Origin of the sequence: Lysinibacillus sp. BPa_S21 (assembly GCF_023337795.1) — a bacterium.
Classification (GTDB): Bacteria; Bacillota; Bacilli; order Bacillales_A; family Planococcaceae; genus Lysinibacillus.
In genome coordinates this window covers 115,344-173,014 of record NZ_JALIRS010000004.1, presented here as the reverse complement: position 1 = coordinate 173,014, position 57,671 = coordinate 115,344, and the positions used below count along the sequence as shown (strand labels likewise).

Sequence of the window (57,671 nt, the reverse complement as noted above, 5' to 3'; positions counted from 1 at the left end):
TGTAGACGCCCTGCTAGAGCGACTCCCACTGCGTGTGGAACTTGTGTAGTAACTGGCGAAGAGCCTGTTAAAATACGATTTTTCTTCTGTCCAAAATGGCCTGGCATTTGTCGCCCACCCGAGTTTGGATCCTCTGCTTTAGCAAATGCGGATAACATCAATTCTCTTGGTGTCATACCAAAATGTAAGACAACACCCATATCACGATAGTAAGGCGCAATATAATCTCTATTATTATCTAGAGCAAAGGCGGCCCCTACTTGTGCTGCCTCCTGCCCCTGACAAGAAATAACAAACGGAATTTTACCAGAACGGTTTAATAACCACATACGTTCATCAAGTCTTCTCGCCATTAACATCGTTTCGAACATGGCAAGTACATCTTCATTTGATAAACCTAAATCTTCATGCTTGATTTGAACAACTTGCATACGAACACCCCTTTCGTATTATGGAGAAATAACTAAAGTATTTGATCAAGCGTTTGATTAACCATCCTATCTATTTAAATGAGAAAATACCAATTTTCAGTTGCTGGTTACTCACTTTAAACAAGATTTCCTTAATCAACTCGCCTAGTATTTTAAATTTCCAAACTTTAGTTATAAAATTATGAATCTTAAAAATGAATAGCGCGCTTATCTACTGCTAACGCTGATTCTGCTAGTACCTCATTCAGTGACGGATGTGGATGAATGGCCTGACTAATTTCCCAAGGCGTTGCATCCAATAATTTAGCAAGTGATGCTTCTCCAATTAAATCTGTCACATGCGGTCCTACCATATGAATACCTAAAATATCATTTGTTCCTTCATCGGCGATTATTTTCACAAAGCCATCAGTTTCCCCATTAACGAGTGCTTTCCCAATCGCCTTGAATGGAAACTTACCAACCTTCAATGAATAACCTTGCTGTCGTGCATCCCTTTCTGTGAAGCCAATACTTGCGACCTCAGGGTAAGAATAAACGCATTTTGGTACATTGAGATCATTAAGCGCCTCAGTGTTACCCGTTGCAATATGTTCAATAGCTGATATTCCCTCGTGTGAAGCAACATGAGCTAATTGTAAGCCACCGATAACATCCCCTATGGCATACATATGTGATTCCTTCGTTTGATACGAATCATTGACCTTAATAAACCCATTCACAACTTCTATTTCTGTATTTTCTAATCCAATCCCTTGTGTATTTGCTTCACGTCCAACAGAAAGTAATATTTTATCAGCCTCAAATAATTCATCCTGATCATTAACCTTCGCAGAAATGTAAACGTTATCATTTTCGATTTTAAAGGTTCCCGTATCTAAACGAGCGTTAGTCACAATTCGAACGCCTCTTTTTTCAAGCTGCTTCGTTACCTCTTTTACAATATCTGTATCTTCTGACGGTAAAATGGATGCCCCATATTCAATGACTGTTACGTAAACCCCAAAATCACAAAGCATCGAGGCCCACTCAATGCCAATGACCCCTCCGCCAACAATTAACAATGACTTTGGCAGTTCTTCCATTTCAAGTGCATGATCAGAGTTCATCACATATTTACCATCAACCGTTAGTCCCGCCATTCCCCTTGGTTTTGACCCTGTCGCAATGACCACATTAGTTGGAACTAGCATTTCATTTTCATCACCATTACTCATTTCTACTGAAATAGTGCCAGGCATTGGTGAGAAAATGGACGGTCCTAAAATTCGCCCTGTTCCCTGATAAACGTCTATTTTGCCCTTTTTCATCAGTGTATTCACACCTTGGCTCAATTGCTCAACAATAGCTTGCTTCCGTTCCTGTACTTTGTCGAATTTCAATGTTACGCCTTCGATATTAACACCATATTCATTAGCTGTTTTATTTGCCATACGATACACTTCTGCACTTCGAAGTAAAGCCTTACTTGGGATACAGCCTTTATGCAAACATGTTCCACCTAGACGCTCACGTTCGACAATTGCTGTTTTTAAACCCAGCTGTGCAGCTCGAATAGCAGCAACGTAGCCACCTGTACCTCCGCCTAAAATGACAACATCATAATTCTGTGCCATACGGATTCCCCCTTTTGAGAAAAAAATGCTAAAGCACCCTGTTCACCACAATCACTTTGTTACTTAAAAAAAGTTAAACTATTAATTTACGATAAAGTTAGAAGAAGTCGACAATGCGACTTCTTTCAACGAATAAGCGGTTCTTAACGACCGTGTAAAATATTTTTTTCATTTTTTAAGAATTGACTACGAGACTTTGAAACCCGAGCGATACGTTCTTCCGCTAAGCGATTAGCTGCTAAATATGTCGGTATACCCTCACGCTTGGAAATCTCGAAGATTTTTTCGATACTATCAAAAATACCTTCAACACGCTTCATCGCACGCTCACGGTTATATCCATATAATTCATCCGCTACATTTATTACTCCACCAGCATTAATCACATAATCAGGTGCATAAGCTATCCCTAATTCATGTAAATAATCGCCATGTCGAGAATCTTGTAGTTGGTTATTAGCAGAACCCGCGATAACCTTTGCTTTTAGTTGAGGAATCGTTTCATCATTTAAAATCGCTCCCAATGCACAAGGAGAGAAAATATCAACTTCCTGTGAATAAATTTCCTCTGGTGCCACAGCAGTCGCACCAAAATCATTGACAACTCGATCTATTGCCGCTTGATTGATATCTGTAACAACAAGTTTTGCCCCTTCATTATGTAAATACTCGCAAAGCTTGTAGGCTACGTTTCCTAGACCTTGTACGGAAATAGTACGCCCCTCTAGTGATTCAGATCCAAATGCTTCTTTTGCCGCTGCTTTCATACCTCGATATACACCATAAGCAGTTACTGGAGATGGGTTTCCTGACGAACCAAAAGCCGGAGAAATTCCCGTTACATAATTTGTTTCTTCGTGAATTAAATCCATATCTGATACTGTTGTACCAACGTCTTCTGCCGAAATATAGCGACCATTAAGCCCTTGGATGAAACGTCCTAATGCACGGAACATTTCTTCATTTTTATCTTTAAATGGGTCACCGATAATAACTGTTTTTCCACCGCCAAGGTTTAAACCAGCTGCAGCATTTTTATAGGTCATCCCTCGTGCTAAACGCAATGCATCCTCAATTGCATTTTCTTCTGATGCATATGTCCACATACGCGCCCCACCTAGTGCTGGTCCAAGTGTTGTGTCATGGATAGCGATAATCGCTTTTAACCCTGATGCTTCATCTTGGCAAAATACCAATTGTTCATAATCATACTTTTCCATATACTTGAAGATTTCCATGAAAACTCGCCCCTTTGCTTTGGAAAGTGCACCCCAAATGCCCATCCCAATTCAGTATAATTAATATTCGAAATTATTTAACAATGGATAATATTGCTCCATTTATTTTTACAATACTCACAATTTCACAATTTATCAACTATTATTACATATTCTTGTTTAAGTAGGAATTTTCTAAAGATTCAGTTATAAATACAACACTCTTTCTTACTTGCAACTGGGTTCATCCGTTCCTTAGTTTTATAACCTTTCTTGACATTCCCATATCCACAGGTAAAATTAAACTTAGGAGTAAGGGAGGGACATGCATGGCTCGTTTAGCTGCATTTATTGTAATGCTAATCCCAGGTCTTATGGCTGCAGGTGGCATTAAATTTATGCGTGATACATTATTTGGTAAGCTCATCTCACCTTTCCCATTTTTATGGCTACAATTTGTCGTTGGCATTATTCTCTTTGTTATAGGCTTTGGCTTTTTCGCAGGTTTCTTACTTCACCGCGATCGAAAAAATGGAAAAGTGGCACCACGCTTTCAAAAAAAATAAAAATAGCTATCCTTTTAAGTCTCACAGACTTATTGGATAGCTATTTTTTACTTCATTCAACAGAATGATTAACGTTGCTGTTTCGCAATTACTTTATCAGGAAAATCAGTAATCCAACCAATTACAGAAGGATGTGGATTCATTAAAAATGTTTCATCCCCATCAATTGCATAAAAACGACATGCTTTATCACTTGCCACACACGCTTCTAAATATTTTGGTTTATAATACCTTTTATGCATATGAACACTATCAATTGCTTTATAATCACTAAGTAAATCCCATTTTAATTTTTTGGTTGCTATAAGTGCTGTTTCATAGTCTGGCTTATATTGTTTCACGATCTCTAAAAGCTCGTAGTGAAACGATGAAAAATGACTGCCAACAGGCAAAGTAAGCCCATGAAGCATTTGTATAAGTGCGTTTTTATTATCAAGGATTGTTGATTTTAATTCGATATTAAGAGGTAGTTGTTGTGAATTTGCCCATGCTAAAACTACATCAAACGTTGGAATTTTATACGTTGAAAATAATCGCCTCCACGGCTTTCCAAGTTTAAAGCTTACTAGCTCCTCTATCGTACATTCGTTCACAAGCTTATTGATGCCAACCAATCTAGACAGCTGTGGATCATGATATACAACGGGAATGCCCTCTTTTGAAAGTTGGATATCTAGTTCAATTCCATCTGCCCCTTGCTCTAAAGCCTTTTCAAAAGCCTTCAACGTATTTTCAAGTGCATACGCAGAAGCCCCACGATGAGCAAATACAGGAATGAAAGATTCGTTAGACATTTAACTCACCAAATTCAATTAGAAATTTACCATTTGTCATCTTACTTAATAAGGATGACTTTTTACCAATTTGAATAAAGGTGCCAGGATAAGCTTCCTTCGTCACTATAATTTCTTCTTTTCCAGCATGACGCATTTCATCCATTATTAGCTTAACTTCACGATCAATTGTCACTGCATCCGCTTTCAATTTTGTTAAACTTTGTTTTGTTTCTTCAAATGTAGCGATCTGTTCCTTAGACATTTGGTTAAGGAACGGCAGTAAGTTTTTAATTTTCCCCTCGTGCACAGAGATTTCTGATTGCAACTGCTTAAGCTGTGAAGCTTTCTCTTGCACAATGGAGTATCTTTCTTGCTTATTCACGCTTTCGATGATTAAATCGGTTCGACGTTCTAAACGATTTCCTGAGATGCTAGTAACAATGGTATTCTTAGCTACTGCACGGCCCCCAATAATTTTCCCTTTTCGTTCGTCCACAAAGATAGAATGCGCAGAAAGCTGCGATCCCAATGCATAGGACCCTATATGGATACTGTCAGCTGCAACTAGATTTGCCTCATTTACATGTTTAACAAAAATATTGCCACCTGCCTCAACAATAGTAGAGCCTAAACCAAAAATCCCACCACGAATATAAACGTCTCCCTCAATGGATTTAATAAGTTTGGCACCGCTTACACCTTCAGCACCCTCGATGGAAATATCTCCAGTAGCAATGACTGTATAACCTGATGTAACAGTTCCTTTAATGCTTAAAGAGCCATCAAAATCAAGATTCCCTGTTTCAACGCCAACGTCCCCATTAATCGGTAAATGTCTATTAACACCGATCATGCCCTTGACATCATCTAATACACCAGCTATTTTCGAACGGATGACAGTTTTCCCATCCTCTTCTACTTCATAAGCTGATTTTTTATCATATTTTATTGGAAAATCACGACCTGGTACAGCAGCCATTATTTCGCCTAGTATATTTTCCCCTGGTTTACCTAATGTCGCAGGGATTTTTTCGCCTAGCCATGAACCTTCGGAAATTTCAGAAATAAAGTTCATATCATAATAATCAGCTTTCCCATCTTCGCGAATTACTGGCTTTCTCTCTGGTTTAGGTAAGTATGTAATTTGTGCATCTGTTCCTGCTACTGGTGGCGTTCCTTCTGCAATTAAAAATGCTTTTCCCGGATCAATATTAGAAATATCGAAATCTAATATTCCATGAACAATCCCTTCGTTCTCGATTGTTTCCAGAATTTGTTGAGTTAATTTCTCTTTATTCTTTAGTATATACTCGTGTGTTTCATATACAAATATTGAGGCAGACATTTTATCTCGCGCAATTTCTACTTCAACATTTGGAAGCCAGCGTCCAATTTCAACAGGGCTTGTGCTTTCTGTTGCTAAGACATTTTTTAATATTGAAAAATTTGACAATTTAAGTCGGGGATGACTCCGTAAAATACTATCAAATTCTTTTAATGGATATCCTGCTTCGTAAGTAAGCATATAGACCTTGCCATTATCTTCGGTTATTTCGAACTTATCATTTCGAACTAGTATCAAGTGATCTCCTCCTTCCCTCTACCTGTAAGTATATACAATCTACTTATATTTGTTTAGAGACAATTGTCACTGCCAAGAAAGAATTTATCCATACTTTGTAAGTAATACTTTCATACATCTCTTACATTTCCACTCCAACATTAGTCGATTTATACTACAAAAAGGAAGTTTTTTTCTAATATTTTAAAATCTCGCTTCATTCATTGAAAACATTCCATAGGTACTAATCAGGAAATTCACAAAATCTTCAACAAACTGAAAAATAAATAATATATCTGTCATAATTTTTATAAATATTCATTAGGCCTTCAATACTAACTAAAAACATTTATTAACTACTCGAAGAAAGCTGGATTATGGTTACTTGTCATTCTCTAGAATAGACTCAATGCATATATGTGCGCCTAATTGATCAAAATCTAGGAGCTGTTCACGCGTCATATAGTAAACACTAATGCTTCCATTCATGCCAAGGCGCACCTCAAATAAATGCTCTCCTACCTGTGTTATTTCTAACGAGTTTTTTTCGTCAAGTTGTAAGTTTACGCTTTTCATAAGTTATCACCCGTATTAATTATATACGTTCAAGTAAAGATAAACGATCAACGTATTGTTGACCGTTTACATTTCACTTTCCTAAAACATACTCCGCTAGCACACTTTGAATTTTATATATGTTAGTTGATTTATTAAAGCTTTTTTGTATCGGTAATTCATTGCCTGAAACCCAAATTTTCAACTCTGCATCTAAATCAAACGTTCCCGCAGTTTCAACTGAAAAATGAAGAATACTCTTATACGGAATTGAATGATATTGTGTTTTCTTTCCAGTTACACCTTGTTTATCGATTAAGATAAGTCTTTTATCCGTAAATATAAAAGTGTCTCTTATGATTTTATACGCGTTCATAATTTTTTCATTAGGTGTTAATAAATCTTTAACTTCTTCCTGCAATTTCCCTAGATTTACTTCACTTGCATTACCGATTATTCCATCAAATAACCCCACCTTCATTCCCCCTCCATTTAAACTATGAGATTAATTTTCCATACATTCAATGCACCAACTGCAACATAGGAAGTGAACAATGTATTATTTTGTACTCAAAAAAGGATCTCTATTCGTTCTTATTGTAAATGAGAACTTTTGTACAATAGTCCAACATATTACGTTCTATTTCGATTTAGAATGTTCTTAAACACATAAAAAATACACCTTTTTAGAAAGCCGGTGCATACTATCTAAAAAGGCGTATTGATTTGGCTATAACAGCGTGAACTAAATGACAATTACCGGTCGCTAGCCCCAAAACGCTACATCATTGTTATTCTTTATTTCATTTAACTCTATAAAGTGTTCTGTATCTTAATCTCCGGTAAATTGAAATCGTCTGAACCCTGTTTTTTTTGCGTAACAAATTAGGAAAGTCCCTTATTTCATAAGTTAATTCTATTGCTAGCAGATACTTGTAATTTAACTGATGTTTAGAACACTTTTTACCTGTAACCAACGCTTGATGAAAATAACCATCTATTTCAATAATCAACATTCAACACTTCTGTTTGCTAAACAGAAAATATAGCTTTAATTGACATGATTATCCTTCATTTATTAAATTCATTTAATGTATAAACATTATCACATTTAATCCTTAATGAATCAGGTATCTTCATCATGGAAATAGTATCCTTTAATATTAGCAATATTATTGCAATATAAATGCCATAGACGAAATCAAATTAACATCTCCTTGTTCTTTTTCTCAGAAAAATCTATGTTACGATGATTTTACAATAACAACTAAGAACGCACATGGAGGATTAATAAATGATTAAAAAAATAATTTCAATTGTACCCGTTGCAATGCTTTCGGCAACTTTAGGCGCTAATGCTCAAGCTGCAACAATTACCGTACAAAAAGGAGATACTCTTTGGGATTTATCTCGTGCACATAATACTTCTGTAGAAAATATCAAAACATTGAATCATATTACTACCAACCTTATTCACCCTGGCGATGTCCTTACCATTGCACAACAATATACCGTTAAGCAAGGTGATACACTATGGGACATAGCCCTAGATCATCAAGTCACTGTTTCGCAAATTAAAGAATGGAACCAATTACATACGGACCTTATTCATCCAGGTTTAAATCTATCCATTATTAATGGTACGAAAACGAGTACGGCTGTAACTGACAAACCAATAAAGCCTGCAGCTCATGCAGCAAAGGAAACTACAACTTCAGTAACAAATAATACAACTGCAATGGAGGGTAAACCTGAAGAGACTGTTTCATCAACAAGTATTACAACTTCAAAGGATAGTGCATCTGAAGTGGCCGCTCCATCAACAAGTAATACTGCTTCAAAGGAGAATGCACCTGAAGCAACTGCTCCATCAAAAAATAATACTGCTTCAAAGGAACTTATAGTGGAAGCTTCAGCCTATACGGCTTCATGTGAGGGATGTTCCGGTATTACTGCTACTGGAATTAACCTTAAAACAAACCCAAATGCGAAGGTCATCTCAGTTGACCCAACTGTAATTCCACTGGGTAGTAAAGTTTATGTGGAAGGCTATGGTGAAGCAATCGCAGGGGATACAGGCGGTGCCATTAAAGGAAATCGAATCGATGTCTTTTTCCCTTCTCAACAAGATGCAATTAATTTTGGAGTAAAACAATTAAAGGTCACAATATTAGACTAACTTAACCGGTCTAATAAGCAAAAAAAGAACCAGATTAGGTTCTTTTTTGCTTATTTATTCAATCCTACACCATCTTTTTGCTCGCTTTATATTGAGATCACGAAATGACCGAATTATTTGTGTCGTTTGTGGAGGGATTGCGCAATCCTTTGGAGTGTCACCTTGGATTATTAGATTAATTTTCCTTTTTGTGATACAAAAGATAATTTTATTTCATTATAATCAACCATCCGACATTTAAATCAATTGAATCACACTCCAATCTAAGGACTTGCATTTATGATTTTTCCTGCAAGTCCTTTTGTTTTGCTCTCACAATAGCTCCTACAGCACAAGGTTTTGTAGCACCAACTAAGTTAGCTATGTAAATGACTCTTCTGCTCCCTTTTAACCCTCATAGACTGTGAAATGGTGATTGAATTATAATTATCAATTGACTAAATACCAAAATAGTGTAAAATTACACACAATAGTTGCTTTAGTGGATGAATTGAGCAAATTGTTTGTAGCTTTATTTTTACTCGGAATAATAAGGGGTATCCTCATTTTTCAATACGCGAAACAACGCTTATCACACATCAATCTAGGGCTTGTGCGTAAAAAATGATAATTCTGTTATTAAAGAGATGGAAGAAACAATATTAAGGGGTGATGGAAGATGATTAAAAAAAAGATATTAATTATAACTAGTACCTTAATCGCTGTTATTGTCTTTGCTCTGCCAACTGGTTTTATTTATGTTCTAAACAACGGTAATCCATATACAAAATATATCGCTAATAAGTATGTTCCGAAATATTTAGAAGCGAAGGGATATACAGACGAAAAAATTGAAGAATCACATTTTGTTGAGCCAAAGCACTTAATAAATAAAGATTTTTATCACGGACATTATATGGTCATCTTTAAAGACGAACCTACTACAACTTATTATTATGGAATTACTAAAAAAGGGAAACAAGTTCAGCAATTTTGTGAAAAAAATAGACTTTCAGATGGCATTACTGAAATATTTGAGGGTGAGACAAAACATAGTGAACATGACTGTAAAAATTCACTTGATAATAGAGATTAGTTTGCTTTGGATTAGCATTATATGTCCAATTATTCAACGGTGGTAAAGTCCTACTTCTATTACCTAACAAGCCCAATATCAAAGATTCGTTTACTGAGACAATAACGAACTTTGGTATACCAATCTTGATAGGACTTGTGCGTATGATAAAAACTCATTATACACAAGTCCTTTTGTTAGCTTCCTCTACTCGACTGTAACACCACTTCCTCTTTTGAAGATGGCTCTTTAAACTGATCTACGATATCCCGCTGAGCGATTGTTCAATCTCATTAGAAGCAAGCAATTCTACAAACTTCTTCAGGAATATGCTTATACAAACAATTGTCTTCAGCAACGAAAATATCATACGAATGGAAATCGTGTTCAAGCGAACCGCCAAAGTCTGCTATTTCAACTATTCCAACCAGTTCAATGCCATTGAATGTGAATAGAACTTTTTCCCCAAAACCAAATTTCATCGGAGGCAAATTCCAGTTTTTTGAATGTGAATCATTCCTCCTTAAAAACTCCAACACGATTCATATGTTGTACCCGTAGTTTTATATTCCTTGTATGATTGGCTGTATTGGCTTTTTATAATCCTCTTGTCTATTTGAATAGTTAATATCTAAACTCTTATCAGAAACCGTTATAGTGTATTTCCCACGTTCAAGCAGATATTTAATATAACACCTTACATGAGACGTTACTTGCATCTTCAATTTCCAACTCTTGTACTAAGTAATTTAAATAACGTCAAAGTTTGCTCAAATGATTTTTTGGTTTGAATCCAACTGGATGTCTATTTCTGTAATTACCTTACCTTTCTGAAAAAAAATAGCACTCTCCTATCCATTAAGTTACTTGAACTCAATAAATAAAAGTGTGCTTATATAAACACGCTTATTTTTGTTTATAGGCAAATAATTCTACACCGAATAGCTTCTCAATCCCAGTCACATCAAAAATTTAACTCGCCATCATATCAATGCGAATCTTGTCAGCGATCATGGCGATGAATTCGCTATTTGTCGGCTTTGATTTTAAATGATGTACTGTATACCCAAACATCGACGAAATCGATTCATAATTGCCGCGATTCCATGCGACTTCAATGGCATGACGAATCGCACGTTCAACTCGTGATGGCGTTGTGTTGAATTTTTTAGCGATTTCCGGATATAAAATTTTCGTCACAGAGCCCAATAACTCGATATCTTCAAACACCATCTGAATAGCTTCTCGCAAATAAGAGTAACCTTTAATATGTGCAGGAACGCCGATTTCTTTAATGATGGCTGTAATCGTGCTATCTAATTGATGTTGATTTAATTTTTGAGGTGCCGCTGGTTGTAAAACACTTGTCTTTTTAGGAAGTGTAGCCTTCTGTCCAGCACAATGTAAAATCTTTTGAACCAATTGGTCAAATTCAAATGGCTTTAGCATGAAATAAGAAGCCCCTAAGTCTACAGCTTGTTTCATGACATCTTCTTGACCGAATGCAGTTAACATGATCACTTGAACTGAAGACATACGTTCATTCTGATACATCGACTCTAAAACAGCTAACCCATCAAGATGTGGCATGATTATATCTAGAAGTAAAATATCTGGAGTGAACTCCTCTAGCATTTGCAAGCAAACTTTCCCATTTGAAGCTGTTGCAATTATTTCAATTTCAGGATGTCCTTGAAAATACTGCTCCATTGTTTTTAATAACTCACGATTATCATCTGCAATCGCAACTTTAACCTTTGTCATTTAAATTCCTCCTTCTGCTCCTCAAAGCGTCACTTATCCCCTAATGCATTTTTTGCACACTTTGGAATTTTCGACATTTTTGTTTTAAAAACCTTTTCTATTTCCAAAAATGAGTATGTAGTCCGATACTTTCTTTTTATATCGACAAGTTATGATAAATACCTGCAAAGCTTCTTAAGCTTATACCATTTATTTTAGTGAAAAAATGGAGATAAAACTACAGTTTTTTTTAAGTATCGCTAATCGCTTCATAAATAAATGAAATACATGGTGAACGACATATTTTCATGAAAGAATGGAGCTACCATTTGGCAGCTCCTTCTGTTTATGAAGATTTTTTTAACATTTCCGCTACCGTAAGGGCTGCTCCTTTTGTTGGCTCCTCCACGAACATATGTGTAACTGCACCTACAAAACGACCGTCTTGAATGATAGGACTGCCACTCATTCCCTGCAAAATACCACCTGTTTTTTCAATGAGCTTTTTGTCAGTTACTATGAATTCAAGTCGTTCATTTTCGACCTTTATAATTTCAATTGAAAAGGTTTCCACCTTGCTGCCCTCTATCGCAGTATAGATTTCAGCCTTCCCTGTTTTTATATCTTTTTCATGCATAATTTCAATTGCTTTAGGCAATCTTTGTTGGTAACCGTCTTCCCAACGACCGAAAATTCCATAAACTGTATTTTTATCTATACTCCCTAATCGATCCTGATGTTTTTCAATGGAGGATATTTTATAGCCAGGTTGACCCGGTATGCTTTTACGAATTTGTTGAATCGAAGCTAAGAAAATGGAGCCAGCATGGAAAATAGGGGCTTCTTGTAGGGTTGAATCAACGATTTGGTGGCCTAATGCTCCGTAATTTTTTGTCTCGGGATCAATGTATGTCAATGTTCCTACTCCATCTGTTTCATCTTTTAGAAAGGAAATAACATGTTCTGCTTCTTGCTCTTGTAAATTAAGTGTTATTTCTTTTCCTTCACTTTTTATCGTCCATTTCTGTTGTCCTTCGCGATTAACAGCCTTTTTAGCATCTGAAAGCGTTTTTACTGTAATATCATTTATTTTTTCAATTACAGCGCCTCCTTTCATCCACTGATTGGAAGCTAATAGCACATCATGCGCTACAAATACATGTGATAGCTGCAATTGAATACCAATTGCTTCGCCCATCGGAATTAGCTTTTTTGCGGCAAAAGCCTTTACGGGCATGAATAATAAAACGATGAGCATAGGCAAAATGACAAATTGACGCCAACGACGATACATACGACACCTCCTTTTTATTTTTGTCTTTTTACTATGTGTTGTTGTGGCGTTCTTATAAGCGGTAAATATTTGCGTAAAAAGAAAAAAGCCAGAAACAACGAGCTGTTTCTGGTTCTTTCGCTATCTCATTTGTTTTTTTCGTTCATTCGCCATTTTTAAAAGCTCTGTTGCATGCTGCAAAGTTAGATCTGTAATTTCTGCTCCAGATATCATGCGACTTACTTCTTCAATACGAGCGTCCGTATCTATCTCCAGCAATGACGTAAATGTTCGATCATGCTCAACTTCTTTTTTAATAAAATAATGATGATCGGCCATCGCTGCCACTTGCGGTAAATGCGAAATACATAAAACTTGAGAGTTTACGGATATTGCTGCAATTTTTTCTGCAATTGCTTGCGCTACACGACCACTTACACCAGTATCTACCTCATCAAAAATAATGGATGTTATACCATTAGAGGAAGAGAATATCGTCTTTAATGCAAGCATCATACGCGATAATTCCCCACCAGAAGCAATTTTCGGTAAAGATTTTGGCGGTTCGCCTACATTCGTAGAAATATAAAAAATGACTTGGTCTTTACCATTCGCATCAAAGTAAGGCAATTCATCAAAATTAACAATAAATTTTGCTTTTTCCATATGTAATTCACGTAGTTCGGCCATAATAGCTTCACTTAAATTATGTGCAGCATCTTTTCGAACAGAAGAAAGTTCTGCAGCATGCTCATTTAGTATGGCTTCTAATTCCAGTACTTTTCGTTCTTTTACTTGCAAAATTTCGTCTCGATTTAAGAGCTCATTTAGCTCCGTTTTAATTTTATCGTAATACGCTAAAATTTCTTCAACTGTTGTGCCATATTTGCGCTTTAAATTTTGTAATAATGCTAAACGTTGCTCAACTTCATTCAATCGGGCTGGATCAAATTCTAATTCGTCCAACACATTTTTGACCTGGTAAGCAGCATCCTGCAATGCATAAAATGCAGTCGTGACAGATTCTGACGCTTCTTTAAATTGCTCGTCAACAGTCGCAGCATCCTCTAAGGCTCCCATTGCATTGCCAATCCAATCAAGGCCTTTTGATTCTCCTTGAATAGCTTCATAAGCTGCACTCGAGCGTTCGAAAATCTTATTAAAATTCATAAGACGGCGACGTTCATCAAGTAGCTCATCTTCCTCGCCAAGTTTTAAATTGGCATCCTCCAGCTCTTTCATTTGGAATTGGTACAAATCAATACGTTGCGCCATTAACTGTTCATCGATTGAAATCGAAGCTAATTCTTTTTTTAGTGAACGATACTCATCATATTTAGAACTGTACAAATCTTGAATAGGTGTAAGTTGTTCCTCAGCAAAATGGTCAAGTAAATAGATATGTTGTTTCTCATCCATAAGTTCTTGATTTTCATGTTGTCCATGAATATCGATGAGACTAGATCCAATATCACGTAACACAGATAATGGCACAAGTTTACCGTTTACTCGACAAACACTTTTTCCCGTGTCATTTAAATCACGGCGCAAAATAATGGCATCTTCTTCAATTTCAATGCCTGCCTCTTCAAGTTTCTTATGTACAGGATGCCCAGAACTAGAAATTTGAAATAAACCACCTAATTCAGCTTTTTTAGCTCCATGACGAATAAATTCGGTATTTCCTCGACCACCAGCAAGTAAATGCACCGCATCGATAATAATTGATTTTCCTGCACCTGTTTCACCTGTTAAAACAGTTAAACCATCTGAAAAACTAACTGTTAAATCCTCAATGATGGCAAAGTTTCGAATACTAAGCTCTCTTAACACAAATTGTCACCTCTGTATCAAATTACCCTACTATTTTATAGCATTTCTAATAAGCGATTTTTTGTATTTTCACGCTCATCTTCATTACGACAAATAATTAAAATAGTATCGTCTCCAGAAATAGTACCTAAAATTTCAGGCCAATCTAAATGATCAAGTAGTGATGCAATAGCATTGGCATTACCAGGAAGAGCCTTCATGACTAAAAAGTGCGATGCACCATCAATACTAACAAAAGCATCCGCTAAAGCGCGATGTAATTTTTGTATAGGATTGAAACGTTGGTCTGCGGGCAAGCTATATTTATAGCGTCCATCCTGTAAAGGTACTTTTACCAAATGAAGTTCTTTAATATCACGTGATACCGTTGCTTGTGTCACATTATAGCCTGCATCTTTTAAAAATTCGACTAAATCATCTTGTGTTTCAATTTCATGGTTGGCAATAATATCCCGAATTCGTATATGCCTTTGTCCTTTATTCATATTGGTCACCTCTTATAAATAGTTGATTATTTGTATATTTACACTACCATTTTAAACATAAAAGCACAAGAAAAAACACGGCTCTATAAACGAGCACGTGTTATTTTAGTGCACTATGCGCTTCTTCAACGAGTGCATTAAAAGCTGTATATGCAGGAATTTCTTCATCACCAATAGGATTCACTAAATGGAATAAAAATTCAATATTCCCCTCGCCTCCTGTAATTGGTGAAAACGAAGCATCCTTCACAACAAAGCCAACTTCAGTCGCCATTGCAGCTGTCTTTTCTAAAACTTCTAGATGTACTTTTTTATCACGAACAATGCCTTTTTTACCGACATTTTCTTTACCAGCTTCAAACTGAGGCTTCACCAGTGCCATTACATCGCCACCTGGCATTAACAATGTTTTTAAAACCGGTAAAATAAGCGATAATGAAATAAAGCTGACATCAATGGTTGCAAAGTCTGGTAAGCCCTCGGTTAAATCTGCGGCTGTCGTATAACGGAAATTTGTTTTTTCCATTACAGTTACACGTTCATCAGAACGGATTTTCCATGCTAGTTGGTTGGAACCAACGTCTAATGCATAGCAATGTCTTGCACCATGCTGTAATGCGCAATCAGTAAATCCTCCTGTAGAGGAGCCAATGTCAAGCATTAGCTTCCCCTCTACAGACATATCAAAAATTTGTAGTGCTTTCTCAAGTTTCAAGCCACCACGACTTACATATTTTAAATCAGAGCCTTTTACTTGTAGTGGTGCATCTATAGCTATTTTTTCCCCCGCCTTATCGATACGAGTTTCATTCGAAAAAACAAGCCCTGCCATAATAGAGCGCTTTGCTTTTTCTCGTGTTTCACATAGCCCACGCTCTACAAGTAAAATATCTACACGTTCTTTTGGATGTTTTGTCATTATTTATTCAAACCTACTTGCTGTTTTTGTTGAAGTAACACATGCATACGTGCTGCTGCGTCCTCAGCCGTCATATGGATTTCAGCGAGAAGCTGGTCTACATTACCATGCTCAATAAAGTGATCAGGGATACCCATACGATCGATTATAGCATTTAAATAGCCATGGTCATGGGCAAATTCTAATACACCACTACCGAAACCACCTTGTAGAACTGCTTCTTCAATTGTCAATATTGGCTTATGGTTCGATAATATACGGTGAAGCATATCCTCGTCCATCGGTTTAATGAAACGTGCATTGACTACTTCGATCTCTATTCCTTGCTGCGCCAAAATATTGGCCGCTTCTAATGCCATGGGAATGGTCGTACCAAAAGTTAAAATTGTTGCATCCTTACCTTCACGTAACACTTCCCAGCTACCAATTGGTAACGTCATAAGCTCATCATCCAACGGAACGCCTGCCCCATTACCTCGAGGATAACGTAATGCAATTGGACCACCATCATACTCAATGGCTGTTTTCACCATATGCTGACCTTCATTTTCATCTTTTGGCATCATAATTGTCATATTTGGTATATGACGAAGGAACGCAATATCAAATACGCCTTGATGTGTTTCACCGTCTGCGCCAACTAAGCCTGCACGGTCAATCCCAATAAAGACATTGAGGTTTGGACGTGCGATATCATGTAACACTTGGTCATAGGCACGTTGAAGGAATGTAGAGTAAATTGCTAAAAATGGCTTCATTTTTTGTGTTGCTAGACCAGCTGCCATCGTTGCTGCATGTTGTTCAGCAATACCTACATCAAAGAAACGTTCTGGGAAATCCTTTTGGATACCTTGTAATTTTGAGCCTACTGGCATTGCAGGGGTAATAGTGACAACACGTTTATCCTCATGAGCAATTTTACGTACAGTCTCAGCAACCAAACTACTCCAAGCTGGACCTTTCGCCTCTGACTTTACAAACGCACCGTTTTCAATTTTATAAGGACCTGTACCATGCCAATTACCAATTGTATCATCTTCAGCAGGTTTATAGCCTTTACCTTTTTTCGTAATAACATGAACGAGCACTGGGCCTTTTACTTTTTTAGCTTGTGATAAAGTTGACTCAAGCGCTTCAAAATCATGTCCATCAATCGGACCCAGATATTTAAAGCCTAGCTCCTCAAAGAACACACCTGATACCACTAAATATTTTAAGCTATCCTTTAAACGCTCAGCAGTTGAAGCAAGCTTACCACCTAGTACCGGAATCTTATTAATGAGTGATTCCACTTCTTCTTTGGCTTTTGAATATTCTTTGGCTGTACGAAGACGTCCTAGTACATTGTGTAACGCTCCGACGTTTGGAGCGATTGACATTTCATTATCGTTTAAAATGACAATCATATTTGTTTCAGCATGGCCGATATGGTTTAGTGCCTCAAGCGCCATACCGCCAGTTAAAGCGCCATCTCCAATAATTGGTATCACGAAGTTCTTTTCTTTTTTGATATCACGTGCCGCTGCCATACCCATGGCTGCTGATAAAGATGTCGAGCTATGACCTGTCTCCCACTCATCATGTTCACTCTCCACACGCTTTGGAAAACCACAAAGCCCTTTGAACTGACGTAATGTATCAAATTGACTTGCACGACCTGTCAAAATTTTATGCACGTAAGCTTGGTGGCCAACATCCCATAAAAACTTATCTTGTGGACTGTCAAACATTTTATGGAGCATAATTGTTAGCTCCACAACACCTAGGTTCGGTCCGATATGACCACCTGTGACAGAACATTTTTCGATTAAGAAGGTACGAATTTCTTGTGCTAGTTGCTCAAGGCCCTTCTTATCTAAGTTTTTTAAAAAGGCTGGACTAGTTATCTTATTTAAATCCACCTTTCTCACACACCTTTTCAATAAATTATTCACCGTAATTGTGTTTCCACTATTATAACAGTGTTATTAATATGCTAAAAGTACGAACACTTTTTGTTTGCTTATCGGCAAACGCCCTCAACTATTTTAGCATATTATGTACCTTTAACGCCTTGTTTTTCCCCTAGTTTTTACGATGAACAATATAGGCTGCAAACTCACGCAATAAGCTGGCATCTACTTCCAATTTATCGAGTGCGTTAACGGCATACTGATAATGCTCGGCAAGCTTTTCTTTTGCCCCATCTAAAGATAACAGAGCTGGGTATGTGCTTTTATCACTCGCTACATCTTTACCTGCAGTTTTACCTAGTTCTTCTGTTGTTCCTTCAATATCTAAAATATCGTCTTGAATTTGGAAGGCAAGACCGATATGATGCGCATATTCCTTTAAAGTTTCGCGATTTTCTTGGGTTACATCAGCTAACACTGCGCCCGCTTCAATACTAAATCGTAATAGAGCGCCTGTTTTATTGATATGGACATGCTCTAGCTCAGCTAAGTTTAGCTGACGCTTCTCACCTTCCATATCGAGTACTTGCCCCCCAACCATACCTTCTGCACCAGCTGCTTTACTTAAAAGATTAACCAGTTCAATGCGTTTTTCTGCTGATACATCCATGCGTGCTAAAATGCCAAACGCCAGTGTATTCAATGCATCTCCTGCTAGTGTCGCTAATGCCTCGCCGTATACTTTATGATTTGTTGGCTTACCTCTACGGAAATCATCATTATCCATACTTGGTAAATCATCATGGATTAACGAATACGTATGGATCATTTCAATGACTGATCCTACAGTTAAACCATCCTTTAAATTCTTATTATATAATTCAAGCACCGCCAATACGAAAAGAGGACGAATACGTTTACCTCCAGCTTTTAATGAATAAAGCATGGATTCTTTTAAATTGACAGGTGCATCAATTTTCTCAACTAGTGTAAACATTTCAGCTTCAACTTGTGGTATGTTGCTTTCAATAAAATGTTTTAATTGCTCGTTCATTTCTTAATTCTCTCCCTTTAATGGATCAAATGCTGTCGTTTCACCTGTCTCTTGGACAATAGAAATTAACTGTTCCTCAGCATGTTGCAGCTTGCTATGACAAAATTGGGATAGTTCCATACCTTGTTTATATAAATCAATCGCATTTTCTAGCGGTACATCACCCTGCTCTAGCTGGCGGACAATTTCTTCAAGTGCCGTCATTGCATCTGCAAAAGTTTGTTGTTTCTCTGCCACAATTATTCCCCCTCATTTTTCGGCAAGATCTTTACCACATCCGCAATAACTTTCCCATCATGGAAGGAAAGCGTTAATTGGTCCTGTGGTTTAACATCAGCTGATGATTTTAACATTTGATGATCTTTATAAGCTACCGTGAAGCCCCTAGTTAAAATGGCAAGCGGATTCAATGCCTCTAAAGTTCTGACATTTGCCTCAAATTGTTGTTTTTGCTTTGTTACATAATGCGTTGCAGCACGAGTTAATTGTTGGACGTGCGTTTCTAGCTCTCGTTGATGGAAAGCTAGTGCCTTTTTTGGTGAGTGCTGCTCTACCGCACTATGTAATTTTTGAAACTGCGCTGTTTTCTTCATCAAATCGACCTGCATTGCTTTTTGTAATCCTGATTCAAGTTGTGCTAGCCTTTCCGTAAATGGACGATATAGGCGTTCTGGCATTGACAACGGATACGATTGTTGGAGCTTATTTAGACGTTGCCGTTCTGTTATAAGTTGCGCTCTTACAATTTGATGTAGTTGTGATTTTTGTGTAAGCACCCGTTGAAATAAATCTTGTTGATCAGGTACAGCCATTTCAGCTGCTGCTGTTGGCGTCGGCGCGCGCAAATCAGCCACATAATCCGCTATCGTCGTATCAGTTTCATGACCTACTGCACTAATAATCGGGATTCGGCTTCCAAAAATCGCTCGTGCAACTGCTTCCTCGTTAAATGCCCATAAATCCTCAATCGATCCACCGCCCCGCCCAACAATTAATACATCGCAACTCGCATCGTTATTTGCGCGCTCAATATTGTGAACTATATTTGGTGCTGCCTGTGCTCCCTGCACAAGGGTTGGATAAATGAAAACTTCAGCAAGCGGGTAGCGTCTCTTTAATGTTGTACAAATATCTCGAATGGCTGCACCAGTTGTCGACGTTAAAACACCAATTTTAACTGGAAACCTTGGAATCGGTTGTTTCCACTCAGGTTTAAAAAGCCCTTCTTTTTGTAACTGCTCTTTCAGCTGGTTAAAGGCAACAAACAAGCTACCAATACCATCTGGTTGCATTTCCTGTACATATAATTGATAGGTACCGTAGCCTTCGTAAACGTTTACATCCCCGCGGATAAATACTTGCATACCTTCCTTTGGTTCAAACGCTAATTTTGTGGCTGCCGTTTTAAACATGGTAGCAGCAATTCGTGCTCCATCATCCTTTAATGTAAAGTAAATATGCCCTGATTGATGAATCTTGACATTGGATAGCTCACCCTTTACATAGACTTCACGTAAATGCGGATCAGCATCAAATTTCCGTTTAATATATTTTGTTAATGCTTTTACAGTTAAATAAGAAGCAGATGACATTTTTCCGGCTCCTTTACTAAAATCAAGTTTTTCACAAAACTACACCTATCATAACATTTTTTAGTACTCCTGACGTGTCAAAATGCAGTTTCGCTAGAAAAAACGACTGTCTTTCATAGTATTGAAAACTTTACTATAACACATCTTAAGACGTCGTATAAAATAAAGTATTGCTTTTCGACAAAACGAGGGGTTGATTTCCATTCCGACTGGGTGCTTGAGCGACGGATAAATTAGGCGAAGTAACGGATTGTATCGTTTGAGCGACGGATTGATTCCGGGGCGACGGTAAGGTTAGTCTGAACGACGGATAAATCAGGCGAAGTGACGGATTGTATCGCTTGAGCGACGGATTGATTCCGGGGCGACGGTAAGTTTAGTCTGAACGACGGATAAATTAGGCGAAATAACGGATTGTATCGCTTGAGCGACGGATTGATTCCAAAGAGACGGTAAGTTTAGTCTGAACGACGGATAAATTAGGCGAAGTGACAGATTGTATCGTTTGAGCGACGGATTGATTCCGGGGCGACGGTAAGTTTAGTCTGAACGACGGATAAATTAGGCGAAGTAACGGATTGTATCGTTTGAGCGACGGTAATAGCAGCCTCGTCGACGGTAAGACAGGCAAAGTGACGTTCATTTTTTCAACAACAAAAAAGCCTCACAACTAAAACGAAAGTTACGAGGCTTTTTAAATTAATAAAATATTAATAGAAGCGTACCTACAAGGAAGCAATAATATGTAAAGTAGCTAAGCTTGCCACTTTTCATGATTCCCATAAACCAACGCATTGCAAAATAAGTCATAAATAAAGTCGCAATAAATGTCGCAGCATAGGGAATTGCTAAAGCTCCTTTATTTGGCTCATCTAAAAAGTCGGAAATCCCAAGGACAACCCCACCAAGACTTACAGGAATATAAAGCATGAAGGAAAATCGCAAAGCCGTTTCCTGCTTCATACCAACTGCAATGGCTGAAATAATCGTTGCGCCTGAACGACTAATACCAGGTGTTAATGCCACAGCTTGACCCAGACCTACGATGATGGCATCTTTCGCAGTCAAATCCGCATCCCTTTTCGTACCACGCATATTACGGATTAGCCATAGGGCAATACCTGTCACAAATAGCATTAGTGCAATCGTAGTCATACTAACATTTTCCGCAATAACATCACTTAATAAAACACCTAAAATGCCCGCTGGAATAGAACCAATCACAATGAATACGGAAAAACGAAAATCTGCTCTATAACGATTCTTTCGTGTTTTAAGATAAAGGAAAAAGTTTGTAATGAGTCGGACAATATCCTCTCGATAAATATAGACAATCGCTAGTAACGAAGCTGTGTTCGTTAAAATAGCAAACGTAAAACCTTGCTCACCAAGACCAAGAATTTCGCTAGCAATCATAACATGTCCGCTCGATGATACAGGAATTGGCTCAGTAAATCCTTGTACAAGACCGATCATGATATGTTTGATTATAAGTATTAAATCTATGTTTTCCATAAAAACCTCCCTATTAATATGTATGACCCAAACGTTACATTAGACGTTGAAGGCAATGGGAAAGTTCTTAAAGAATACCTAGAAAGTAAAATAATGCAAAAAAGCTATCTCAATAAAAATAGTGAGATAGCTTTTTTGGCAAACTAAAGAGTCATTCAAAATTATAACTTAACTGTATGTGCAAGCTTATTTTCTGCTGCTTGAACTGTGTTGAATAATAACATAGTAATTGTCATAGGTCCTACACCGCCTGGTACTGGTGTAATGTGAGAAGCAATACCATCGACCTCACTAAAGTTTACGTCACCGCAAAGCTTGTTGTTTTCATCACGATTAATGCCAACATCTATAACAACTGCGCCTTCTTTAACATGCTCCTTCGTAATAAAGTTTGCACGTCCAACAGCCGCAATTAAAATATCTGCTTGTTTCGTGAATGCAGGTAAATCTGGTGTTTTGGAATGCGTATATGTAACGGTTGCATCCTTTTGTAGTAGAAGTTGTCCCATCGGTTTCCCAACGATATGACTTCTACCCACGATGACCGCATGCTTTCCTGCTATTTCGATTCCTGAATATTCAAGAAGCTTCATTACGCCAAACGGTGTACAAGGCAAAAATGTTTCTTGGCCAAGCATCATTTTCCCTACACTTACTGGTGAGAAGCCATCAACGTCTTTTTCAACAGCAATTGTAGCAATAACTGTATCCTCATCAATATGTTTTGGGAGTGGTAATTGTACTAAAATACCATGAATATCTTCACGATTATTTAATAATTCAATTTGTGCTAATAACGCTTCTTGTGTAGTTTCTTCTGGTAGTTTGATTAGCTCAGAAAACATACCTATTGCTTCACAAGATTTTTGCTTATTTCTCACATATGTAGCTGAGGCTTGGTTGTCTCCTACTAAAACAACCGCTAAGCCTGGTGTTAATCCTTGCTCTTTTAAACGCGTTACTCGCTCTGCTACTGAATTACGAATTTCTTGACCAATTTCTTTACCATTAATAATTGCACTTGACATAGACCTTAGTTACTCCTTCCAATTCAACACATTTTATTGTTCTGTAAATTTAGAAAGTACGCCATTAACAAATTTCGACGAGCCTTCGTCTCCAAATGTTTTGCATAACTCGATTGCTTCATTAAGTACTACTCTTTTTGGTGTTTCTGGCATGTATAAAATTTCGTATACAGCTAGACGTAAAACCGTTCTTTCAATCTTCGGTAAACGGGCAAGTGACCACTTTTCAAGATGCTTCTCTAAAGTAGCATCAATTTCCTCTAAATGTTCAACTGTTCCAGTAACAATCTTTTCGTAGAAGACATTTGTTGGTTGACCTTTAATATGGCCCATTGCTTCTTCTACTGTTAGTTCAGTATTGTCTAGCTGAAACAAAACTTGCAACGCTTTTTCGCGTGCCTCATGTCGTTTCATGTAAAGCTCTCCTTCTTAAGTGGCATTAAGGTTTATAATAGCATAAATTCGTACGAGAAACACGAATTCAAACAAGTTTTAAATAATCTGATACCTTTTTCAAGCAAGTTTTTGCTTATTTTAACTCCCTGCAATTAACTTTACTAAGAAATATGTTGAAATTAGCAATCCACCATTATTGTTTAAATAACAAGAATGTTATAATTAGGGAAATGATTTTATCTTATGAGGTGTTATATATGCATTATAAAGTTACATGTACAAGCTGTAAAAGACCATTCAAGTTATACGAAGGTGAAGAACAATATAAGCAATTCAAAGAACGTAAATCCCAACTATTTTACTGCGAGGAATGTAAACATAAAATTCGTTTTGATGCCATACGAAACTTCTTTAGCTAATAGTAGTATGTACATTTTATGAATAAACACATGCAACTTTTTGTTCAAAAACAATTATACCACCTTGTATAATTGCGAACTAATACTTCCACACTTATAAAAAAATTGATAAAAATTAAAACAAATCTTTTGACCCTATAGTTACTATAGGGTTTATTGTATTACTTGGAAATATTCTAGTAGATTTAGATTCATGTATCAAAGGAGAAAAAATGAATAAGAAGCAAATTTTAACCTTAAGTATTTTATTATCAAATTTATTCATTGCCTTTTTAGGTATTGGTTTAGTCATACCTGTACTACCAACAATCATGAATGAGCTAAAAATTTCAGGCTCAGTCGTTGGTTATATGGTGGCAGCATTTGCTATTACACAACTGATTGTCTCACCGATTGCCGGTAAAATGGTAGATAATATCGGTCGAAAAATTATGATCATTGCGGGTCTTTTTATTTTCGGTTTTTCAGAGCTGCTATTCGGACTTGGACGTACAGTTGAAATACTATTTATCTCACGTATGCTAGGTGGTGTAAGTGCTGCCTTCATCATGCCGGCAGTAACTGCATATATCGCTGATATTACAACAATATCACAACGTTCAAAAGCATTGGGTTATATGAGTGCAGCGATTAGTACTGGCTTTATTATCGGACCTGGAATCGGTGGATTTTTAGCAGAAATCGGAACTCGCATACCGTTTTACGCCGCTGGTATTCTTGGATTTTCAGCAGCTATCTTGTCAATACTATTACTAAAGGAGCCGACACGTGCTTCAGATGATGAAGAGTCTGCACCTTCAATTTTAGGCAGCGTGAAGCGTATTTTTAGCCCGCTCTACCTTATTCCGTTCGTGCTTATTTTCGTATTATCATTTGGTTTAGCTGCATTCGAGTCGTTATTCAGCCTATTTGTGGATCATAAATTCGCATTTAGCCCTTCAGATATCGCAATTATTATTACGGGAAGTGGAGTAGTCGGGGCCATTGCTCAGTTAGTGCTATTCGATAGCCTGACTAAAAAAATGGGCGAAATTAATCTTATCCGATATTCACTCATCCTATCTGCTGTTTTAACATTCGCGATGACTATAGTTAGTCACTATTTCGCAATACTGTTTGTCACATTCTTTATTTTCGTCGGCTTCGATTTAATACGTCCTGCCGTTACCTCTTATTTATCGAAAATTGCCGGTAATGAACAAGGATTTGTTGGTGGCATGAACTCTATGTTCACAAGTCTTGGTAATATCTTCGGTCCTATTTTAGGCGGGGTATTGTTCGATATAAATTTAAACTATCCATATTATTTTGCGACAATTGTTTTAACAATCGGTGTAATACTCGCTTTGTTCTGGAGAAAGCCAAAACATATCGACATCTAATAAAGTTGTGTAACATTTCATATAAAAAGAAGGGTTGCCTAGGCAACCCTTCTTTTTATTCTTGTGCAGCTACTTCTTCTTTTTCAAAGTGAATACCTGTAATGTGTACATTCACTTCTGCTGTTTCAAGTGCTGTCATATTAAAAATCGCTTGGCGAATTTGAGTTTGTACTTCCTTCGCTACTTTTGGGATTGTATAACCGTATTTCACAGAGCAAAATACATCAATGGCGATCTCACCAGTTTCAGTAACACCCGATTTAATACCCTTATTGTGAACTTTTTTACCAAAGCGTTCAACTACGCCTGTAGCAATATTACCACGAGTTGCAGCGACTCCTTCTACCTCGTTCACTGCGATTCCCGCAACAACCTCAATTACTTCAGCTGCTACTTCAATTTTCCCAAGTTCTTCTTTACCAGAAGGCGTTGGCTGTACGAAAGATTGTCCTACTTTCTCTGCCATACAAATATCATCCTTTCCCTTACACATCACAAACAAATGCTGTACTTACGCTTATTATACTATAAAAAGGAAAGTTTGGCGCCGTAAAGCCGATTTAATTTATTTAGGACATGTTTATGTCGATAAATTTAAAAAGTTGGGTGATAAAATAAAAAGTTAGTCGATAAACTCAAATAACCTCTCGATAAAAATGAAAAGCGAAAATAGCCGCTACCTGACAAATATATTTTTCACCGTCCCTCTTAGTAAATTTACCAAATTTAATTAGAGGGAGTCCTCCCTACTAGCCATTTTTCACCAGGAAACCTGACGTTGATTTTATCACTTACGACTTTCGATAATGCATCAAAATATTTCATATCTTTCCATTATATTTCCAACGAACAATCATAATAAGCTATAATTCACTATATATGTAGTTTTAATCAGGAAAGGGGAATTGAACAATATGGATATTTTTATATTTATATTAGTGCTACTTTTAGTTTATACAGGTTTAGCAATAGAAAGAATTTTGAAAGATATTCGTAAACAAAATAAAGAAATTATTGATATATTGAAGAAGAACAATCGAGAAAAATAAGACAATACAAGCGAATAAGTTGAACAGTTATTCTAGGTTTGTGCGCATGATCTTAATTCTAGCAAATTTAAATAAATAGCAGATTCAATGCACTTTAGCAAACAAAACCGGTCTGAAAGTCATGATGGCGATAAATTTAAAAAGTTAGGCGATAAATCAACAAGCGGCTTTTATATTAGTTTCTTAATCGAACATCCAGTCTTTTCTTACATTAAACTGCCCATTCGTTTAAGTACATTCTTTCACAAACATTATTGGTTTGGAAAAATTAAACAGTTTATATATTTGAAATACATCATAACGAAAAATTACTTCTTTTCGTTTCATATTTACTTATTACTTTGGCTGTTAGTATGTCCTTGCTTGCTAAATACTCTTATAATTAATTGCCCTAAAATATAAATAATTGAAACAAATATAATGGCAGCATCTCTGCCAAAAGGTTTAAACCAACCTCCATCATCAACTATAAAAAAATAGCCAAATATCAAAGAAATAACGGTCATAATAAAATTCAAGCCAAAAAACAAAGGAATTTTAATGTTTCTCGATGACATACCAACAACAATTATGAACACTAGAAATACCGGAAACAAAAAATGAGCGTGTTGCCTAGCAAGGTGACTATTATATTCGTAAAAATGAAATAAGAAAGGAACTGGAAATAAAGACAAAATACTTATAATAAACCTCTTCAATTTATATATACCCCCATATTAAATTGATAAGGAAAGCAACCTTATAGTGTAATTTTACACCATAAGGTTGTTTTTTCAATATGCTGTATTTTTTTTATTTCTAATTCTTATTGAACTAACCTCCCCGTTCGTTGAAGAGCAACAATCTTTACGAAACCAGCCATTAACTTTGTGAATATGTAGTGTTACTGTCTCTTTTCAACAAATAACAAAATTAGTGTTGCCAGTGGACCTAACACAAGAGAAAGTAAAAACCAATTTAACCCCGTTCTATTCTTCCCTTGTGCAAGTGCAGCATTGATTAACGCTAATGTACCCCAGCCTACGACATATTGATTATCCATCATCTGTCCCCCTATTTCATTTAACACTGCACGTTTGGTATAGATTTCTTCATACTTTTGATTATAACATATCCAAATTACATACTTCATAAAAGGCTAAATTCGAGAGGTAACCGGGCACTGGTGTCCGTTAAACTAAAACGATTGTTTATTTTCAAAAAACGCCGAGCTTGCTTTTCGTGCATTTTTAACGATTTCCTAAAATTTGTTCACTCCAAGTTCATCATTAGCTCGATTTCGGATGCTGCGTAAATTACGTTGTTGAACGTTAAAGGTTCTCCCATGAATACATATAAGGAACCTTGACCTTCGCTGTAATATACGTCTGTTTTACGCCCAGTCCGTTCGAGTAGTTTGCGTTGGATATTAACAATACTAACTGCAATATTCATTCCATTTAATCCCCTTATAATTCCGTTTGTTTAAGCTTCGAAACACAAAAGATGATAAATACGTCGACTGGCGATTTAAAACCGATTTTAACCACGTAAAAAGGCGAAATAAAGGCATAATGCTTCCTTATTACTAATATTCAAGCATAGTACTGTTTTCAGATAAGATCATCTGTAAAAACATTTAAATATTTCCCAAGATGGATCCACGCTGTCTTACTATTGATTTAGGCGATCATTTAAAGGCAATTCGATGAGTTGTTAGTATGTTCTTCAAGGCTTACTTCTGGAAAATCTTCCTCATTCAACTATTTAGTCACAAAAAGGAATATTAATATAAAACGTTGAATTAAGTTTAGAAAATTAATTAATTGGAAGTGATCATCTAAAATGCGAGAAAAATTAAAAAATTTTATAAACGATCCCTGGTGGTTGATTTCAACAAGTATGTCAGAATCCTTAACGAAAGAGTTAGAGAAAGAACTTTCACTAACACACATTCTCTACGGAAAAGAAGCTGTAGCAATGGCTAGAAGAGAAGATAATGATGATGTTATTTTTTGGATTAAAAAGCTAAACAAATATGCTGTTGTTCATTTAACATATTCAAAAGAAACTTCAAATGATTTCCCTATTACATTACTATTTACATTAAGTGAGTTAGAAGAATACTGTAAGACTATTTCAAAATTTTATTAAAGAAACAGAGGCTATTAGATAAAACTAAGCATTGGCGCACCTAGGTTTCAACGGCCATTATTAGCGCAACGATTAGTCGTATTCTTTAATCGTTTGTTTACGTTCCCGATAAGCGCATTTGTTCTTTAAAGATAATTAGCGCCGAATTAACGTCAATTGTTTGCTGTTATTAGCAGTTCATTATTTCATTTTTAGGATCGTTTTTAATTCGATAGATATTTCCTATTTCGAAATTTTTACGCACAAAAAAGAACCCCTAACGCATCAGTTTCGTTAAAGGGTCTAAAAATTGGATATGCCGTCTTGTTCTATTCCTAATTCTATTTAGCTGACAACTATTGCGCAAGTTGATACACCTTACTGAATTGCACTAATTTAAAGATTTAATGTTCATCAATGCTTGTTAGGATAATAAAGTTTACATATTTTCAACAAAGGATTTTAGCATCGCTGCCTCATCTAGAAACCATTTTTTCTTTAATTGCGGAGAATGATAAGAATTATCACTATGAAGATATGGTTGTGAAATAATGCTTTTTGCAACTGGAGCCATAAAAATTTTATTAAGGACTTCCAGAGGCGCCGGATACACAAAGTATAATGTTAATAGAGGTTGTGGATTTTCTATTCTCCAATTCGCAAATCCTTTAGAAAAGTTCTTGTGTTCCGGCATTTTTATCTGTTGAAATATTTGTGCGGGTAATAAATTTTGTGCCAAACAATAAAGACCATGTGCAGGCACACATAGCTGTTTCATCGCTTTACTGAAATCGGCACGCATGTATCCTGAACACAAATTTTGTAAATGTTCCCCCATTGCCTCGATATCTTCTTTGTGTAAAGCTAACAGAAATGCAGCTCCTGAACGTTCCCATTGTGGTTTCTTTGTACCAACAAATTTTTCAGCAGCATTGAGCGCTTTTGGTAGCAATATTTCATCTCTATACCACATTGCCCTCAGGAGATTGCTCATCACAACATAAAATGGGTAACCATTTTTAGTTAGCCCCAGTTCCGATGGAAGAATACGCTCCATTATTTCGTTATCCCCGCAAGCGAACGCCTCTAAAATATGTAAGGTGTTGTTACAATGGTCATACCCTCCACTGCATCCCGGTAGTAATTGATAACGCATTTCCTGGAAAATCAAATTATTCAACTTTTGCCAGTCTTGATGTATGAAGCATTCATCTAACCATATATCGTAGTTGGTTTTTAACAGTCCAAATGACATTGACTTAGTAATTTCCTCTAACAATTCATGATCTTGTGTAGCTCCTTCTTTTGCATCTTTTACAATTTCCTCGTAATTAATAATGCATTGCTCTATGTATTGACTTTGATCCTTTTCCATTATACTTTACAACCCCTTCTTTTTATTTTTCCTTTCAAAAATTACAAAGGGCATTCACCTATTCTCTCTTTTTACCATTTCATCATATTATCTACATAGGGTTCAGAACATGTCAAACCTCGCTGCACTGATACATAAGGTGCTTTATAGCTAATGATACTTTTATGTACTGTACCGCTACTATTAGGATAACTGTTTAATTTCTCCTGTGAAATGCTGCGCTTTATTGTTCAGTACTTTACTAAGCAATTTAGACCTCTTCGTTTATCGGTTTGAAGTGACAGTCAATTACTCCCAATGTATATATACCATCCCACTTTGCTATGTTACGATTTCTATGTAAATATTTTACAGAATGAGTATGAGGGAGGAGAGCTAACTTGGAAATCACAACGGATAGATTAATAATTAGACCTTTTAAGAGTACTGATTTACAGGATGTATTTGCTATTTACAATAATGACGATACATGTAAGTTCCTATTACATAATAAGTGGACTCATGAAGATATACAGGAAAGATTTAATAAGAAACTAGCAACCAGTGTACTCACTAAAGAATCAATGTTAAGTTTGGCCGTTATATACAAGACTAAAGTAGTTGGTGATTTATCTGTATAGTATACAGATATGAAAGACACTGTTGAGATTGGTTATAGTTTTTCAAATGAAGTAGCTGGGAGAGGTTTGGCGAAAGAAGCAGTAAGTAGTTTGATCTTATAAATTATTTGAAGGATTTAATGTACATCGGGGAATGCAATATTTAGCATAATTAATCATTGCATTTCTAATTTTAGAGTATATATTAATTAAATCGTTATTTAAATCTTCTTTGACTCTCTTCCCAAAAGTATTAAGCACTTTGTAAGCTACTAATGCCGAAATACCAAGTTGTGTTAGTTTTATAATTAGCTCTGGATCTGGAATTAATGATTTTCTAATCAAAAGTTGTTGATTAAAGGATCCACCTTCTTCAAGTTTCTTTGAAAATTTCTCCATTTCATCATTCGATTCGAAATTGACCAAGTCATAAGAAAATTCCATTTCTTCAGGCACTTCCTCATGCTTATCTGCAAATGGGCGCTTATCTTCCCAAACATCCATCCTTCCCCACTCTCCATTTGGAAGTTTTACGGATGAGGATTTTTCTCACTATAGAGAATTGGTGTAGCAAATAATCCATATTCACCATCTGGTAATTCATGGATAAGCGCCTCGGCAAATTTTCCCAGTGGCGGTATCGTAACATCGTGCTCAACACCCATTCCTGGAGCTATATTTCCATTAATCTGTCTTACTGCCCCTTCTAAAGCCTCCTTGGTCATTTTCATGCCATGTGAATCTACATGAGTAGTTGCTAATAACTGTTGCATATCAAAAAACCTCCTTAGATAAATCCACCATAATTAACTTCAATTATACATTTAAAAATCAAACAATATTTAATAATTCACTTTTAATTGGTATCATAAAAAAACAAAAAAGCTTGGCAGAAACCTTATAAAATATGGCTCTCCAAGCTTTTTCTAATTGTAATTTAACTATTCCCACTCGATCATCGCAGGTGTTTTTGATGTTTTACAACCCACTTTCTATGGCAGAAACAATTGCCCGTAATCTATTCACGGCACTTTTTCCATGGGCTAACATATAGGTGGAGTTCTCGGATGCAGATGCTTTGCTTACTAGAACAAGTATGCCTATTTCTTGTTTTGAAAGAATATCAAAAACATCCATCAATTCTTCCAAAGTAGGAGAAATAGCAGTTGCCCTAAGCAAAAGGTATAAATCACGCGCAGAAAGATTACCCAATAGTTCTTGTTCCTGTCTAAACTGAGAAATTACAAGCGTAATAATATCCATCTGTCGCCTTTTTGCTTCCATAAGTCCATCGAGTTTTGAAAGCCCATCTGGAACTTGAAAAATATATGCTATTTCATCTAATGATAATCCCAAGGCATGGGTACTGCGAGCCACTTCAATTAATTCCTCAACTGTGATAAGAGCAAACTTTTTCTTGCGGGCATGATTTCGTATTGTATCGCCACTAAAACTAGCCCCAACGATAGCAACATAATCAGCATTATTTTTTTCTTTATGCATATCAATTGCTACATCACTTATATCGCTATGAGATACAGTTCCCGAACTCTTAGATTTACCGTCAGCAATAGCAATTATATTTTTTCCTTCGCTATCTTTCCACCGAATAATTACATCTGTGTCGCCAGCACCACCAATACGTTTAGCATCGAAGCCCATGTAACAGAATGTTTCGGCAATAGACTCTTCAAAAGCCACCCCCGAAGCTTTTCCAAATGCCATAGGATCCTTTGAAGATTCACCTAATCGATCAAATAATTCATCAGCCATTGTTCGCTCAGGTTTTGCAGCAACAACTGGTTCCTTTGATTCATCCGCATTTGTTCCATCTTCGATGTTCAATACCTCATTAGACAACGGCAAACGGGAAACAAACTGTTTGCCCAATGAGGTCGCTTTCAAGTGCAAATATCGTGGTTCTTCCAGCAAACCTGCTTCAAGCAAAAAGCCAGCAATCCATCTAGCTTTTTCCGTATTGAGTCCATAGTTTTTTGCTTGTGCATAAATATCATTTCGAATCGAATCATTTTCGGCAGCTTGAATCATTTCCCCTACAAAGCGCATATGGCAGTGGAGAATCCTTATGAAATCCAAATCATTTCCGGTTTCGCACCACGCTTTGCTTGCTGATGTCGCAATATAAACGTTGCGACCAACTTCTTCTAAAAGCCCGGCAGCTTTTAAAAAAGGCAACATAGACTCAACGCTGCTCGTTTTTAAACTAAATTCATCCTCAACAAATTTAAATAAATCTGCTCTAGAGACACGTTCAAGCGCAAATTGAACAATAATCCTCAAATTATTGATTCGGTTCGGACTAGGCACCCAAATGTTATATGTACTGCGCTTTTTGTGTTCATCAGGAATATCAAACAGATGCTGTAAAAGTGAGGCAATCTCTTCAGGAGGTTCTGCAATAACAATATCGCTTGAATCAGATTCAAGTAAATCTAAAACATCCGCTGTCACAAGTCGCCAATCGTTGATAGCGCTTTCACCTTCAGGTGTTAATCCCCATTTTCGATTGCCTACGTCTTGTATCAAACCAAGAACTTCAAGCCAATCCATTCTACGTCTAGTATTGCTGAGATTAGCCCAACTCAAGCAAAAAGTTTCACATATTTGCTTGTCAACCTCTTCGATTCTTTTGGCGTCTGTCTGTAAAAACACTAATACTTCGCCAAAAAGACGAACTTTATCTTGTATTAAATCGGCCAAATGTCTTTTTGATGAATTATTATAAAATGAACGGCCTGTTTCAGTTAAGCTCAAAATCCCGGCTCGATTACTGACTAGCCCCATACTTTTCAAAAAAGATGCATAAGAACGCCAAGTGTAAGTTTCTGATACGCCATTTATGTCTGGATGTGAATCTAAATCTGTGGCTAAATTATCAGCAACTAACCTTATAAGTTCTTTAATAAGATTGTACCAATCTTGTTTGCTACCTCTAATGTCGGGAATTGCCCAACCTTTTTTTCTCCACTCTATCTTTTGTTGCTGTAAATCTTCAATAAACATACAAAACCTCCTTTCGGAATGTTATTCTTGAATAAATTATATTATGGTTTCAATATTATTTTTGCCCTTCGTGTTGCAGGGCCGTGCAACGTGATAATTCAAGTGCCCGAAAACCATTGATTTCCAAGGGTTTTCGGGCATTTGTTTGACAGTTCGTATTATTCCTACTCTATAGTCGCTGGTGGCTTAGATGTGATGTCATACAGTACGCCCCACCCTTAGACCTTCACGCTCCAAAACAAGTTTAAATGCTCCTTAAAACGTTCTATAGAAACATGACTTACGCTATTCTGACAGTCACAACAGCGCTGCGAACGAACTTTATAGCTTCTCAGATGGCTCTGGCACACCTCAACAGGTCTACTGTAAAAGAATGATTTTACTCTTCACTTTGAGGGGAGACTAAAATAAGACCACGCTCTTTAATATCATTTCCAAAAAGTGTATGACTTTTCTTTCACTTTCTTACCATTGTCCCACATTTCTAAAGTGCTACTCCATGGCTCATCATCTTTACCAAATGAAGGATATTTATCTTTGGTTTCAACTTTAGCTACCACTCAAAATTATCTTCTTCTAAAACCGCTCTAAAAGTTTCATAGTAATTTCCATCACCTGCAAAGCTATCCTGAACTTTTAAAGTGTCTACAACTTGAAATCCTTTTTTCTTTACTGTATTAGCTAATGTTTCTTGTTTCTCCTCAAGACGAGGAAACTCTTTTACAATATCGTCAAACAAACTCATTTCCTTACCACCCTTCTATTTTAATTAATACCTTATACGCACTAGATGCTAGAAAGTTTCATTAATAATATGAGAATTTTAATATCCCATTCTACTTTTTATAGATTTATACTTAAATCCAACATTTTGATCAAATTTACTTTTTTCTCTATCTAAACCGTAGTATTTATATAATAACCTAGTAACTTCTATAATCGTTAATGCACCATAATTTATTACATGTTCTATATTTGCTTCTCATCAGCAGGAAGTTTAATCTTGGTATCAACACGTATACGAACGTCTTTCCAAAAATTTCTCTCTATCCACCCGTTATCGTAAAGTCGATTTAAAACAGCTTTAATGACACGTAGACGGCTTTGTTTCGATACATCCGAAATATCCCCTAAGCTCGCAAGCCAACCAAATATAGACTCCAATTTAATGTCATCTACGTATTCAATTTTCATTGCATCTACTAAACGTTTAAAAGTATAAATATATTCACTGATTGTCGCTTTACGAACGCCCGACAGACGCATTTGCTCTTTCACAATTAACAAAGCACTATTAATTTCTACACCTTTCCTACCCTCATGTAATTCAGCTACATCAATCATTAACTTTGGTGGAGTAATCAGTATCGTATCTTCCTCTTTAAACGTACCCTCAAAACTTGGTAGCTGTATAGCTACTGTCACATCTTCTAAATCAAAAATCCCTGTACGCTGACCTTTTCTAGCCAAATAAAAAACCTCCTAACAATTGAATGTTAGAAGGTAATTTTATTGCGATATTTGAAATGCGTTCTATTCCCTATTCTATTCCCCAAATCCACAAATAGCAATTACTTGCTTGTCCCCAAAACATCATTCTCTTCTAGGAACTTCGTATTGAATTGTGCTGATTTGAAAACGTCATTGTTCATCAATGCTTGGTGGAATGGAATTGTTGTATTGATCCCAGGACCAGATACTTCAAATTCGCTAAGCGCACGATTCATTTTCGCGATCGCTTCTTCACGTGTATTGGCATGAACAATTAGTTTTGCAACCATTGAATCATAGTATGGTGGGATTGTATAGCCAGCATATACAGCAGAGTCAATACGCACACCATAGCCACCTGGAGTTACGTAAGTATCTACAGTACCAGCTGATGGCATGAAGTTTTTATAAGCATTTTCTGCGTTAATACGGCATTCAATTGCCCAACCATTTAATTGAATATCATCTTGCGTGAAAGGAAGTTTTTCACCAGATGCAATTTTTAATTGTTGTTGTACAAGATCTACACCAGAAATCATTTCTGTTACTGGGTGTTCTACTTGAATACGAGTGTTCATTTCCATGAAGTAGAATTTATCTTCTTGATAGTCATAAATAAACTCGATTGTTCCGGCACCTTCATAGTTACAAGCTTGAGCAGCTTTCACGGCAGCGGCACCCATTTCTGCACGACGCTCAGAAGATAGCGCTGGAGATGGAGCTTCCTCTACTAATTTCTGCATACGACGTTGAACTGTACAGTCACGTTCACCTAAATGTACAACGTTACCATAGCTATCTGCTAATACTTGGATTTCACAGTGACGGAAGTACTCGATGAATTTTTCTAAATATACGCCAGGGTTACCGAATGCTGCAGCAGCCTCTTTTTGCGTAATTTCAATGCCTTTTACAAGGTCTTCTTCTGTGCGAGCGACACGGATACCTTTACCGCCACCACCAGCAGTTGCTTTGATGATTACTGGGTAACCAATTTTAGCAGCCCACTCTTTACCTGTTTCGATATCTGGAACAATACCAGTACCCGGAACAAGTGGAACACCTGCTGCTTCCATTGTTGTACGTGCAACGTCTTTAATACCCATAATTTTAATAGAATCTGATGAAGGTCCAATGAACTTAATGCCTGCGTTTTCACAAGCCTCAGCGAAGTCAGCGTTTTCAGATACAAAACCGTAACCTGGGTGGATACCGTCTGCACCAGTTTTTTCTGCTACGCTAAGTAAAGCCGGGAAGCTAAGATATGAATCTTTTGATAGCTTTGGTCCGATACAATATGCTTCGTCTGCTAATTTCACATGTAATGCGTCAGCGTCTGCTTCTGAGTATACAGCAACAGATTGAATGCCTAACTCTTTACAAGCACGAATGATTCGCACAGCGATTTCGCCGCGGTTTGCAATTAAAACTTTTTTCATGATTGTGCACTCCTTACTCAGCTTTTACAAGGAATAATGGTTGACCGTATTCTACTAATTCACCGTCTTTAACAAGTACCTCAACGATTTCCCCTTGAACTTCTGCTTCAATTTCGTTGAATAGTTTCATAGCTTCTACGATACATACGATTGTTTCATTACCAACTTTGTCCCCCACTTTAACGTAAGCTGGTGAATCAGGATTTGGAGATTGATAAAAAGTTCCAACCATCGGAGACACAATTTTATGTAACGATGGGTCGTTATTTGCTGGTGCCGCAGCTGGTGCTTCCTCAGCTTTTTCAGGAGCTGAAGTAGCTGGTGCTACAGGAGCTGCTGCTGGTGCAGATTGTTGTACAACAGGTGCAACAACTTCTTTTTTAGGTGCTACAGTTTCAGTAACAACAACACCATTCTTTTTTAATTTAACTTTTGCGCCATCAACTTCATAAACGAACTCGTCAATTGAAGAAGAATCTACTAATTTAATAATTTCACGAATTTCTTGAATTTTGAACATTTCTAACTCTCCTTATGAAATAAAATCTACTACAAGCACTATTTTATATTTTTTTCGAACAATTTGAAATACTTAAATGCAAATTAAGTAAATATGAACAAAATAAAAGGCTTTCCTTTAATAAACGAAAGCCTTTTCATTATACTGATATATAACAATAGTGATTTAATACACAGAAAATTCCTATTTATCTTTAAATTTTTAATAGTTATTTGCACTAAATTTTACGATGACGTCATTTGCGCCTTCCATCTCTGTTTTTACTAAATAGATAATTTCATTTGCTTGAGCTTTTGATAGTTCCTCTGCCATAACAGTTACTTGTATTTTATCACCATCTGCTCGTACAAACGCATCGGAGTAACCTGAAGATTTAATAAGCATTTCTAACATTGCTTCAGAGGATTCTTGTTTTATAAGGTTATCCATATCGTTATACGCCTTACTTTTTTCTTCTGCTGTGTAATCTTTGGAACCGATTTTCTGCTCTAATTGCGAACGAAGCTTGCTTCTTTCATCACTAACTTGCATGCGCATTTCTTCAAATAAATGACTTGGAGAAGATACTTCCTTCGTCTCTCCCTCTTTCGTTGCTTCTTTGTCAGTCACACCCGTAACCGCAGTTTGCTGTAATGTGTCATCTGTGAAAATAGTTAGTCCATTAAATTGTTTTGCTGGATCAACCAAATAATACACTGAAATAACCGCTACTAGACTTAATAATGTCATAAACCAAACTGTTCTTCTACGTACGCGCATTTACTTTTCCTCCTTATTCTCCATTGGAACGATAATAATTCGATGAATCGGCAATTGCATTACTTGACTAACTACAGCACGAATTTCATTTTTCACAAAGATATCTGATGCTCCTTCTGAAACAATTAGCATCCCTGTTACTTCTTTCGTGCCTTGTTCAGTGCCTCGAAAATATTGACTGAATAGTTGATTGTCATCCGTCTTATCTGTCATATCTCCGTAATAAAAATAGACTTTAACCTCCCCAACACCTTTCATAGCCTTTAGTGTCTGCTCAAGTTTTTCTTCATTGGTCTTCGATGTTACTTGCCCATTCGTTGTACTCGTTTGATACATTGGTAAAATGATGAAAATTCCTACGGAGGCAGCGATAAGCATTAAGACTATAAATGACGTTGTTTTTTTTCGTGTCTTTTCCACATCACTTGTACATTGCCTCCTTTCATCTTCTCTTTTTCAAGTGTATGTACGCTTGTTTCCTCCTATGAATTGATAAATGGAATCTTTAATAGCAATTGCAAAAATACTAACGTAATAACAAGCTTTGTAAGTGAAATTATTTCTTTATCTTCTGTTAGAAACACAAATATCTGACAGATAAAGAGCATTGCCAATAAAAGAATCAATCTATCTCCCCCCGGCCATAACTTGCACAAAAACGATGAGGAATAAACAAGAAAACATAAATGAAAAAGCAATTAGAAATGATACAGCACATAATGTAAATAGAGATTTACTAACATGATCGAGTAGTTTACAAATATCATCAAACGCAATTGGTTCTAAAATAGCCGCTAACATTTTCAACGAATACGCACTAACAACAAGCTGAACTGTTGGAATAAACGACACGGTAATAACGGCTATAAAAGCAGAAATACTACTAATAGATGAGGAAAACTGTGTCATATGCTGGAACATCGAAAAACTATCTACTATAAAGGAACCTACAACCGGAATATTTTCCTCTATTAATTTCTTTACAGGCTCCGCAACAGCTGCATTGACACTAAAGGCGGCTACACCACTTGCCGACATTAAAATGATGTAACAAATAACAGATGCCGAGACGATGCTCATAATGGTAAAACGTATCAATTCAGCTATTCTCGTAAACGAAATTTCTTTGACAATGACACTGCAAACGTCAAAAACAATGGCGAAAAGTACTCCAGGTATAAGCCATTTACTACTAATTACTGTTAAGACTTGTACAAAAAAAAGTAAAAAAGGCTGCCAAGAAGCTATTGCTGTAATACTGCTTGATAAAAGAAAGCTTGAAGTAAGGATCGGATAAAATGCAGTAAATAGATGAGCAAGTCCTTGTGCTATTTCGTCTATTAATTTAAATGAATTCACTACGACTGGTCCTATAGTTGCCAGTACAATCAGAAAAAAAAGTATCCTTGTCCCTTTTTCAAAATCTGGTAAAATCATATTGACAATCAAAATAATAATGACATAGCCACACAAAATAAGCGTCATCTTCAGCAATAGAAAGAATGGATCCGTTAAAAACGAAAATATTTGCTCTAGCAATGTCTTCGCCCCTTAGTTTAGCCGTTGTAAAATGGCCGACACCTCCTGTAAAACAGCCAAAAATTCCTTAAACCAATACAACAATATAACAATCTTGACGCCATCATAGACAATATGTCCGAGTACTTTATAGTTTTGTTCTACAAGTAAAACAGACACCCATTGCCCTATATAAAAAAGGCTAGCACTGACTACAATTGCTTTCGCGTACGGCAAAAAAGCTAATGTCTCAAGCAATTGCTTGATGAATGGCAACAGGAGTGTCGAAAACAACATACCGAATAACAAAAACGAAAACATTACACTAATTAGCGCATGGAGTGGCTGTATGACTTCTTTTATAAGCAATAATAAAAGCAGCATGACAACAGCAATGATGACAATTTCCATTTACCTACCCAGAAGAGGTCAGCCATTGGAAGAATGTAAGGATTTCATTGAAAAATAGACGTAAAAATCGCAGTAATTCCGCTGTCATATATAAGTAAGCAATGAAAAATAGGAAGAATGAAAATTCTTTCTTTCCTGTTTGATCAAAGAAGACATGAAGAAGCGCAACTACTAGTCCCACTCCAGCGACTCTTAATACGTCTTGTAATTCCATTTCATACGCCCCCTCGTGTACAGCAATATATGTTGCTACAAAAAAAAAAAGACCTCCATACATACGGAGGGCACTGAAAAAATCCATATCTTCTCATTTTGCGAAGTATTCAAGATTCAATCATTGAATACCTTGCTTTTTTCTTTTGGCACTGTGATTCTACTGTTGTTTTCCGAAGCATTCCGCTCGCTTTCCGCGGGCGAGCGCCGAGCCTCCTCCTACGCTTCGCTTCGTGTGGGGTCTCGTCTGTCTCGCTTTCCCGCAGGAGTCGAGCGATGCTTCTCCAAACAACGCAATGTATCATAAAAAGATGTTGGAATGTTTGTATATAAGGCCGGTCATCTCTCGACAAGAAAAACTCGTACGGGTTAAAAAGGAACGAGTAAGAGTCAAAGTCAGACATATTATTTTGATATCGAAAAATGAAAAGTATGTCCAATGAAAGAGGGCTGTTAAAAAGAAGGCGCAAAGAGTCAAACACATTCTGTCACAATTAAATCGGATACACATGCCGAACGAGAAGTATTTAAGCAGTTAGCCACAAATCGCTGCAAAATAGAAGCGAAGAATAATGAATTAAACAACGGGCACGGGTATGATACGGCATCGACTGTGGGTCTATTTAGCATGAAAATTCATGGTACCACAACGATATTCGCTGTTAATTTTAAACGGATTTTAAAGCTACTAAACGAATAAGGAATAGAGACAGAAATAAGGCACTTCCTGTTCAAAATTGAACAAGAAGTGCCTTAATTTATCTGATAAAAAAGTAAGTTTTTTAGTACCCTCATACCTACGTATAGAGTTCTTTTAATTCAGCGGATGTTTGAATCCCCGCTGAAGATTACCTTAAAACTGTATTGACTTCTTTAGCTGACACAAAATATCTGTTATAAAATTGCTGAATGAAGTTAAAGTAACTTTTCAATGATGCTTTTCACAGTCCCTGGTTGTTTCACTAAATAGCTCTTTTCTCCCATCCACATTGATAAATAACCGGCTTTACCCTGTTTTGCACTTTCTTTACGAATAGTTGACGTTAGATCATTTTGCAATGGATAAGGTGCAACAACAGCATCCTTCATACGCTCCGTAAAATCATTTGCTAAGCCTCTTGCTGGTTTACCAGAAAAAGCACGCGTAATCGTCGTCTGCTGTGCTTTCGATTCAAGCAAGGCATTTTTATAGAGAGATGAAATTTCACACTCATCTGCTACTAATAAGGCTGTTCCAACTTGAACCGCTTGAGCACCCATTGCTAGTGCTTTGCTAACATCTTCCTTTGTAACAATGCCTCCAGCAGCAATAATCGGTATGGAAATTTGTCCTACTACTTGCTGAAGTAAATTATGCAAATCAACTAATTGCATTGGTTCTGTAAAGGAACCACGATGACCACCAGCTTCACCACCCTGAAGGACAACAGCTTGCATGCCTGCTTGTTCTACACGCTTTGCTTCCTCTAAGGTAGTAGCTGTTCCAATAAGATAAACATTGTTATCCTTTAAACGCTGAATGACCTCTTCAGAAGGCAGTCCAAATGTAAAGGAACAAATGGCCACATTTTCATCAATAACAGCTTGCACTTGATCTTTAAATACTTCCTTGGACATGACACTCTGTACAGGTGAAAGTCCAAGCTCATCATAGAACGGTTGTAAAGCCATTCGAGCTTTTTGAAGTACATCGATATCAATACGCGGCTCTTCTTGTACGAATAAATTAACAGCAAATGGCTTTTTCGTTAGCTTTTTAACTTCCTGAATAAAGTTTTTCGTCTGCTCGCCGTCTAAATAGCCCGCTCCAATTGAGCCTAAAATACCTTCCTCCGCACAGGCAGCAACAAATTTTGGCGTAGTTACACCAGCCATTGGTGCCTGTATGATTGAATTTGGTATATCAAATGTTGTTTGTAACATAGCATTCACTCCTTACTATTATTGTATACAATTCTTCCAATTATGACCATGTACCAAATGATAGAAACAAATTTTTATACTCGTAAAAAAAAGTTGTTATATCTCTATCAAATGTCACAAAGTTCGATCTCTTTAGCTTTATATGTATAAAGAAAAACCTACCCTTTTGTAAGAAAAGAGTAGGTTGGATATTTTTATTCATTACGCACGAGAAACGTAAGAACCTTCTTCCGTATTGATCACTAACATGTCACCTTGGTTAACGAAGAATGGTACTTGTACAATAAGACCTGTTTCAAGAGTTGCAGGTTTTGTACCACCAGAAGCTGTATCACCTTTAATACCAGGCTCTGTTTCTGTTACTTCTAACTCAACAGTGTTTGGTAATTCAACACCTAACATTTCACCTTGGTAAGATTGGATATGCACTTCCATGTTTTCTTTTAGGAATTTTAATTCATATTCAATTGCATCTGAAGAAAGTTCAGTTTGCTCATATGATTCTAAGTCCATGAATACATGCTCGTCACCTTGTGCATAAAGGTATTGCATTTTACGGTTATCAATTTGTGCTTTTTCAACTTTTTCACCAGCACGGAAAGTTTTTTCATTTACTGAACCGTTACGTAGGTTACGTAGTTTAGAGCGCACGAACGCAGCACCTTTACCTGGTTTAACGTGTTGGAAATCTAACACGCGATATAATTGGCCATCTACAATAATTGTTAGACCTGTACGGAAATCGTTTACTGAAATCATTTGTGTTCCTCCAAAGTTTATAAAATAATAAGTTCTTTTGACGAATGAGTTAGCAGCTCATTACCTGTCTCTGTGATTAAAATATCGTCCTCGATACGTACACCACCGATTTCAGGTAAGTAAACTCCTGGTTCAATCGTTACGGCCATACCTGGCTCTAGCACCGCTTCTGAACGCACCGATAAGCCAGGGCCTTCATGTACTTCAAGACCAATCCCGTGTCCTAATGAATGTCCAAATGCCTCGCCATAGCCTTTTTCTCTTAAGTAGTTACGTGCAATCGCATCTGCTTGAATCCCTGTTAAGCCTGGGCCAACCTTTTCAAGTGCTAAAAGTTGGGAAGCAAGTACTGCGTTGTACATATCCACTAATTTTTCAGATGGCTCACCAACTGACACCGTACGTGTAATATCCGAGATATAGCCATTGTAAAGCGCTCCATAGTCTAATGTGACAAAGTCGCCCTTTTCAATCACTTTATTCGTTGCAACACCATGTGGTAAAGCTGAGCGAAGACCAGACGCAACAATTGTATCAAACGAAGATTGAGTTGCTCCTTGTTTACGCATGAAAAATTCTAATTCATTCGAAACCTCAAGCTCTGTTTTACCTGGCTTGATGAAGTTTAAGATATGTGTAAATGCGTGATCAGCAATTTCACACGCAACCTTAATAATATTAATCTCTTGTTGCGTCTTAATCAAGCGAATTTTTTCAATTAGCCCAGAAATCGGTACTAAATCAGCTTGAATTTTATTTTTATACAGCTCATATGTGCCAAAGCTAACAGTATCTTTCTCAAAGCCCAATAATTTGATACCCATGTTTTTTACTTGCGTTGCAATTTCTTCAATGATCGTCGCCTCATGCTTGACAATTCGGAAGTCCTGTACTTGCGCAGCTGCTTGCTCTGTATAACGAAAATCCGTAATAAATACAGCATCATTTTGAGACACAATCGCTACGCCCGCAGTCCCTGTAAAACCAGTCATATAGCGACGATTGTACTCGTTCGTAATTAAAATGCCGTCGATGTTTTGTTCCTGAAGTGCCTTACGTAGCTTTTGTAATTTCAACATAATCAATTCTCCCTCTCGATAAATGTGCGTAGTGCCAGTTCATAGCCTTTCGTACCTAGTCCACTAATTTGACCAAGGCATGCCGGAGCGAGATAAGAATGATGACGGAAAGCCTCACGTTTATGGATATTGGAAATATGTACTTCTATAACCGGCACAGAAATCCCTGCAATTGCATCATGTAACGCAATGCTTGTATGGGTATATGCACCGGGATTAAAGATTATACCATCATATTTTTCGTCCTCCGCTTCATGCACCCAATCAACAAGCACCCCTTCATGATTAGATTGACGAAACTCGACAGTGGCACCTAAAGACGCCGCAAGATTCTGAATATTATTTTTCACATCTTCTAATGTCTCATTACCATAAATATGTGGCTCTCTTTTCCCTAGTCGGTTTAAGTTAGGTCCATTCAAACATAATAACTTCACGCATATTCGCCTCTTTCTATGTACTTGCCATTATTTTATCATAGAAGGCGCATACAGCAACTAATTTCCTTTTTGTGCTGTGTGCTCCTTCTGATGAAAATTAGCCGTTTCAAGCAAGAAACGTAATAGACAAATAATAATGACCATGAAAGGGATCGATAGTTTTTTAAAGGAAGAAGATTGTAAAGGCAAATCAAGAACAATCCATTCTAATGTCATTGACACAAAAAGGCCAAGCAAAAAGGAAGACAGCACAGCTGGAATAATATAGACATATCTCAACGTAATATATAATAAAAATCCAATAAGAAATAATACTAAGATAAGAAAGCTCCATTGAAATAGTTTGGAACTACCCTCGAACAAATCCCACTTCTTATAAAAACCTATTGGATTCCATTTAATGAGGTGAAAGTAATGAAGTCCCTTTAAACACAATGCTAAAACAATTGCGCTGATGAGTGATGTTATACTAGCTACTTTCAAGAAAAAGTCCTCCTAACCTGTACCACGAGTTTATGTTCTAACGTAAATCATTTCCTTAATTGTACGATTAGTGTAACCATATAGAAATTTTACTATGCGTAACTCTAGAGGTTTTTCACTAAATTTAGTACAATGGTACAGTTGAAATATATAAAGAGAGTGGTGTTAGCCTTGAGCAATTCACCTGTATACGGGGGACAAGCACAATTAGAGGGTGTAATGTTCGGAGGAAAGGAACATACGATTACTGCTATTCGCCGTAACGATGATTCCATTGATTATTATCATTTCAAAAAAGTTCAAAATCCTATTTTACAAAAACTAAAAAAAATTCCATTGGTACGAGGCGTTGTGGCACTGATTGAATCCGCTGGTTTAGGCTCTCGCCATATGCAATTTTCAGGTGACCGTTACGACGTTACACCTGGCGAAGAAGAAGATCATAAAGAGGAAGGCTCGAAGCTTCAAATGATTTTAGGAGTTGCAGTTGTAGGTATTCTTTCCTTTTTATTTGGTAAATTTGCCTTTACATTAATTCCAGTATTTATTGCAGATTTTTTCTCTAAATGGATAGAAGGCAAAACTGGTCAGATATTACTTGAAAGTGGCATTAAGCTAATTTTATTACTTACCTATTTATATTTTATATCTTTAACTCCACTAATTAAACGAGTATTCCAATATCATGGTGCTGAACATAAGGTTATAAATTGCTATGAAGCTGGTATGGAAATAACCGTTGAAAATGTACAAGCACAATCACGCTTACATTATCGTTGCGGTAGTAGTTTTATGCTGTTCACTGTGTTTGTCGGCATGTTTTTATATTTCTTCGTACCAACTGATCCACTTTGGTTACGCATTTTGGACCGTATTCTATTAATTCCAGTCGTTCTTGGTATATCATTTGAAGTACTTCAAGCAACAAATGCATGTCGTAATATTCCAGTATTACGCTTCCTTGGTTATCCAGGCTTATGGCTACAATTACTGACAACTCGTGAGCCTAAGGATGACCAAGTAGAAGTAGCCATCGCGTCTTTCAATATGCTGTTACAAGTTGAGCAACAGCCAGAAATCGCAGCTACATTGAATCACGATTAAAAAATGTATGATGTCTCGGCATCATTGAGTCTACAATCGATAAGAAGTTAAAAGGCAAGCCCAACTGCATTTTGGTTGGACTTGCCCTTTTTTATAATTTTTACGATGGCTGTACAGAAGTTATTTGCTGCTTTGCTTGCTCGTATTCCTCTTCCAATGTGATGAATATTTCTCGAACGGACTCTTGTTTGACAATATTGGTGATACCATGTCCGGCTGACCAAATATCTCGCCATGCTTTGACATTAACAAGATGTGTTAAATCAACATCCTCTCTTGGCTTCAAAGTTGCTGGATCAATGCCCTCCTTTAATAAGGATGGAATTAATACATTCACATGGACACCACTAAAAGCATCGGTGTATAAAATATCAGAGGTATCACTTTCAATTACCATATGTTTATACGCCTCTGGTGCATTTCCTTCATCACAAGCTAAAAAACGTGTACCCATATAGGCATAATCCGCTCCTATTATTTGAGCAGCTAGTACGTCAGCACCGCTAGAGATAGAGCCCGATAAAATGATTGTCCCCTTGAAGAATTTCTTAACAGCAGATACAAAGCCAAATGGATTCAATTGCCCGCCATGCCCACCGGCACCTGCACAAACAAGGATTAGTCCGTCTACACCCGTTGCAGCAGACTTTTCGGCATGCTTGACGTTCGCAACATCTGCATAAACCTTTCCTCCATAGCCATGCACAATGTCTATCACTCTCTTTGGATTACCAAGTGACGTTATGACAATTGGTGGCTGAAATTGTTCAATTAACTGCAAATCTTCTTCAAAACGTGTATTCGCAACAGGATGACAAATAAAGTTAACTGCCCATGGCTCTGTAGGTAACGCTTTTTTTATTTCTTCAAGCCACTCAGCACAAGCTGAAGCGGGTCTCGCATTTAATAGTGGAAAAGATCCGATAGCCCCTGCTCTACTAGCTTCAATAACCATCTTAGGATTAGAAACTAAAAACATCGGAGCTACGATAATTGGTAATCTTGACATACAACCTCCCCCTTTATATTTATAACATTTCGCCAATACTTCCTGAAAATCCTACTACATAACATCAATTATTAATTGTGAGCTCGCATCTTCCGTTGAAATAACTCCTACCTGCTTGTCGGTAAAGATTGTTCCAAGTAATAAACCAACTCCAACCATTAAGAGAAAGATATATTGCAAAAAAGCATTTAACACAAATAGTAATGACCCTTTTGTTTCGATATCTTGCTGTTATATTCAATTCTTGGCTTTTACAGAAAATAATCAGTTATAGTAAGGTTGTCAAATAGGAAAGGTAAAGAAATTATACAAATAGGAGAGCCCATGGAAAAAATAATTAGAAAACAAATGTTTGAACTCATTGATACAGACTATCAAAAATTTTCTGCCGCACTTATACCTACAATTAACAATGTATTAGGTGTTCGGCTACCAGAGCTTCGTAAAATAGCTAAAAAAATTGCAAAGGGTGATTGGCGAACGTACCTTAAAACTGCAAAAGATGAATATTTTGAGGAAATCATGCTGCAAGGTATGGTTATTGGCTATATTAAGACAGATATTGAAGAACGCCTGTTTTACGTGGCCTCGTTCGTACCAAAAATTGATAATTGGTCGGTATGTGACAGCTTTTGTACAGGTCTTAAATCTACAAAGGAAAATAAAGAGCGTGTATGGGCGTTTTTACAGCCCTATCTTTCTTCTAAGAATGAATATGAGATACGCTTTGGAGTGGTTATGCTCCTAAACTATTATATTTAGACCGAATACATCGAAAGGGTACTCAAGCTCCTGGATCGTGTAAAGCATGAAGGGTTTTATGCCAAAATGGCTGTGGCGTGGGCTGTCTCTATCTGTTATGTGAAACTTCCCGGTCCAACAATGGAATATTTGAGAAACAACACGCTCGATGATTTTACATATAATAAAGCCTTGCAAAAAATTACAGAATCTAATCGTGTGGATAAAGAAACAAAAAGTCTTATCCGCAGTATGAAACGGAGATAAGGAGAAGTAAAGAGGTTAATGAAATTGAAACAACATGAAAAATGTACGGGTATATATCACTGCGATTCTCGTGACACGATGTTTAACGTATCCCCCTTTTGCTATAGCTCTAAGCGCAGAGGGACAATCTAATCTTCCATATAATTTACTCGGTCGATATCCACCAAAAATACCCGGTGTATTACTTTGATACGGATGTATATCGGCACCTATCAGGGTGAATGTCTTTTTTCTATTTTCAGCTACTTTTCATACATGCTATCACTTCCTATTTTTCACGGCTCAAACCCAGCCTGGCTCACATAAACTTGATTTTCCGGAAAGATTTCAATAAATCGGTTATATACTTTTTCAATTACATGTGGTCCATACAATTCTTCTAAACCAAGTTGGGCATACTTTTTCTCCATACCAAGTTTGCTTGTGCGTTTTCCACCACTGCCATCGCCCATGAAGTAGTCATCGATACATATCCGATCGACAAATGGCTTTAATTTCACAGGAAAATATTCCCCACTCGGTAAGATGGGGGCTATAGCAACTTGGGTCGGTATTCCCGCTGCTGCTAATTTTTCCAACGTCTTAAAACGTGACTGGATTGGGGGTGCCTTTGGCGTAAAATATTTGCGTATCGTTTCCGAATCTGTCTCAATTGTCATACTTACTCGAACTTTATCTTTAAAATGTTGCAGCAAATCGATATCTCGACTTACTAGCGGACTTCTAGTCTGTACTAATAGGAAGTCAGGAGGGTCTTCTACCATAACTTCTAGTAAAGATCGCGTCACCTTTTCCTTCTGCTCTATAGGTTGATACGGGTCTGTACTTGATGACATAAAAATCGTTACATTCCCTTTGGTTTTGGCGCGATGAAGCTCCTTTTTTAATAAATTCGCAGCTCCGCTTTTAACATCGACCCAATTTCCCCATTCCCCTTCTCGAAAAAGAGCTACTGGCATTTCGCGTACATAACAATAGGAACATCCAAATGAGCAGCCTGTGTAAGGATTTAGTGAATGTGTATAGCCAGAAAGAAAGCCAGTCCCTTTATTCAAAATGGTTTTCGGATTTTTATAAAATAATTCACTTTTCATGACGGAACCTCCATTTACTCATTGCTACATGAAGCACGTTTTTCCAAATCCAAGAGCAGTGTCTTCATTTCTAATCCACCCCGATAGCCAGTTAATGAGCCATTCTTTCCTATTACACGGTGGCACGGAACAGTAATTAATACCGGATTAGCCCCAATAGCTGCGCCCACAGCACGAACAGCTGCTGGTTTATTTAGATCATTGGCAATGTCAGAATAGGATTTCGTCTGTCCATAAGGAATTTCACAAAGTGCCTGCCATACTGCTAACTGAAATTGCGTACCTACATACTCAAATGGAACAGTAAAGGTTTTTCGCTTTCCTTCTAGGTACTGTGTGATTTCAACAACATAGGGTTCAAGCTTTTCAACATCTTCAACAAATGGACTTCCTGGAAAACGTTTCTTAGCCCATTCGAATAATTCCTCGAATGGTTTGTTCTGTGAACCTACAAACACAAGCCCTTTTTGAGTGCAAGCAAGATAAAAATGCCAATCTTTATACTTTAGTAAAGACCAATAAAGGGTAGGTTTATTCTTTGTTTCCATTGTACTTTTCCTCCAATTTACTCATTTGACGAAATTGTGCCGGTGTCTGTCCCGTTTTCTTTTTAAATAACGTGATAAAATAAGGGGCATTAGCCATACCCACACATATGGCAATATCTGCTATCGTTTTATTTGTCTGAATCAAATACTTTTTAGCCGCGTTTACTCTAACTTGTTGTATATACTCAACCGGCGTAATTCCTTTAATCTTTTTAAATGTTCGATGCATATGATACGGACTTCCATGACAAATAGTTGCTAACGATTCTAGCGTTAATTTTTCTGTGAAATTTTGATCAATGTATTCCGTAATTAAATCAACCCACTCGCTATCAGGCAAATTTTCATTAGTAGGCTTGCAACGTTTACAAGGGCGAAAATTTGCGCGAAGAGCTTGTGCTGCGTTTGGAAAAATGCATACATTTTCTTTTTTCGGAACGCGAGATTTACAGGATGGTTTACAGAATATCCCTGTCGACTTTACAGCGTAGAAAAATTGATTATTGTACGCTGCATCATTATTTAGTATGGCTTGCCACTTTTCATCTGTGATCATTTCAACATCATTCAACATTCTAAAATCATGACTCTCTTTATGTCCATTTTTGATACTATCCGGCATTTATCTCACCTCTTCTTCTTACAATATACTTCCTATGAATTCAGAATGTATAGTTCTGGGAATGAAATAGCAAGATATTGAAGTTTAATTTTTATCCCGCATTTACGGGCTGTAAAACTCCAACCTCAAAACATAGAGAAATCGGAGAAGTTTAGGAGGAGATAACAGCCCGTAAAAGCCCGATTGGTTTAACTAATGATCAGTGGGGGATGAAGAAAACCCCCACTGATCAAAGTTTCACTTTATTTAGAATCGTGAAAAATGATTCCAAGACCGTATCGTTCTCCAGCCGTAACCGTGCTTACTCCATGACGAACCGTATTTTTGTAATATCCTTTTTTACCCAAAACAGGTCTATGGTTAGTAGGAAAAATCAGCGCACTGCCTTGTTCTAAAGTAATGACATGGCCCCTACTCTGAGCACGAGGAATTTGTTCCACTAATAGAGATTCTCCACCGCAAAAGTCTTTATTTCGTTGATTTAAAACAAATACTACTTGAAACGGGAAAAATACGTCGCCATATAAATCTTGATGCAAACAATTAAAGCCGCCTGATTCATACTTTAATAGTAAAGGTGTCGGTCTAGATTGTTCATATTCTGCACAGGTGTTCAAAAAATCTTGAAGATGAGCTGGAAACTGTTCTGTTTTCTTAAAAAAACGCAACCACCGATTGGCTGTTTTGGTCAATTGTAGATAAAAAGACTCTCTTAAACTTTGGATGATTTCAGGTAATGGATAGGAAAAATATTTGTACTCCCCATTCCCAAAGCGATATCTCGTCATATTGATGGTCGTTCTGTATGGCTCTTCCTCACAATACAAGTCTATGAAGAATTCACATTCCTCTTTTGTTAAAATTACTGGAAGCTTTGCAAATCCTTGCCCATCTAATTCATTTTGAATAGAATCCCAATTTAAGTTTTCAACACGTGTTTTTATATCTTCGATCATTTTTTCAACTCCTAATCAGCATTCTTGATAACTAACACTATAACCTCATAATTAGAAAAAAATAAGATGTTTAGAATGTAATAGCAAGATAACAAAATTAGGTAAGATTATTTTATGATAAATTAAAGGTATAGAAAATCGTAATACGATGAGGAGAATGAAAAAGTGAAATGGCATGAATTTAATGATGTTATTGTCATTACATTACCTGACAATTTCGACATGAATGCTAACCTAGGCTATCTAACAAGGGAAAAAAATGAATGCATGTATGAAATAGAGAACGATATTATGACAAAAGCTATAGCCATTGGGGAAATTCGGTCCTTAGTACAGGTAAGCGTAATCAATAATAAACAAATGGTTGTTCAATTCCTAAATAATATGAGACCTATGGAAAAGTGGAAACGGGAAGAGATTGTAAAATATATTTATGAATGGTTTGATCTTGATAACGATTTAACGCCATTTTATGAAATGGCAAAAGCAGACCCATACCTAAAAATGCCTGCCCAAAAATTCTATGGATTGCGAGTGATTGGCATTCCCGATTTATTTGAAGCTTTATGTTGGGGAGTTTTAGGGCAACAAATTAACTTAGCCTTTGCGTACATCTTAAAGAAGCAATTTGTAGAAGCATTTGGCGATGCCATCGAATGGAATGGTAAAAAGTATTGGGTGTTCCCACAGTACGAGCGAATTGCACAGTTAACTCCTACCGACCTAGCAGATATTAAAATGACGGTAAAAAAAAGTGAATATATCATTGGAATCGCTAGATTAATGGCAAGCGGCGAATTATCTAAGGAAAAATTAATGAAAATGAACTTTAAAGATGCTGAAAAAAACTTAATGAAAATAAGAGGAATTGGTCCTTGGACAGCCAATTATGTTTTAATGCGCTGCCTCAGGTTCCAGAGTGCTTTTCCAATCGATGATGTGGGTCTTATTAATTCGATAAAAATAGTACGTAATATGGACCGAAAGCCTACAAAAGATGAAATTTTAGAAATATCGATTCCGTGGAAAAACTGGGAATCATACGCTACCTTTTATTTATGGCGTGTCCTTTACTGATCTTTAATATTAAACCAAGACGGATACCACTGCTGCCAGTTCCTCCCCCTCTTTAATCCACCTATCGATTTTTCTTTTCGACACAAAAACACCCCTTTAGATAATCATATCCAAAGGGGCCAAAGCTTCACGAGTTTATTTTAACATCGCTTCTTTTTTATAAATGGCTTATAGTCCACATTTTAACTGTGCAGCACAGTTTGTACATGTATTACAGCCACCGATTTCTTCTACAGTTCCTTTGCGGCAGACAGGGCAAGTATTCCCTACATCCGAACCAATAACTGTTGTCGATTCTAATGCTTGGATTGTATCTACTAATACAACCGGACGCTTTGTTGGTACTTCTACTAATTCTTCCTCAAATGATAGTTGATCCATATCATTTTCTTCAGCTTTCAGTGTCAGTACTTGTGAATCACGGCTACCATCCACATAGACCGTACCACCTTTAGCGCCACCTTTATATAAGCGCTCGTACACTTTTTCAACTTGTTGTACTGTATAACCTTTTGGTGCGTTTACAGTTTTTGAAATAGATGAATCAATCCATTTTTGGATGATACATTGTACATCAGCATGCGCCTCTGGTTTTAACTCCATCGCTGTAACGAACCATTCAGGAAGTTCATTTTCATTTGCTTCAGGATGACGTTCTAAATATTCTTGTACAATCTCCGCTTTTACTTCGATGAACTTACCTAGACGACCAGAACGGTAATATGTGAACGAGAAGTAAGGCTCAAGACCAGTTGCCACGCCAACCATCGTACCAGTAGAACCAGTTGGAGCTACTGTCAGTAAATGTGAGTTGCGAATACCTGTTGCTAAAATTTGCTCTTTGATGTGCGCAGGCATTTTTTGCATAAAGCCTGTTTCAGTAAATGCTTTACGTAAACGTGCTGTCTCTTCCTCTGTTGCTCCTACAAGGAATGGGAAGCTGCCACGTTCTTTTGCTAGCTCTGTTGACGCCTCATAAGCAGTCTCAGCAATCGTTTTAAAGATTTCATCAACTAGCTCATTACCCGCTTCTGAACCGTATTCTTTCTCACAATAAATTAGTAAGTCCGCTAAGCCCATTACGCCCAAGCCAACACGACGCTCACCAAGAGCTTGTACACGGTTTTCTTCTAAGAAGTATGGTGTAGCATCAATTACATTATCCTGCATACGAACACCAACACGAACTGTTTCACGCAGTGCTTCGTAATCAATTGTTTGATCTTCTTTATTTGCAAACTGTGCTAAGTTCACAGCTGCTAAGTTACACACAGAATATGGTGCAAGTGGTTGTTCACCACACGGATTTGTCGCTACAACGCTTTGACCGTAAGCTTTTGCGTTAGTCATGTCATTGGCGTTGTCGATGAAGAAAATACCTGGTTCTGCAGAGTACGTTGCACAAACGTTGATTAAATTCCATAATTCCTTCGCTTTAATCGTGCGGTAAGTGCGTACTTTATAGCCCATTTTCTCCCATTCGCGCACATCTCCAACTTTATGCCACTCATTGTTGTAAATAGCCATTTCTTCTTTTGTATATTCTTCAACAGCTGGGAAACGAAGCTCGAATTCAGCGTCATTTTCAACTGCTTCCATAAATTCTTTTGTTAATGTTACAGAAATATTTGCACCAGTTAAAAACTCTGGATTGTGAACAGTGTAAGTACCGCCATCGCGAAGTTTGTTCTCTGCTTCGCGAATAATAGCTGTATCAAAACCACCTAAGCCTTCGATACCTTTATAGTTAACAATACCTTGGTACATCGCTTCCTCTTGAGTTGAAAGAGGTTTAAAGTTTAATTTTTCTTTTGCTAGACGAATAATTGTTTTATCCGTTGTATTTTCGATTAGGTATCGTAGAATACGTGGATTTTGCATTTTCGAAATAATAAATTCCACGATATCAGGATGCCAATCTGCCAGCATAATCATTTGTGCCGATTCTCTTACGCGGGTTCGCTATACCCACTCTCTATGTCACCATAGAAGTTGAGACCATATCTTACATCTTATTAGATGTCCTCGCACTTCGGAGTGGCTTCACTCCTACTCTACTCACTTCCGCTAACATAGCGTGCTTTCGATGGTCGTTGAACCTTCCTCTCTGAAAGAGGCTTGGCTGCTGATTGTCTTTATCCCACTGCTATTTTCAAGCATTCACGCTTACCGTTTCCAGTTACGTTGTAGCTAGCAGTGCATTTATGATTTATTGTAAAACCACATATTAAACATGTCTGTGGCTGTTTCGCATCATAAACATCCATATTTCCCACCTCGATTAAAGTGACAATATTTCCGTTAAAGAGTTCCCAGCAATTCACGAGGTTTGTTTACGCAGAAGCACTTAGATTATGTTTACCTCTGCGCGAGCCACCTTGTTCGACAAGATGAGTCAGTTTCGCAATATCATCTAACCATGAAACGGAACCAGATGATTTACCATTTACACCACGTGCTAAAGTGTTACGCGGACGCAATGTCGAACCATTTGTCCCTACACCACCACCGCGGCTCATAATTTCCATTACTTGCTTACGGTGATCACTTATTCCTTCACGTGAATCTGCTACAAATGGCATTACGTAACAGTTGAAGAAAGTTACATCCGTTTCAGATCCAGCTCCGTAAATAACTCGTCCAGCTGGAATGAATTTTAATGATACTAACTGCTCATAAAACTTCTCAAACCATTCTTGGCGTTTCTCTGGTGTTTTTTCTACAGCAGCAAGCCCAGTAGCATTTCGTTTTGCGATTTGTTCATAAAATATTTCAAGAGGCTTTTCTAACACATCAATTGAACGTGTAATCACACCCGTTTCTTGCTCTTTTGGATCATCTATAGCACTACGGTAATCTTCCTCGATCAAAATTTCTGCTGTTTTAGTAGACATATCAAGCTTTTGGATTGTCCCTAAACCACGTGCAGGGAATTTTGGATCTGCCTTCACTGTTAAGACGACGAAATCTCCGGCTTTTAACGTTTTCTTTTCCGTATCCTTAAACGAGTAGCGATCGATCATTACAAGTCTTGATACACCTTTATGTGTAATGTGCATATCAGGCGTTACAGGATGAACCTGTGGAAATTGTTCAATATCTTTGTTTAACTGTTCAAATTTGTTTACTTCGGGTTGATGATTTGTGAGTACCATCGTTTTGCCTCCCTTATTTTCTGCTTTACAAAATATAAATACACAATATCATGTGTCTTTAAACACTACATATTGTGTATAACTCTTTTAAAAAGATACTATATATAGTTTTTTAATTCAACTCTTGCAATTTCGAACAGAATGCGAACTGCTTGTTATCACAAGGATTGAATGATAAAAAAATATTTTTCTTATACTTTTTCAGGCGTGACGATCAACCATTTTTATCCACTCATATTAAAAGACGCTGATCTTTGTTACGGGCTTCTTGTTTTCTCGCGGGCGAGGTCGAGTCGTTTCCTCCACTGCGCTCCGTGCAAGGTCTCGTCTGTCTCCCTTTCCCGCTGGAGTCCAATAGCTCTTCACTATAAACAGCTAAAAATAGAGATATAAAAGTAAAATCAAAATCCTTTACCATTAAATAGAAAAGCAATATATAATACTATTTATTTTTATTTTTTGAAGTTCCAATCATCACATGCATATTTTTTTTCTTCTAATTCATGTACATATTCTAATTGCTCCTCAGAAAGTGTAAATGGTTTTAAATCAATTTGCAACGATTTTGCAAAACCATCACGGAAAGCTGTCACACATTGGTCAATAGTCACAGGTTCTTTCACAAGGCTATTGATAGCAACCGCTTTTTCTGGTAGCTTTCTACGCATTCGTTCCTTCGCTTCTTCACTAGAAAAATTAAAAACAGACAATAATTTCTCCTGATCTAAATCCAGTAAAATGGCTCCGTGCTGTAAAATAACACCTTTTTGACGAGTTTGTGCACTACCAGCTACTTTTTTACCTTCTACAACAAGCTCATACCAGCTCGGTGCATCAAAGCAAACTGCACTTTTAGGTTTCTTTAAGTCCGCTCTTTTTTCTTCTGTATCTGGCACACTAAAATAAGCATCCATACCTAAATTATGAAAGCCCTGCAAAATCCCTTCACTTAACACTCTATAAGCCTCTGTCACTGATTCAGGCATATTTGGATAGCTTTCTGTAACAATGATGCTATATGTCAACTCATGTTCATGTAATACGGCTCTACCACCTGTTGGTCGACGAACAAAGCCTAAACCCTGTTGTTGCACAGCCTCAAAATTAATGTCTCTTTTCGCCTGCTGAAAATAGCCAATCGAAAGTGTTGCTGGCTCCCACTCATAAAAACGAATGACTGGTGGAATTAAACCTTCACTATGCCAATCAAGTAATGCTTCGTCCAATGCCATGTTGAAAGATGGGCTACATTTCCCTGAATTTAGAAAATACCAAGTTGTCATATTTTCATCTCCTACGAATATTAAATTAAACCTTGGCGAACGTGTACAAAATATGTTTCTCAAAATTTTGACACTCTGCGTTTAGTTCTATTCTTTATTGAATAATCATCCACCCAAGTCTAAGAATGGAGTGAAATGATTCTGTGACCTTTCACTAATAACATCCATCAATAAAGATAGATTAATTCTAGCCACAATCTAATTAATTTTATCAAACTCATTGGACTATCGCTAGCGCATCTTTTATAATAATAAAGAAGATAGAAAGGGGTAAGAAATTTTGTTGAACACACTTATCACAATCGGTGTTATTTTAGTAGTCGTCATTGCATATATCGGCATCAATGCCCTACGACTAAAAAAAGCCGTAACAAATCTAACACAAGAACAATTTATTGAAGGCTATCGTAAAGCACAGCTGATCGATGTACGTGAGCAAAAAGAATTTGATGCAGGTCACATTCTTGGTGCACGTAATGTTCCTTCCACTACTCTACGTCAACGTTACAAAGAAATCCGCCCAGATTTACCAGTATATTTATACTGCCAAAATACAGGCCGTAGCTCACGTGCTGCTCTATTTCTTAAAAAACGTGGCTACAACCAAATTTACCAACTTCAAGGCGGCTTCCGTACTTGGACAGGTAAAATAAAGTCAAAAAAATAATAATAAACGAGCGTTAAGACATTCGTGACTACTTTAAATCCATTTACTTCGTAAATGGATTTATATAGACCTATCTCACTATGTTTTAAACAAAAACAAACCATCTCAAATAACAATGAGATGGTTTGTTTTTTGCAAAAAATTCTGAGTTTCTACTATATTATAGTAATTGTTTAACGTCTGACAAGTTAGTTTAAATAAGGGAAAGCAACGTGAGTAATTTATGCCTATTCCCACTCTCATATTCCCTTGCCAAATGAAGCCGCTCCCCTAAACACTTTATAAGCTCATGGTTAATTTCCGTTCCGGCTTTTATGAATATCCTTCTCATTTTTTGGTTAAGAGCCCCGTTCAGATCAGAAATCAAAAATCATCCACATATTAACATATGCCTAAAAATACTATTTTTCGTAAAAAATTTACCTAGACGAACTCCAATCTTCTTTTTTCTGATAAATGACTAAAAAT

The 57,671-nt window shown here is 37.0% G+C and carries 58 protein-coding genes and 5 pseudogenes (1 of these 63 only partly in view); 13 read left to right on the top strand and 50 right to left on the bottom strand.

What is annotated here, in order from left to right:
- The 3 genes from MOK21_RS09320 to MOK21_RS09310 all read right to left on the bottom strand — a co-directional run.
- Positions 1-431, bottom strand: the start of a protein-coding gene (locus MOK21_RS09320) for a thiamine pyrophosphate-dependent dehydrogenase E1 component subunit alpha (protein ID WP_249073661.1). It extends 586 nt beyond the left edge of the window; the window shows 431 of its 1,017 coding nt (coding positions 1-431); it begins with the start codon at positions 429-431; the stop codon falls past the left edge of the window.
- A gap of 188 nt (positions 432-619) precedes the next feature.
- A complete protein-coding gene (gene lpdA / locus MOK21_RS09315) occupies positions 620-2,047 on the bottom strand; it encodes a dihydrolipoyl dehydrogenase (RefSeq protein WP_249073660.1) in 1,428 nt (475 codons plus the stop codon).
- Between the two features lie 143 nt (positions 2,048-2,190).
- Positions 2,191-3,285, bottom strand: coding sequence for a Leu/Phe/Val dehydrogenase (locus tag MOK21_RS09310; protein ID WP_249073659.1), 1,095 nt, complete (start codon positions 3,283-3,285; stop codon positions 2,191-2,193).
- Between the two features lie 308 nt (positions 3,286-3,593).
- Between MOK21_RS09310 and MOK21_RS09305 the strand changes: the two genes are divergently transcribed.
- Positions 3,594-3,830: a DUF2627 domain-containing protein gene (locus MOK21_RS09305; RefSeq protein WP_132356638.1), complete on the top strand. Its 237-nt coding sequence runs from the start codon at positions 3,594-3,596 to the stop codon at positions 3,828-3,830.
- Between the two features lie 68 nt (positions 3,831-3,898).
- Here MOK21_RS09305 and MOK21_RS09300 read toward each other — a convergent pair whose 3' ends face one another.
- The 4 genes from MOK21_RS09300 to MOK21_RS09285 all read right to left on the bottom strand — a co-directional run bounded on the left by MOK21_RS09300 (position 3,899) and on the right by MOK21_RS09285 (position 7,197).
- The gene (locus tag MOK21_RS09300) at positions 3,899-4,624 is read right to left on the bottom strand and encodes a glycerophosphodiester phosphodiesterase (RefSeq protein ID WP_249073658.1); all 726 of its coding nucleotides are present in this window, start codon (positions 4,622-4,624) and stop codon (positions 3,899-3,901) included.
- Positions 4,617-6,188, bottom strand: a complete 1,572-nt coding sequence (locus MOK21_RS09295; RefSeq protein ID WP_249073657.1) for a flagellar assembly protein A — start codon at positions 6,186-6,188, stop codon at positions 4,617-4,619. The genes MOK21_RS09300 and MOK21_RS09295 overlap by 8 nt, the downstream gene beginning before the upstream one ends.
- A 360-nt stretch (positions 6,189-6,548) precedes the next feature.
- Positions 6,549-6,743 carry a hypothetical protein gene (locus MOK21_RS09290; protein ID WP_249073656.1) on the bottom strand — a complete coding sequence of 65 codons (195 nt, stop codon included), beginning with the start codon at positions 6,741-6,743 and terminating at the stop codon, positions 6,549-6,551.
- Between the two features lie 73 nt (positions 6,744-6,816).
- Entirely contained in the window at positions 6,817-7,197 is a 381-nt protein-coding gene (locus tag MOK21_RS09285; RefSeq protein WP_249073655.1) for a PH domain-containing protein, read from the bottom strand.
- A gap of 819 nt (positions 7,198-8,016) precedes the next feature.
- On the opposite strand from MOK21_RS09285, the gene MOK21_RS09280 reads away from it, so the two are divergent.
- The 3 genes from MOK21_RS09280 to MOK21_RS09275 all read left to right on the top strand — a co-directional run bounded on the left by MOK21_RS09280 (position 8,017) and on the right by MOK21_RS09275 (position 9,976).
- Complete coding sequence (locus MOK21_RS09280; protein WP_249073654.1) at positions 8,017-8,901, top strand: 3D domain-containing protein; 885 nt, start codon at positions 8,017-8,019, stop codon at positions 8,899-8,901.
- 46 nt (positions 8,902-8,947) lie between these two features.
- A complete protein-coding gene (locus MOK21_RS23985; RefSeq protein WP_374110130.1) occupies positions 8,948-9,142 on the top strand; it encodes a PspC domain-containing protein in 195 nt (64 codons plus the stop codon).
- A gap of 417 nt (positions 9,143-9,559) precedes the next feature.
- Positions 9,560-9,976 carry a DUF3139 domain-containing protein gene (locus MOK21_RS09275; protein ID WP_249073653.1) on the top strand — a complete coding sequence of 139 codons (417 nt, stop codon included), beginning with the start codon at positions 9,560-9,562 and terminating at the stop codon, positions 9,974-9,976.
- A 272-nt stretch (positions 9,977-10,248) separates the two neighbouring features.
- On the opposite strand, the gene MOK21_RS09270 is transcribed toward MOK21_RS09275, so the two are convergent.
- From MOK21_RS09270 to nusB, 13 genes are all read right to left on the bottom strand, one after another.
- Positions 10,249-10,437, bottom strand: coding sequence for a hypothetical protein (locus MOK21_RS09270; RefSeq protein WP_249073652.1), 189 nt, complete (start codon positions 10,435-10,437; stop codon positions 10,249-10,251).
- Positions 10,438-10,927: 490 nt separating this feature from the next.
- The gene (spo0A, locus tag MOK21_RS09265) at positions 10,928-11,719 is read right to left on the bottom strand and encodes a sporulation transcription factor Spo0A (protein WP_249073651.1); all 792 of its coding nucleotides are present in this window, start codon (positions 11,717-11,719) and stop codon (positions 10,928-10,930) included.
- A 325-nt stretch (positions 11,720-12,044) separates the two neighbouring features.
- Positions 12,045-12,992, bottom strand: coding sequence for a SpoIVB peptidase S55 domain-containing protein (locus tag MOK21_RS09260; protein ID WP_249073650.1), 948 nt, complete (start codon positions 12,990-12,992; stop codon positions 12,045-12,047).
- Positions 12,993-13,112: 120 nt separating this feature from the next.
- Positions 13,113-14,804, bottom strand: a complete 1,692-nt coding sequence (gene recN, locus MOK21_RS09255) for a DNA repair protein RecN (RefSeq protein ID WP_249073649.1) — start codon at positions 14,802-14,804, stop codon at positions 13,113-13,115.
- 35 nt (positions 14,805-14,839) lie between these two features.
- Positions 14,840-15,289 (bottom strand): transcriptional regulator AhrC/ArgR, encoded by a 450-nt coding sequence (gene ahrC / locus MOK21_RS09250; protein ID WP_249073648.1) that lies wholly within the window; start codon positions 15,287-15,289, stop codon positions 14,840-14,842.
- A 100-nt stretch (positions 15,290-15,389) separates the two neighbouring features.
- Positions 15,390-16,208: a TlyA family RNA methyltransferase gene (locus MOK21_RS09245; RefSeq protein ID WP_249073647.1), complete on the bottom strand. Its 819-nt coding sequence runs from the start codon at positions 16,206-16,208 to the stop codon at positions 15,390-15,392.
- On the bottom strand, positions 16,208-18,109 hold the full coding sequence (dxs, locus tag MOK21_RS09240) for a 1-deoxy-D-xylulose-5-phosphate synthase (RefSeq protein ID WP_249073646.1): 1,902 nt from the start codon (positions 18,107-18,109) through the stop codon (positions 16,208-16,210). The genes MOK21_RS09245 and dxs overlap by 1 nt, the downstream gene beginning before the upstream one ends.
- A gap of 163 nt (positions 18,110-18,272) precedes the next feature.
- Positions 18,273-19,154 carry a polyprenyl synthetase family protein gene (locus MOK21_RS09235; RefSeq protein WP_249073645.1) on the bottom strand — a complete coding sequence of 294 codons (882 nt, stop codon included), beginning with the start codon at positions 19,152-19,154 and terminating at the stop codon, positions 18,273-18,275.
- Between the two features lie 3 nt (positions 19,155-19,157).
- On the bottom strand, positions 19,158-19,391 hold the full coding sequence (xseB, locus tag MOK21_RS09230; protein ID WP_053483717.1) for an exodeoxyribonuclease VII small subunit: 234 nt from the start codon (positions 19,389-19,391) through the stop codon (positions 19,158-19,160).
- Between the two features lie 2 nt (positions 19,392-19,393).
- Positions 19,394-20,746 carry an exodeoxyribonuclease VII large subunit gene (gene xseA, locus MOK21_RS09225; protein ID WP_249073644.1) on the bottom strand — a complete coding sequence of 451 codons (1,353 nt, stop codon included), beginning with the start codon at positions 20,744-20,746 and terminating at the stop codon, positions 19,394-19,396.
- Between the two features lie 699 nt (positions 20,747-21,445).
- Positions 21,446-22,261: an undecaprenyl-diphosphate phosphatase gene (locus tag MOK21_RS09220; RefSeq protein WP_249073643.1), complete on the bottom strand. Its 816-nt coding sequence runs from the start codon at positions 22,259-22,261 to the stop codon at positions 21,446-21,448.
- Positions 22,262-22,422: 161 nt separating this feature from the next.
- Positions 22,423-23,289, bottom strand: coding sequence for a bifunctional methylenetetrahydrofolate dehydrogenase/methenyltetrahydrofolate cyclohydrolase FolD (folD, locus tag MOK21_RS09215; RefSeq protein WP_249073642.1), 867 nt, complete (start codon positions 23,287-23,289; stop codon positions 22,423-22,425).
- 33 nt (positions 23,290-23,322) lie between these two features.
- A complete protein-coding gene (gene nusB / locus MOK21_RS09210) occupies positions 23,323-23,703 on the bottom strand; it encodes a transcription antitermination factor NusB (protein WP_249073641.1) in 381 nt (126 codons plus the stop codon).
- A gap of 613 nt (positions 23,704-24,316) precedes the next feature.
- Here nusB and MOK21_RS09200 point away from each other — a divergent pair.
- Positions 24,317-25,486, top strand: a complete 1,170-nt coding sequence (locus tag MOK21_RS09200; protein WP_249073639.1) for an MFS transporter — start codon at positions 24,317-24,319, stop codon at positions 25,484-25,486.
- A 55-nt stretch (positions 25,487-25,541) separates the two neighbouring features.
- On the opposite strand, the gene MOK21_RS09195 is transcribed toward MOK21_RS09200, so the two are convergent.
- On the bottom strand, positions 25,542-25,952 hold the full coding sequence (locus MOK21_RS09195; protein ID WP_249073638.1) for an Asp23/Gls24 family envelope stress response protein: 411 nt from the start codon (positions 25,950-25,952) through the stop codon (positions 25,542-25,544).
- A 448-nt stretch (positions 25,953-26,400) separates the two neighbouring features.
- Here MOK21_RS09195 and MOK21_RS23735 point away from each other — a divergent pair, with 448 nt between their 5' ends.
- Complete coding sequence (locus MOK21_RS23735; protein WP_283164665.1) at positions 26,401-26,535, top strand: hypothetical protein; 135 nt, start codon at positions 26,401-26,403, stop codon at positions 26,533-26,535.
- A gap of 329 nt (positions 26,536-26,864) precedes the next feature.
- On the opposite strand, the gene MOK21_RS09190 is transcribed toward MOK21_RS23735, so the two are convergent.
- From MOK21_RS09190 to MOK21_RS09180, 3 genes are all read right to left on the bottom strand, one after another.
- Complete coding sequence (locus MOK21_RS09190) at positions 26,865-27,233, bottom strand: hypothetical protein (RefSeq protein WP_249073637.1); 369 nt, start codon at positions 27,231-27,233, stop codon at positions 26,865-26,867.
- A gap of 185 nt (positions 27,234-27,418) precedes the next feature.
- Complete coding sequence (locus MOK21_RS09185) at positions 27,419-27,577, bottom strand: hypothetical protein (RefSeq protein ID WP_199777725.1); 159 nt, start codon at positions 27,575-27,577, stop codon at positions 27,419-27,421.
- A gap of 209 nt (positions 27,578-27,786) precedes the next feature.
- Entirely contained in the window at positions 27,787-27,969 is a 183-nt protein-coding gene (locus tag MOK21_RS09180; RefSeq protein WP_249073636.1) for a hypothetical protein, read from the bottom strand.
- Positions 27,970-28,359: 390 nt separating this feature from the next.
- On the opposite strand from MOK21_RS09180, the gene MOK21_RS09175 reads away from it, so the two are divergent.
- Entirely contained in the window at positions 28,360-28,668 is a 309-nt protein-coding gene (locus MOK21_RS09175; protein WP_249073635.1) for a hypothetical protein, read from the top strand.
- A gap of 418 nt (positions 28,669-29,086) precedes the next feature.
- Here the strand turns inward: MOK21_RS09175 and MOK21_RS09170 are convergent, their stop codons facing one another.
- On the bottom strand, positions 29,087-30,022 hold the full coding sequence (locus tag MOK21_RS09170) for a hypothetical protein (RefSeq protein ID WP_249073634.1): 936 nt from the start codon (positions 30,020-30,022) through the stop codon (positions 29,087-29,089).
- A 380-nt stretch (positions 30,023-30,402) separates the two neighbouring features.
- Here MOK21_RS09170 and MOK21_RS09165 point away from each other — a divergent pair.
- Positions 30,403-30,772, top strand: a pseudogene (locus MOK21_RS09165) (GNAT family N-acetyltransferase); the annotation flags it as partial.
- 379 nt (positions 30,773-31,151) lie between these two features.
- Here the strand turns inward: MOK21_RS09165 and MOK21_RS09160 are convergent.
- The 12 genes from MOK21_RS09160 to MOK21_RS09105 form a co-directional block, all read right to left on the bottom strand.
- Positions 31,152-31,394 (bottom strand): hypothetical protein, encoded by a 243-nt coding sequence (locus tag MOK21_RS09160; protein ID WP_249073633.1) that lies wholly within the window; start codon positions 31,392-31,394, stop codon positions 31,152-31,154.
- 205 nt (positions 31,395-31,599) lie between these two features.
- Positions 31,600-33,645: a restriction endonuclease gene (locus MOK21_RS09155; RefSeq protein WP_249073632.1), complete on the bottom strand. Its 2,046-nt coding sequence runs from the start codon at positions 33,643-33,645 to the stop codon at positions 31,600-31,602.
- Between the two features lie 553 nt (positions 33,646-34,198).
- Positions 34,199-34,390 (bottom strand): hypothetical protein, encoded by a 192-nt coding sequence (locus MOK21_RS09150; RefSeq protein WP_249073631.1) that lies wholly within the window; start codon positions 34,388-34,390, stop codon positions 34,199-34,201.
- Between the two features lie 224 nt (positions 34,391-34,614).
- A complete protein-coding gene (locus MOK21_RS09145; RefSeq protein ID WP_249073630.1) occupies positions 34,615-35,115 on the bottom strand; it encodes a phage integrase SAM-like domain-containing protein in 501 nt (166 codons plus the stop codon).
- Between the two features lie 101 nt (positions 35,116-35,216).
- Positions 35,217-36,575 carry an acetyl-CoA carboxylase biotin carboxylase subunit gene (accC, locus tag MOK21_RS09140; protein WP_249073629.1) on the bottom strand — a complete coding sequence of 453 codons (1,359 nt, stop codon included), beginning with the start codon at positions 36,573-36,575 and terminating at the stop codon, positions 35,217-35,219.
- A 13-nt stretch (positions 36,576-36,588) separates the two neighbouring features.
- Entirely contained in the window at positions 36,589-37,095 is a 507-nt protein-coding gene (accB, locus tag MOK21_RS09135; RefSeq protein ID WP_249073628.1) for an acetyl-CoA carboxylase biotin carboxyl carrier protein, read from the bottom strand.
- A 201-nt stretch (positions 37,096-37,296) separates the two neighbouring features.
- Positions 37,297-37,854, bottom strand: a complete 558-nt coding sequence (locus tag MOK21_RS09130; protein ID WP_249073627.1) for a SpoIIIAH-like family protein — start codon at positions 37,852-37,854, stop codon at positions 37,297-37,299.
- Positions 37,855-38,274, bottom strand: coding sequence for a hypothetical protein (locus MOK21_RS09125; protein WP_249073626.1), 420 nt, complete (start codon positions 38,272-38,274; stop codon positions 37,855-37,857). It lies immediately after the preceding gene.
- 62 nt (positions 38,275-38,336) lie between these two features.
- Positions 38,337-38,480, bottom strand: a complete 144-nt coding sequence (locus MOK21_RS09120) for a hypothetical protein (RefSeq protein ID WP_199777723.1) — start codon at positions 38,478-38,480, stop codon at positions 38,337-38,339.
- 1 nt (position 38,481) lies between these two features.
- Positions 38,482-39,393 (bottom strand): stage III sporulation protein AE, encoded by a 912-nt coding sequence (locus tag MOK21_RS09115; RefSeq protein ID WP_249073625.1) that lies wholly within the window; start codon positions 39,391-39,393, stop codon positions 38,482-38,484.
- A 12-nt stretch (positions 39,394-39,405) separates the two neighbouring features.
- Positions 39,406-39,783: a hypothetical protein gene (locus MOK21_RS09110; RefSeq protein ID WP_249073624.1), complete on the bottom strand. Its 378-nt coding sequence runs from the start codon at positions 39,781-39,783 to the stop codon at positions 39,406-39,408.
- A 4-nt stretch (positions 39,784-39,787) separates the two neighbouring features.
- Complete coding sequence (locus MOK21_RS09105) at positions 39,788-39,997, bottom strand: hypothetical protein (protein ID WP_012295089.1); 210 nt, start codon at positions 39,995-39,997, stop codon at positions 39,788-39,790.
- A gap of 306 nt (positions 39,998-40,303) precedes the next feature.
- Between MOK21_RS09105 and MOK21_RS09100 the strand changes: the two are divergent.
- Positions 40,304-40,696 (top strand): annotated as a pseudogene (locus MOK21_RS09100) (transposase); the annotation flags it as partial.
- 215 nt (positions 40,697-40,911) lie between these two features.
- On the opposite strand, the gene MOK21_RS09095 reads toward MOK21_RS09100, so the two are convergent.
- The 5 genes from MOK21_RS09095 to MOK21_RS09075 all read right to left on the bottom strand — a co-directional run bounded on the left by MOK21_RS09095 (position 40,912) and on the right by MOK21_RS09075 (position 44,680).
- The gene (locus MOK21_RS09095) at positions 40,912-41,919 is read right to left on the bottom strand and encodes an NAD(P)H-dependent flavin oxidoreductase (protein WP_249073623.1); all 1,008 of its coding nucleotides are present in this window, start codon (positions 41,917-41,919) and stop codon (positions 40,912-40,914) included.
- Between the two features lie 201 nt (positions 41,920-42,120).
- Positions 42,121-42,678, bottom strand: coding sequence for an elongation factor P (efp, locus tag MOK21_RS09090; RefSeq protein WP_249073622.1), 558 nt, complete (start codon positions 42,676-42,678; stop codon positions 42,121-42,123).
- 17 nt (positions 42,679-42,695) lie between these two features.
- Entirely contained in the window at positions 42,696-43,757 is a 1,062-nt protein-coding gene (locus tag MOK21_RS09085; protein ID WP_249073621.1) for a M24 family metallopeptidase, read from the bottom strand.
- A 2-nt stretch (positions 43,758-43,759) separates the two neighbouring features.
- Positions 43,760-44,194, bottom strand: a complete 435-nt coding sequence (aroQ, locus tag MOK21_RS09080) for a type II 3-dehydroquinate dehydratase (RefSeq protein WP_249073620.1) — start codon at positions 44,192-44,194, stop codon at positions 43,760-43,762.
- A 60-nt stretch (positions 44,195-44,254) separates the two neighbouring features.
- Positions 44,255-44,680, bottom strand: coding sequence for a hypothetical protein (locus tag MOK21_RS09075; RefSeq protein WP_249073619.1), 426 nt, complete (start codon positions 44,678-44,680; stop codon positions 44,255-44,257).
- A gap of 132 nt (positions 44,681-44,812) precedes the next feature.
- Between MOK21_RS09075 and MOK21_RS09070 the strand changes: the two genes are divergently transcribed.
- Complete coding sequence (locus tag MOK21_RS09070; protein WP_374110126.1) at positions 44,813-45,784, top strand: DUF1385 domain-containing protein; 972 nt, start codon at positions 44,813-44,815, stop codon at positions 45,782-45,784.
- 100 nt (positions 45,785-45,884) lie between these two features.
- Here MOK21_RS09070 and MOK21_RS09065 read toward each other — a convergent pair whose 3' ends face one another.
- Positions 45,885-46,793, bottom strand: a complete 909-nt coding sequence (locus MOK21_RS09065) for an NAD(P)H-dependent flavin oxidoreductase (protein WP_249073617.1) — start codon at positions 46,791-46,793, stop codon at positions 45,885-45,887.
- 324 nt (positions 46,794-47,117) lie between these two features.
- Between MOK21_RS09065 and MOK21_RS09060 the strand changes: the two are divergent.
- A pseudogene (locus MOK21_RS09060) lies at positions 47,118-47,801 on the top strand (DNA alkylation repair protein).
- 275 nt (positions 47,802-48,076) lie between these two features.
- On the opposite strand, the gene MOK21_RS09055 reads toward MOK21_RS09060, so the two are convergent.
- The 4 genes from MOK21_RS09055 to MOK21_RS09040 form a co-directional block, all read right to left on the bottom strand.
- Positions 48,077-48,895, bottom strand: coding sequence for an SPL family radical SAM protein (locus MOK21_RS09055; RefSeq protein ID WP_249073616.1), 819 nt, complete (start codon positions 48,893-48,895; stop codon positions 48,077-48,079).
- A 14-nt stretch (positions 48,896-48,909) separates the two neighbouring features.
- Positions 48,910-49,443 (bottom strand): methylated-DNA--[protein]-cysteine S-methyltransferase, encoded by a 534-nt coding sequence (gene adaB, locus MOK21_RS09050; RefSeq protein ID WP_249073615.1) that lies wholly within the window; start codon positions 49,441-49,443, stop codon positions 48,910-48,912.
- The gene (locus tag MOK21_RS09045; protein WP_249073614.1) at positions 49,427-50,065 is read right to left on the bottom strand and encodes a bifunctional transcriptional activator/DNA repair enzyme AdaA; all 639 of its coding nucleotides are present in this window, start codon (positions 50,063-50,065) and stop codon (positions 49,427-49,429) included. The genes adaB and MOK21_RS09045 overlap by 17 nt, the downstream gene beginning before the upstream one ends.
- 242 nt (positions 50,066-50,307) lie before the next feature.
- Entirely contained in the window at positions 50,308-51,021 is a 714-nt protein-coding gene (locus MOK21_RS09040; RefSeq protein WP_249073612.1) for a 2OG-Fe(II) oxygenase, read from the bottom strand.
- A 165-nt stretch (positions 51,022-51,186) separates the two neighbouring features.
- Between MOK21_RS09040 and MOK21_RS09035 the strand changes: the two genes are divergently transcribed.
- Positions 51,187-52,098 carry a DNA-3-methyladenine glycosylase family protein gene (locus tag MOK21_RS09035; protein WP_249073611.1) on the top strand — a complete coding sequence of 304 codons (912 nt, stop codon included), beginning with the start codon at positions 51,187-51,189 and terminating at the stop codon, positions 52,096-52,098.
- A gap of 168 nt (positions 52,099-52,266) precedes the next feature.
- On the opposite strand, the pseudogene MOK21_RS09030 reads toward MOK21_RS09035, so the two are convergent.
- From MOK21_RS09030 to MOK21_RS09020, 3 genes and pseudogenes are all read right to left on the bottom strand, one after another.
- Positions 52,267-54,048: pseudogene (locus MOK21_RS09030) on the bottom strand (vitamin B12-dependent ribonucleotide reductase); the annotation flags it as partial.
- A gap of 419 nt (positions 54,049-54,467) precedes the next feature.
- Positions 54,468-55,253 (bottom strand): annotated as a pseudogene (locus tag MOK21_RS09025) (ribonucleotide reductase N-terminal alpha domain-containing protein); the annotation flags it as partial.
- Positions 55,254-55,705: 452 nt separating this feature from the next.
- Positions 55,706-56,536 carry a lipoate--protein ligase family protein gene (locus MOK21_RS09020; RefSeq protein ID WP_249073610.1) on the bottom strand — a complete coding sequence of 277 codons (831 nt, stop codon included), beginning with the start codon at positions 56,534-56,536 and terminating at the stop codon, positions 55,706-55,708.
- A gap of 283 nt (positions 56,537-56,819) precedes the next feature.
- Between MOK21_RS09020 and MOK21_RS09015 the strand changes: the two genes are divergently transcribed.
- On the top strand, positions 56,820-57,203 hold the full coding sequence (locus tag MOK21_RS09015) for a rhodanese-like domain-containing protein (protein WP_249074084.1): 384 nt from the start codon (positions 56,820-56,822) through the stop codon (positions 57,201-57,203).
- Positions 57,204-57,671: the final 468 nt, after the last annotated feature.

Bases quoted from the DNA above. Each gene is read 5' to 3' on its own strand.
- lpdA (WP_249073660.1), bottom strand. From the start codon at position 2,047: ATGGCACAGAATTATGATGTTGTCATTTTAGGCGGAGGTACAGGTGGC.
- MOK21_RS09310 (WP_249073659.1), bottom strand. From the start codon at position 3,285: ATGGAAATCTTCAAGTATATGGAAAAGTATGATTATGAACAATTGGTA.
- MOK21_RS09305 (WP_132356638.1), top strand. From the start codon at position 3,594: ATGGCTCGTTTAGCTGCATTTATTGTAATGCTAATCCCAGGTCTTATG.
- MOK21_RS09300 (WP_249073658.1), bottom strand. From the start codon at position 4,624: ATGTCTAACGAATCTTTCATTCCTGTATTTGCTCATCGTGGGGCTTCT.
- MOK21_RS09290 (WP_249073656.1), bottom strand. From the start codon at position 6,743: ATGAAAAGCGTAAACTTACAACTTGACGAAAAAAACTCGTTAGAAATA.
- MOK21_RS09280 (WP_249073654.1), top strand. From the start codon at position 8,017: ATGATTAAAAAAATAATTTCAATTGTACCCGTTGCAATGCTTTCGGCA.
- MOK21_RS09275 (WP_249073653.1), top strand. From the start codon at position 9,560: ATGATTAAAAAAAAGATATTAATTATAACTAGTACCTTAATCGCTGTT.
- MOK21_RS09270 (WP_249073652.1), bottom strand. From the start codon at position 10,437: ATGAAATTTGGTTTTGGGGAAAAAGTTCTATTCACATTCAATGGCATT.
- spo0A (WP_249073651.1), bottom strand. From the start codon at position 11,719: ATGACAAAGGTTAAAGTTGCGATTGCAGATGATAATCGTGAGTTATTA.
- MOK21_RS09260 (WP_249073650.1), bottom strand. From the start codon at position 12,992: ATGTATCGTCGTTGGCGTCAATTTGTCATTTTGCCTATGCTCATCGTT.
- ahrC (WP_249073648.1), bottom strand. From the start codon at position 15,289: ATGAATAAAGGACAAAGGCATATACGAATTCGGGATATTATTGCCAAC.
- MOK21_RS09245 (WP_249073647.1), bottom strand. From the start codon at position 16,208: ATGACAAAACATCCAAAAGAACGTGTAGATATTTTACTTGTAGAGCGT.
- MOK21_RS09235 (WP_249073645.1), bottom strand. From the start codon at position 19,154: ATGAACGAGCAATTAAAACATTTTATTGAAAGCAACATACCACAAGTT.
- xseA (WP_249073644.1), bottom strand. From the start codon at position 20,746: ATGTCATCTGCTTCTTATTTAACTGTAAAAGCATTAACAAAATATATT.
- MOK21_RS09220 (WP_249073643.1), bottom strand. From the start codon at position 22,261: ATGGAAAACATAGATTTAATACTTATAATCAAACATATCATGATCGGT.
- folD (WP_249073642.1), bottom strand. From the start codon at position 23,289: ATGTCAAGTGCAATTATTAATGGTAAAGAAATTGGTCAAGAAATTCGT.
- nusB (WP_249073641.1), bottom strand. From the start codon at position 23,703: ATGAAACGACATGAGGCACGCGAAAAAGCGTTGCAAGTTTTGTTTCAG.
- MOK21_RS09200 (WP_249073639.1), top strand. From the start codon at position 24,317: ATGAATAAGAAGCAAATTTTAACCTTAAGTATTTTATTATCAAATTTA.
- MOK21_RS09195 (WP_249073638.1), bottom strand. From the start codon at position 25,952: ATGGCAGAGAAAGTAGGACAATCTTTCGTACAGCCAACGCCTTCTGGT.
- MOK21_RS23735 (WP_283164665.1), top strand. From the start codon at position 26,401: ATGGATATTTTTATATTTATATTAGTGCTACTTTTAGTTTATACAGGT.
- MOK21_RS09185 (WP_199777725.1), bottom strand. From the start codon at position 27,577: ATGGATAATCAATATGTCGTAGGCTGGGGTACATTAGCGTTAATCAAT.
- MOK21_RS09180 (WP_249073636.1), bottom strand. From the start codon at position 27,969: ATGAATATTGCAGTTAGTATTGTTAATATCCAACGCAAACTACTCGAA.
- MOK21_RS09175 (WP_249073635.1), top strand. From the start codon at position 28,360: ATGCGAGAAAAATTAAAAAATTTTATAAACGATCCCTGGTGGTTGATT.
- MOK21_RS09170 (WP_249073634.1), bottom strand. From the start codon at position 30,022: ATGGAAAAGGATCAAAGTCAATACATAGAGCAATGCATTATTAATTAC.
- MOK21_RS09160 (WP_249073633.1), bottom strand. From the start codon at position 31,394: ATGCAACAGTTATTAGCAACTACTCATGTAGATTCACATGGCATGAAA.
- MOK21_RS09155 (WP_249073632.1), bottom strand. From the start codon at position 33,645: ATGTTTATTGAAGATTTACAGCAACAAAAGATAGAGTGGAGAAAAAAA.
- MOK21_RS09150 (WP_249073631.1), bottom strand. From the start codon at position 34,390: ATGAGTTTGTTTGACGATATTGTAAAAGAGTTTCCTCGTCTTGAGGAG.
- accC (WP_249073629.1), bottom strand. From the start codon at position 36,575: ATGAAAAAAGTTTTAATTGCAAACCGCGGCGAAATCGCTGTGCGAATC.
- accB (WP_249073628.1), bottom strand. From the start codon at position 37,095: ATGTTCAAAATTCAAGAAATTCGTGAAATTATTAAATTAGTAGATTCT.
- MOK21_RS09130 (WP_249073627.1), bottom strand. From the start codon at position 37,854: ATGCGCGTACGTAGAAGAACAGTTTGGTTTATGACATTATTAAGTCTA.
- MOK21_RS09110 (WP_249073624.1), bottom strand. From the start codon at position 39,783: ATGGAAATTGTCATCATTGCTGTTGTCATGCTGCTTTTATTATTGCTT.
- MOK21_RS09105 (WP_012295089.1), bottom strand. From the start codon at position 39,997: ATGGAATTACAAGACGTATTAAGAGTCGCTGGAGTGGGACTAGTAGTT.
- MOK21_RS09095 (WP_249073623.1), bottom strand. From the start codon at position 41,919: ATGTTACAAACAACATTTGATATACCAAATTCAATCATACAGGCACCA.
- efp (WP_249073622.1), bottom strand. From the start codon at position 42,678: ATGATTTCAGTAAACGATTTCCGTACAGGTCTAACAATTATTGTAGAT.
- MOK21_RS09085 (WP_249073621.1), bottom strand. From the start codon at position 43,757: ATGTTGAAATTACAAAAGCTACGTAAGGCACTTCAGGAACAAAACATC.
- MOK21_RS09070 (WP_374110126.1), top strand. From the start codon at position 44,813: ATGGTACAGTTGAAATATATAAAGAGAGTGGTGTTAGCCTTGAGCAAT.
- MOK21_RS09065 (WP_249073617.1), bottom strand. From the start codon at position 46,793: ATGTCAAGATTACCAATTATCGTAGCTCCGATGTTTTTAGTTTCTAAT.
- MOK21_RS09055 (WP_249073616.1), bottom strand. From the start codon at position 48,895: ATGAAAAGTGAATTATTTTATAAAAATCCGAAAACCATTTTGAATAAA.
- adaB (WP_249073615.1), bottom strand. From the start codon at position 49,443: ATGGAAACAAAGAATAAACCTACCCTTTATTGGTCTTTACTAAAGTAT.
- MOK21_RS09045 (WP_249073614.1), bottom strand. From the start codon at position 50,065: ATGCCGGATAGTATCAAAAATGGACATAAAGAGAGTCATGATTTTAGA.
- MOK21_RS09040 (WP_249073612.1), bottom strand. From the start codon at position 51,021: ATGATCGAAGATATAAAAACACGTGTTGAAAACTTAAATTGGGATTCT.
- MOK21_RS09020 (WP_249073610.1), bottom strand. From the start codon at position 56,536: ATGACAACTTGGTATTTTCTAAATTCAGGGAAATGTAGCCCATCTTTC.